The following is a 57,671-nucleotide window of genomic DNA, read 5'->3' on the forward strand; positions in this document are numbered from 1 at the left end:
TGAAATAAACTCATGAATAGAAATGCCTTTTTGGAATTGAATCTGATTTTTAGCCATTTTCATTTACCTCCACACAGACTTATTTTAAGTATACGCCTATGGGAGCTGAATTTAAGTGATAATCAGGTCTGGCTTTGTCATCAATTATGCGGCATACCACAACAGCAAGGTTTGCCCAGTGTGGGACAGTGGCGGCAAGATTTACTGGAGCTTCGACACGAACAGCTATCGCCCCCCATGCCGATGATGCAGATATTGCGCGATACGATCTTAACTAGCAGAACTATCTGGTTGCTAGGATTCTCCTACATTCTGGTCTACCTCATCAGAATGGCGATTAACGATTGGGGAAACCTGTGGTTGTCAGAAACACATGGCGCCAATCTGCTCAGTGCCAATGCGACGCTCTCACTGTTTGAACTCGGTGGTTTAACCGGTGCGCTGTTTTCGGGTTGGGGATCGGATTTACTGTTCCGCGGCCAACGCGCCCCAATGATTCTACTGTTCGCGCTTGGACTGTTCATGGCTGTCACCGCATTGTGGCTGACTCCCATTCATCACTATGCGCTGTTGGCAGTCTGTTTTTTCAGTATCGGTTTTTTTGTATTTGGCCCGCAAATGCTGATTGGGCTGGCAGCAACAGAATATTGCCATAAACAAGCCGCCGGTACCGTCACTGGTTATCTGGGATTGTACGCCTACCTGGGCGCGGCAATTGCAGGTTGGCCTCTAAGTCAGATGATTGCCCACTATGGCTGGTCAGGGATGTTTGCCCTACTCACAGCCGCAGCCGCCATGATGGGTTTGCTGTTGATGCCGCTGTTAATGGCAGACGTTGGTAAAAGGGAACATATGGCAGGGATAGCACCGAGACTTTCCGATGACAAGCAGTTTTAAATACCAAGGACAAAATAATGAAACTGAAACCTTTCTCTACACTTATCGCAGCCGGTCTGGCCGTTGCTGCATTTACCAACAGCGCTCAAGCCGCCGGACGTTTGATCGTTTATTGCAGCGCCACTAACGCTATGTGTGAAACTGAAACCAGAGCATTCGGTGAAAAATACAATGTAAAAACCACTTTTGTCCGTAACGGCTCAGGCAGTACCTTGGCAAAAATTGAAGCCGAAAAACGCAATCCACAAGCGGATGTCTGGTACGGCGGTACACTGGACCCACAATCTCAAGCGGGAGAGATGGATCTGCTGGAGCCTTACAAATCCCCTAATCTGACGCAAATCATGCCGCAGTTCCGCGACCCGGCTAAACGTAAAGGCAACTACAGCTCCGCCGTTTACGTCGGTATTCTTGGCTATGGCGTCAACACTGAGCGCTTAAAAGAGAAAAATCTGCCGATCCCAACTTGCTGGAAAGATCTCACCAAACCGATATATAAAGGCGAAATTCAGATTGCCGATCCTCAAAGTTCAGGCACTGCTTACACTGCGTTAGCAACCTTTGTTCAGTTATGGGGCGAAGATCAAGCATTTGATTATCTGAAAAAACTCAACGCCAATATTTCTCAGTACACCAAATCCGGTATTGCCCCAGCACGCAATGCCGCCCGTGGCGAATCCGCGATTGGTATCGGTTTCCTGCATGATTACTCATTGGAAGTAGAAAATGGCGCACCACTAAAACTTATCGCGCCATGTGAAAGTACCGGTTATGAAATCGGCGGCGTAAGTATCATCAAAAATGCCCGCAATATGGATAACGCTAAACTGTTTGTTGACTGGGTATTATCCAAAGAAGCACAAGAATTGAGTTGGAAGAAAGGGAAAGCTTATCAGATCCTGACCAATACCAAGGCGAAAGCTTCTCCTTTGGCACTTAAATTATCTGATCTGAAACTGATCAATTACGACATGGATAAATATGGCGCCAGTGATGTACGCAAAGAGTTAATTACCAAATGGGTGACAGAAGTGAAAATGGCTAAATAAAGCCAGTCAAGGGCGGAGCATTTCCCGCCCTTAAGAAGCTATCCGTCAGGCTACCTTATGTTCCCGCACCAATAATGCCTTAGTGCCTAGCTTCTTACTGCTTTACTGCTGCTACTACACAATAATAATAAAACGGAAGGAAATTATGTCTCACGCCTTTACCCTGCCTATCAGACAAAAGCAGGATGCCGTGTTCTGGTGGATTACTCTAATGTGGCTAGCCTTCGCGCTTCTGCCATCATGGAGCCTGGACTACGGCCTTTTCGAATCTACTCAAGATGAACTCTTCGCCGCTTATGGCTGGAATGGATTAAACATCGGCTTACTGTGGTTCCTGCTGCCCTCAGTGCTGCTACTACGTCCACTGACACCAGCAAACCGCAATCAACGTAACCGCCACTATTTTGATGCAGGTTATGCTTTATTATGCGCGCTATTTGTCGTTATCAGCGCAGCTATTATTGGTCGTGGGCTAGGCTACTCGACGATTTTCCTGTTTATCTCGCTGGGCGCGATTATTACTCTGGCCCTGTCTCGCCTTGAATGGTTAGGTGGTGATAGTTTTGTTATCGGCTCATTAGTCGCGGTTATTGCCCTCATCGGCATATTTATCCTTTATCCGAGTATTGCCATCTTTATTCCGATGTTTACGGATGATGCCGGTCAGTTTGCCCCATTTGCTTTTATATCGATCCTAGGGCAAGCACATATTATTCAGGTTATCATCAACTCTGTTCTACTCTCGCTGGCGGTTGGCGCAGGTTGCACCTTCTTCGGGCTAGTACTGGCAATTTATACCGCCAGAATCGCCCGCCGTTCCGCCATTATTGGCCGGGTATTCTCCATCTTACCTATCGTCACCCCGCCGTTTGTTGTCGGTTTAGGCGTCACATTGATGATGGGCCGTTCCGGTTATATCACTGAATTTATGGCAAACTGGTTTGGCCTAACCAACACCAACTGGCTGTATGGCTTTACCGGCATCTGGCTGGCGCAAGTTCTAGCCTTCACACCAATGGCGTTTATGATCCTTGATGGCGCCATCAAAACCATCCATCCCTCATTGGAAGAAGCTGCCTATACTCTGCGTGCCAATCGCTATCAGACGTTCTTCAATGTTTTTATCCCGCTGTTGAAACCGGCACTGGCGAACTCTTTCCTGATTGTCATTGTCCAGTCGCTGGCAGATTTCAGTAACCCACTGGTACTGGGCGGTAGCTTTGACGTACTGGCGACCCAGATCTATTTCTATATCACCGGTTCTCAACTCGACTATCAAGCCGCCAGTACTCTCGGCGCTTCGCTGCTGGTTTTCTCGCTACTGGTCTTCTGCGTTCAGTATTTGTGGATTGGTAAACGTTCCTATGTCACGGTTTCCGGCAAATCCTACCGTGGTGATGTACAACCGTTGCCAACTTCACTGGTTTGGGGTGTCTGTGCCATCCTGTTTATCTGGGTTGTATTCAACATTCTATTGTACGGCAGCATCTTCTACGGCAGTTTCACCGTTAACTGGGGAGTGGATTACACCCTGACCTTGGATAACTTTATTAAACTGTTCGGTCAAGGGATGAACGACGGCGCATGGCCATCATTACTGGATACCTTGCTCTACGCCGGTATCGCTGCCCCTATTACCGCTATTTTGGGTTTGCTGATCGCCTACATTGTTGTACGCCAGGAATTTCGCGGTAAAAAAACCATTGAATTCACTACCATGCTATGTTTTGCCGTACCGGGTACCGTCGCCGGGGTTTCCTACATTCTGGCCTTCAACGATTCACCTTTTTATCTCACCGGAACTGCGGCAATCGTCATTATCTCCATGACTATGCGCAATGTACCGGTGGGTATCCGGGCAGGTATTGCCGGTCTTGGACAAATTGATAAATCACTGGATGAAGCTTCACTCAGCCTACGCGCCGGATCGATGAAAACCATCTTCCATATACTATTACCCTTACTACGCCCGGCGATTTTATCTGCACTGATCTACAGCTTCGTCCGTGCGATTACCACCGTCAGCGCGATTGTCTTCCTGGTCACACCAGACACCCGCGTAGCAACCTCTTATATTCTGAATCGAGTGGAAGATGGTGAATACGGGGTTGCTATCGCTTATGGCTCGATCCTGATTGTAGTTATGCTGGCCATTATTTTCTTATTTGACTACCTGATTGGCGAAGCGCGGATTTCTCGTTCCAAAGCCAAAAACACACAGTAATCACGGAGTGACGACATGACACAACAAAATTTTGTCGAACTGAAAAATGTAACCAAACGGTTCGGTAGCAACACCGTGATCGATAATCTGGAGCTCTCTATTCCACAGGGACATATGGTCACACTGTTAGGGCCATCCGGCTGCGGTAAAACCACCGTATTACGTCTGGTTGCCGGACTGGAGAAACCTAGCGCAGGTAAGATTTTCATTGACGGTGAAGACGTTACAGATCGCTCTATTCAGCAGCGGGACATCTGCATGGTATTTCAGTCTTATGCCCTATTCCCACATATGTCGCTAGGGGAAAATATTGGTTACGGGCTGAAAATGCTAGGCCGGCCTAAAGCAGAGATACGGGAACGGGTTAAAGAGGCGCTGGAGCTGGTGGACTTAGGCGGCTTTGAAGATCGTTACGTAGACCAAATCTCCGGCGGTCAACAACAGCGTGTCGCTCTCGCTCGCGCACTGATCCTCAAGCCTAAAGTGTTACTTTTCGATGAACCGCTGAGTAACCTTGACGCCAATCTGCGTCGCAGTATGCGCGAGAAAATCCGCGAATTGCAGCAGCAATTTAATATTACCTCGCTATATGTTACTCATGATCAAAGTGAGGCATTTGCAGTTTCCGATGCGGTACTGGTGATGAATAAAGGTAAAATCATGCAAATCGGCACGCCACAAACACTCTATCGCCAACCGGCGTCTGAGTTTATGGCAAGTTTTATGGGAGACGCCAATATCTTCCCGGCGACTTTAGGTACTGATTATGTTGAGATTTTTCAATATCGCCTGCCACGGCCAGCAAACTTTACCACCAACAAACAATCGGTAACGGTAGGCGTCAGACCGGAAGCAATTACCCTGAGCCATCAAGGTAATACCAGCCAACGCTGCACCATTAGCCATGTGGCTTACATGGGGCCACAATATGAAGTCACCGTCGATTGGCAAGGGCAAACTCTGCTATTACAGATTAACGCTACCCAATTGCAACCCGATGTTGGCGATAATTATTATCTGGAAATTCATCCGTTTGGGATGTTTATTTTGGCAGAGAAAAGCAGCAGTTAGTTTGATTACAAAAAATCCTGACTTTTAGATCAATAGGCCGCCAAATGGCGGCCTATATAATGAAAATACAGACACGAAAGGAATAGCTGAGGTCATCACAGGTAAGCTGCGCAACAACCTGATAGGTACGGTTTGACTGATATTTAACGGTCAATGGTCTCGATTTGATAACTACTCTGACCTAGCTTATATAGATAACATAGATTAAAACTTGCACAACACTATAGCAAAGATTACTATAATAAAAATTACCATTGCGGGGATTTCGTGGCTATTTACTTAACAAAACTTTTTAATAAAAAAGCCAAAAAACTAAAAATCACCACAGATACCTTACTTAAAGCGGCGTCTGAGGTCATGAATGGTGTATTTGAAGCTGATTTAGGCGGTGGTGTTATCAAGAAGCGGGTTCCTTTAAAAGGCACGGGTAAAAGTGGTGGCACACGAACTATCATCTTCTTTAAAAGTGGAACTAACCTGTTTTTTTCGATGGCTGGTCAAAAAGTGAAGTCAGCGGAAAAAGAGCTAAGGAAATCGAGGACGATGACTTGGAGGGTTACAAAGACGTTGCCGCAGAACTTCTAAAGTATGATGATAAAAAAATAAAAAAAATGCTCGAACTAAAACTTTTGGTAGAGGTGAAAGATGAGCACTAAATTGGACGAAATGCTTGGCTTTGCAAAAGAGCTAGAAGAGGCTGGTATTTCTAACGGTGATTTAACCAAAAAACTTGAAGCTAGAATTCAAGTTCGCAATTTAAGTAAACATATAGCTAAAGCTCGCCCGATGTCTGGCGATGAAATCAAGAAATTACGCGACCGTTATAACATTTCTCAAGCTAGTTTAGCTCTGGCGCTTAATATGACGAAAGAAAGCGTATCAAAATGGGAGCGTGGTGAAATTAAACCCAATGGGGCAGCATTAAGAATGCTAAACCTCATTGATAAACAAGGATTGAAAATTATCACCGCTTAACATAACCATTAAAGGTACCTTTCGGGGTATTCTGACCGCTGACAAACCTCGTTTAAGGCACTGATACAGGAGCGGAAATTATGAAAATGCAGACTTTTGAAAGCGTATGGGACGCGATCAGTGATACACCAGAACAGGCCGAAAACATGAAGATCCGTGCTCAACTAATAAATATTCTCAATGCATGGATAGCAAAACGGAAATTTACCCAAGCTGAAGCCGCTAAATTACTGGGGATTACCCAACCCCGTGTTTCAGAACTTGCCAAGGGGAAAATACAGCTTTTCAGTGTGGATAAGTTGATTGCGATGATGGCTCATGCTGGTGCATATATCCGGCATATCGAGATAAGCGAGCCGGAAGTCGCTTTAACCACATTACCCGCCGTTTAACTCTCTCAAAAGTGAGATCCAGCGCTTAGCACGCTGAATTTCACTTTTACTTAAAAGCCCCTGATTTCATTACCGCTATACAATTTGTAAGGTTCTATGCCATCTTTTTTCAGCTCATCGACGCTATATACGTAAAAGTCAGCGCCACCATTTAACCCGACAAACTCACCACGAAACATCTCGATTTCCGGGTCAAAAGTGATCACAGCCATATGGCCGTCAATTTTTAACGTATTGTTTATCATGACCTAATTCCTAATCAAAATAACAAGAACCTGGCAAATAATAAAAATAAATTTACCAGATTCCTAATTAAATATTAGATACAGAAACAGCGACAAATATACCCTATGGATTTCAAGATGCATCGCGGCGGCAAAGGAGCGAATCCCCGGGAGCATAGATAACTATGTGACCGGGGTGAGTGAGTGCAGCCAACAAAGAGGCAACTTGAAAGATGACAGGTATAAACGTATTATTTAAGTAGTTCTCTTACCTGACCAGCAAATGCCTCTCCGCCATCCTTCGCGGTATAACATACATGCAAAATAATATCTGTCAAATTATCCAGAATATCTCGCTGTATACTGTCTGTTGCCGCTGATGGGAAGGTAAGTTTCCAGTCAGAAACCGCCCCCGTTCCTTCAAAAGGTAAATAGCGATCATCACCGAAATTAAGATTAAATGTACCGCTATCATTAATCCCGGATGAAAGTGCGATTTGTTGACTCGCTCTCAAATTCGTAACAATTTGTTTATTATCGCCTTCTTTATTTGAAAGTAAATATTTCACACCATTAATATCCGGCGTTTTCAATGTATAACTTTTGGTTTGGGTTAAAATCGCTTTAATATCCTGATAAGGACCAATTAATGTCGGCAGCGTAACCGATACAGAAGTGATCTGGCGTAAATAATGCCCGGCATAATCCTGATCAAATAATTTCTCATTCAGTATAAATGTAATTCCTTCACCGGTTTTAAGTTCAGATTGAATATCTTGCCATTTTTTCGTATCAGATAATAGATTTTTTAACGAAATCGTTTTAGTTAACTCTAAACGACGTTCATTACGATTCAAATAAGCCGATTCCATTTTCAATAAATTCAGTTTAATCTTTTCTCCGACCAATAAACCATTATGATTATCGTCCCAACCATTTTGTACAATAAATTGTGTGGAAAAATCCCCCATTTCATATTGCCAACATGCTTGTGCATTTAAACATAGCGAAAGCACTGCATCGTAAGCCTGACGATATAATGACATCATCTGATCATTCAGCCATTGATAAAGCGAAGATTTCGTTACCCTGGTCACAGTAAGAAACTGATACATATCCTGCTCTTTTTGCAGTTGTGCCTGAGACTGTTGTAATGTTGTATTCGCGGCGGAAATTTGCGCCTCTTGCTGTTCAATCTGTTTTTTCAACATTTCCAGCTCACTTTCCGCCTGTTTATATTGAATCTCCCACTCTTCACGTCGCCGGTTATAACTGGCTTTAACACTCAATGCATCACTTGCCATTTGCATCATTAATGATGCCGTACGTGTAATACCGGCGGAACAAACAAGCGGCATATGCCATCGTTGTCCACCAAATGACGTTCCCGCAATGCTAGGTATCAGCGAGGCGGCACCGGCGGCGGTTAACATTCCTTCCTCAACAGAAGAAATAATTTTTGCCGTACCTTGTAAATTCAAGGCGTTGGTTTCATCTGTAGAAATGTTTTCATCATAAAGCGCCTTATAATGATCAATCCGTTGTTGTAATGTCTGCTGACTTTTTAATAATGCCTGTTTCCCTTTTTCAGCGATTGTGACAGCATCTTTCTGCAATGAAATGGTAAAAACAGCTAACTCTTTCAAATGTAATTGATTCAACTCTTCCTGTTCCGCACGATCTTTATGTTCTTGCGCACTCAAGAGTAAATCACCAAAATGACTTAATGTATCTACCGCATGATAAACACTGGGTAATAATGCCCGGAAACGATAAGGCGGTATATTCAAAATAGCCGTACTACCTGCTGCTAATAATGATCCACCGTTCGCCAGTAAAGCGAGCAAATTTTTCGGATCGACAGGTGTTGCATATAATGGTAGCGATAAAGGTTTACCATCTAAAGTTAAATTATGGCGCAAATTATAAAATCTGCTGGATAAAATATCCCAATACCACAGTAAATCATTATTCAAAGGCACTCTGAATATCGCATTATCCACCGCCGTATGAGCACTGACTTTAGTCGCTGGAAGATCAATTAATATATCAGGATCAAGATTACTCTCAAATTCGCGTAATTTATTATTCTTTGAAGAGGTGACATCTGCCAATTCAATCGGTAGCCAATGACTGACTAAATCAAAATCAGGTCTGGGGCCAAGTAATTGCTGTGCTTGAAGATAGCGTAATTTAGCATTATTAAGTCCGTCATTGGTCAGAAAGCGATAAAAACTATCACCGAAATCAATTAAGTTCTGCACATACATTTGGAATATGGCTTTCTTATAATGTACCGGATCGGCATAAGCTATCGCATCTGGATCTTGTAATCCTTTTAGTTGTACTGAACTATCTTGAGAAACCTCTAATAGGCTGCAATTCCAATAGCTTGGGCTACCATTAGCCTTATTTTTTACTCCTGGATTGAAAATATAGTGTAACCAGTTTTGAGCATCCTGATATTGTTGTGAAGCATTGAGTTGATACGCAACTAAATAAGGCACATGGAAGAAAAGCTCCCAGAAATAAATACTATTTGCTCCGTTAAGCGCTGAATAATTATTTTCATCACTCCCCGGAATAGGCGGCTCTTTAATATGTTGTGACTCCCAATTCAATACATCGGCAATAGAGTGGTTAGCCCGCGCAATAAGCTCCTTGCCAAATAGAGTATTTAATCTGATAGATCGATATTTAAATTGTAATTCAGTAATATCCAAATACTGTGCTTGCGTTTTTTTATCATAGGCCAACAGCAAATTAGGATAGGGTGTTTTACTTATTTTAACTTCATAATAATTATAACCTAAATCCGCATCTTCACCCTCGTTCTTATAACCTAATTTTAAAAATACACTCGAATCATTACCATTTATTTCATCGAGATCAAGTTCTACAGTAGGAATAATACTCTTTCCATTGAGTAATTGGCGTTCTGAATATAACAGACTATCGTTCCCTCCTTTAGTATGCCATAAACAGAAATTAGCTTCCCGATAACCGGAATGATCAATATCTACTTTTGGCGTACCATCTCCAGAAGCAACAAGTTTACCACCAGATTTATTGAGTTCTGAACTAAATACTTTAGCTTCTTTTAGTCCAGACAATGGTACTTCCATTTCTTTGGTAAAATGATAGGTATTACCTTGCTTTTGTCCCCATTCAGAAAAATTAACGTTCAACTCAGGATAACGACTCTGACTAGAATTAAACATAATATAAAAGTAGTCACCTGATCCATAACTATTATCATTAATAGTCACCGCGACAGAAACGGTTATTTTTCCATTATTTTCTTTTGCGCCATCAGCAAGTGAAATATTAACCTTCCCTGCTTCACTAGATTTACTTTTAAGATCAATATCACATACTACAGATTTAATAATCTCTTCCCCAATTGACAAACTATTATTACCACTGAGACGTAGTTTTCTACTACCCATTTCAGCAAATAGGCTCATTTTTTCTGTCGCAAGCCCAGGATAACTTCCTGACTCCTGATAAACAGGTTTATCAACTAATTTATATGCATCCCCAAAATAGGCTGACAACATATTTGATTGTGTAAGATCTTCCGTAGAATTAGATTTAATCTGTTGATAAATATAGAGATCTAATGACTTATTACCAACCAGAGGCACAGGAATTTCGTTAAATAGTAAATTACAGGAGTACGGATAATGTTCTTCTTTTCCTGACTTATAAATAGCAGAAATAACTAATACCGGTTCAGCTCGCAAATCCATTAACGCAATTAATTCAAAACCATCATTAACTTTACTCTTATCGCCGGTAAAAGTACGTAATTTATTTGGCAGACTCCATTCACCATTAAATTTTCGATATATCAAATTAATACTATAATAATTTTTTTCTTCATTATTATTATCAACTTCATGTGCCAACCAAACGATATGAAGACGACCATCAATAACAACTGGCCGGATCTTAATCACTTCCCCAGTAGCAGGAATACTAATTTTCTCCCATTCTTTCCAGGCGGTAGGATTAATGACATCTTGCATATTTCGATTAGCCATATTCAGGGATCGCCAATAATATTGACCTGGTGTAATATTCATCTTACCAATAAAATAATATTCGGCTTGAGCGGGAGCTAATTCTTTAGTCGTATTGATATAGCCACTCATTAACTCTAAGTTACTTATTTCTTCAAATTTATTTAAATAATTCAATATAACTTCTTGAACAACTTCATCACTCAACTTCCCTTTATTTAAATTATCCTCCAACTCTTTAAAATCACTTGTTTTACCCTGACGCAATATAGGGCTAATATAATTCTCTGGATAATTCCATAACTGTTGAAAACCAGCCCAAATATTATATTGGCTTAAAACATCACTCCATTTCTCTACTCTATCTTCATATTGATAATCATACCCAGGTTCCATGTTAAGCATAATGCCATTAATATATTGCTGAATACTGGAAATCGCTTGTGCAACGACACTGGTATTAACCTGACTAGATACCTGATTATCAATCAGTAAATATTGATATAAATCATCCGGCGTTTTTAAATCTGGTGAATTAGCTGTTTTTGAAATATGCCCTAAGTAATAACTAACCAATCCATCACGAACATTCTCAGCTAATTTTTTAGAAACAATATTTTTCATATCCTGAACCTCTATTAAAATTTTTTATTCCACCATGACAATTATGTTTACAGAGTTGCTACCATCGCTGCACCAACCTGCTTATAATCCTCATAAGAGGAATGAGCATTGATATTTATCGTCGCTAATAATGAACGCATGGAAAGAGCCATTTCCTCAGACCAAACTTTAAGTCTCATCATGATATCTATTTCAGCTAATGTTTTTACTGTATTCTCTTCCTTGCCAATAATATATGAATTAGCTAAAAGCACCTCATCACTCTGCCATGACAATAGTTCAGACAATATTTTCACCATATTAGTTTTATCGTTACTTTGATTATTCGTATTGACTAGTTCCAAATAACGCAATATTTTATCTTCCTCATTATCTAAAGAGGCAACTAATTGCATCCAATCTCGGTAGCGACTAAAATAATAAATAACCGATAAAGAAAGTTGCGTGTTTTGACAGCCAAACCGTTCAGGATGTTCAGAAAAATGATTCAACATCACAGTACTCAATTGGAACGTCTTAATCACTGAAATATATCGCGATAAGTCATACATCAGTATCAAATAATCCTGACTGATCATCTCTGGCTGTAAATTTTTCTTATCAAACAGTTCAAATGACTTCAATAAAAAATCGTAACTACTTGAGCCAATCCAATTTAAAATAAATAAAGGAAATGGTTGTGATAGCTGAAATGCATTTGCCAACATACTGGCTGATATTGCATTTTGTGCGGATTGAGTTTGAGTAATAATTGCAGCCCATTGCTCAGTAATAGATACTTTGACTTTCTCATCAAGTAATATGCTTTTTATCGCTTTATTAATTTCATCATTAATATTAACATCAGGTTTAACCAAACCATATTTTTGATGAGATACTGCGTTTAAAACAGTTTGACGTAGAGTTAACCAATCAATCAAATCACCATTATTATCCAATGCAGGTAAGATATTTTCTGACAAACTTTCCAGCATTAAACTTTCTGAATTACGATGCAATCCAACTTGATTAATAAAGGCCACCTGAGCCGCATTTCCGGTCATAACAACTTCATTAGCTGGTAATAAGAATAGTTGAAGAGTACCAACAGATAATTTATTTATTCTCAACCATTCTGTAGCCTGCTCCATTGCAATCATAATATCCAGTATATCTGTTTGTCTATTATTTCCTGATTGCGATAAATAAGGCATACCCGCGACCTGTTTTAATACTTTATTTCCACCTATTAGCGTTAAAAGAACCACACCTTCTTGTGGTGTTAACCCAAAAATTCTCGACAATCGCACAATGCGATAAAACGCAGAAATAACAGCAAGTGAACATGTTAAACTCTTTTTACCAATCGATTCAGCAACTAATGGCGCTAATAGAGCAAAATCCTTTGCTTCAATTTTCAAACCAGCACATAACTTGCTAATAATCTTATCATCCTGTTTTGTTTCCGAATAAAACTCACGATCATCAATTACCAATGGCGTATCAAATAACGAAGATGAATTGAAAATCTGATCGAAGAAAGGAATGGCTGTCCCCGTCGAAAAAGGAGTAATTTGATATATCAACGCGGCAAAATCATCAGGCGAAATATGATATTTTTTACTCCAATGATGAAAAATTCCTAACATACGTAAGGTATTATCATTCATCTGTAATTGTTTATTTTCATCCCCTTCTGCCCGCATCGTCGAAGTTACCAATAAATCAATTTTATCTACCGGAAAATTAACCCATTTCCACAATCGTATCATGCGATTTAATCTATCAAAGCGTTCATGATTTACACCGGATAGTTTATTTACCTCTTGCGGTAAATTACCACTTGAAACAAATTCACGATACAAATGTAAGAAATCACTCTCTTTTGCATTTGGCCCATTAATAAAAACGGCGCCATAACTATAAGGAGCCTCAGGTATACCTAAATTAAGCACATGTTGAGATAATCTCACATTATTTTGCTCTAATGCAGCTTCCTTATTTGTAGATATTCCTTTTATACATAATAATTGCTCAACCTCTGCAACAGAAAGAGCTGTTTGTGTAGTAAAAGTTGATAACAATTCAAGTAACTCTGCATTATTAACACCGTAATTATCCTGATAGAATTGGCTATTAGGCGTATTCAATGGCTCATTAATTATTTTTCGCTGATAAATACCTAACTGATTTGCTAAAGACGCGACAAATTCTCCATTAGCAGTATTCAGATTGGATTTAAGAAAATAAGGATAACTCTTATCTGTCTGTTGTATCATTTCCAAACAAAAAAGTTTTTTATTATCAAATGTTAGATTAATTTGGTTTTGCGCATAATCATAAGGGAGTTGGAATGGATAACGTACACTAGCTAAAAGATCATTACTGGATAAATTGGTTTTTCCTTGCTGTTTTAGCATAGCTTCTAAACGTTGACTTAGCATAGTATTAACCAATGACAGTGTTGAAACCTCCTGATTAATACTGACGTCATCCAGCATTAAATGCGCTAAATCAGAGCGGCGATCATCCATTTTAATGGCCTCAGCACCCGCATTGGATTCAATATCCATCGCTAATTTATAAATTTCTGCTAAATAAGCAACCGGTGAATTATTTGCTTCCGGCGCGCCATTTGGACAATATTGCTGCCAGTTATCCTGAAATAAGGATTGATATTGAGGACCTTCTTTTAATGAAAGCGAAGAATAACTTCTGGCATATGTATTATGAGTATAATGCTGCTGGCGAAATTTACGGGCTATTTGTATAGCATAGCTGTTTGCTGTATCATAAATACCTGCTGCCTGATGATCTGAATTATACTTCTCTACAAATAGATTACGGGGCATTCTTATAAGATCAAAAATAGATTTATAACCTAATTCAATTATCTTATCAGTAAAGTTATATTTATTACCTATTTTCTTTAGCAACGGGCTGATATCATGATTCATAGGATTGCCTTTATTTATTGGAAATATATGGATGGGTGTTTTATCTAAAAACGATAATAGGCTTGAGAACAGAGATGCAATAAAGAATAAGAAGTTTATTGCATCATCTGATGGTTATTAAAAACAGTTAGTTATCAACTGATTTTCGGCTCAAGTGTAATCAGAGCATAGCCCGCACGATTGGGTTTATTTTTATGTGTCACTCTGAGTAAAACAATTTCCGAACGAGTAATATCATTTGGCGCAGTATAAGTTGCAGTATACTTTTCGATGTCATTACCAAACTCATCTTTTGTAACTTCTGGTTCACCTACCTTAATATTTCCTCTTTCTGGCATGAGGCTCCATTCACTTGGAGAAGTCAAATCATTACCGACAGAAGAGAACTTCATTACGGCATCAGGTGTTAATAACTCTTGATTATAACTAGGATCAATCCTGAACTCACCTTTCGTGTTTTTACTGATAAGCAAAATATTAACTTTATCTAAATCGCCATTATCAGCAACAGCCGTCACCGTAACCATATTATATCCGGCAGGGAAAGCAGCTGGAGGCGTATATTTTCCATTCGCATCAACAACACCATAGCCAGTACCCGTTTCCACACTCCAATTCACTTTCTTATTGCCATAAACAGTAAAATTGGCTTCCTTATTAACATCATTCTCATTGATAACAACAAAAGAAGGACTAACCGATACAGAAGAGGGCAACAGAGTGACAACCGCTGAAGCTTTAGCGTTCGTTCTTGAGTCTGTCGCAGTAATTGTCACAATTTGACTATTTCCTTTTATCTTAGCCGGTGCCGTATAATCTCCCGTATTAGCATCAATACTTCCCAATTCCGCTGGAGTGATGGACCAATTTACCGTTGCATTGGTGTTGGTTGTAAATTTATGCTTAGTTTTCACTGGCATAGTTAATTGAAGATCATTGATTTTAAAAGCAGTTGATGTTGGAGAAATATCACCAAATAGCACCATATCCCCAGGCACATACACCTTATCAAACTCAAGATAATTGCTTTCAGGGAACAGAAGGTGATTAACTGCAAATAGACTTATACTATTTAACTTAATTTTAGATACGTTGGCTAAATCCGTTTCAACGGCGCCTTTAACAATTTCCGCTGTTTTATCAATAAACTGTGATTGAAAATCAGGGCCTATAAGACTTCCCCAACCAGATGGGCCTTGTTCATCATATTTAACACCCATTCCATAATGTGATTCCAACTTAATTTCATCATTAGATATAACTGTAGGTGTAATATCTATCGATCCATCAACATAGAAATCAATTTTCGATTTGTCATAATAACCAAGTATGCCATCTTTCATAATACCCACTTGCTGAGCAAAATGATAAGATTGACCATTATTACTTACTCCAGAAAAGATAATTTTTTCCCTCTCAGGTTTAATATACATTCCAGAATAAGGGATTTTCACCTTCTCTGGCCAAATATTAGTGGCGCCATTATATTTAACCAATCCGGTCCATACTGTATAAGATCCTTTTTCATATTGTACAGGTTTATCACTTTCAGAATATCCGTTTTTTATATTCAAATATTTGGCTGAATCATTTTGTTGACTATTGAGACTGACCAGCTCTAATTCTACTCCTGTTGAACTCGGTAATAAACTCTCATATTGCGGTTTAAGAATATTCTCAAAAAGTGTCTTATTACTGATAATTAGCATCGCAGAACGATTATCCGGTATCAAATAAGGAAAATTACTTGAGTTAGTTGGTAATACTCCGCCGTTAGGGTTATAGTGTGTTGCAATAAATAACAACACCGCCCCATGACCATAATTATCAGAACTACGTAAATTAGCATCGGGTGCAGGTTGGGTTCTAATTTTAAACATTTTTGGAACCAGTCCAGCCGTATTATCCAGCTTCAAAATACCTAACTCATAAGTTACATCATTATTTTTAAGCCAATTACGGAAAAACTCTTTTACTTCTGCTGGCGCATCGTCAATAACATTGACTACACTCAAATCTCCTTTTTTAAACTCAACAACAACTTTTCCATCATTACCAACAGAGCCTGTTCCCGCAATCAAATTTACGGTTATCGTCATATGGTAATCATTATTCGGTGTAATTCTTTGATAATTCTTTACTCTACCATCATCATAAAGTTCTACTATCGTACCAGAAATAAAATTTAATTTTACCGTTGCCTGAGAATCTTCAATTGATGAATTTTCAAAGGAAATTAACGGCACTCCCAACGTCAAATTATCAAATTTTATCTTTTTATTTCCACTTTCCCAGCAAATAGGAGAAAAATGTGTACCTTCACTCACCTTTCTTACATATTGCTGTTCAAACAGCATATTTATTTTAGTTCTATCATAGGCAGCAATAATATCCCATCCAAGAGTCTTCGTTTTCCCACTAAAATCATTAACAATACTATTTTCTGTAGACATATAATCACCTATGTTTGAAGTTATGAAAAACATGTTATTAAGGTAGGCGTATTAGATAATAGCTACCGCCATCATATTAGTTCAATAATATGAAATTAACCACCAGGATAATTTATATTTTCGCTCTATTACCAACTTAGGAATAAGTTGAAAAAAATATATATTATCCAATACATCCAAATAGATTGATAATTAATTAGGATGCATATGATTAATATAACATGTATCAATGTGAATATAACATAGGAAAATATTCACATAAAATATGTAGCGGCCAATATATAATATTAGCCCTACAATTAATATTTAAATATAACAAATCAATAACTAAAGGATAATAATTACACTACAAAACACACATTATAAGTTTTGTGAATATCAAAGCCCCCTTCTATATGGCTTATTACGTCTCAGGTTGCTTTGCCAGCAAAGCACAATAACGCTCAATATCCACGTTACCGCCACTGACAATGACCCCTACCCTTTGGCCTTGTAATGGCTCACACATTTTGCGGGCAGCGGCAAAACTCAGGCAGCCGGTCGGTTCGACAATCATCTTCATTCTTTCCGCATAAAAACGCATTGTCTCCACCAGTTCCTCATCAGAAACGGTGAAAATATCATCAACATTCTTTCGAATAATATCGAAAGTATATTGCCCAAGATGTTGAGTTTGCGCCCCATCAGCAATGGTTCTAGGCGTATCGATATGAACAATTTTTCCCCGACGAAATGATTGTTGAGCGTCATTACCGGTTTCCGGCTCTACACCATAAATTTTACATTCAGGAGAAAAATGGCGGGCAACAAGCGCGCTCCCTGAAAGCAATCCTCCGCCACCGAGACAGACAAACAACGCATCCAATCCCCCAACCTCTTCAAACAGCTCTTTTGCCGCGGTTCCCTGCCCGGCAATAACGTGCGGATGATCATAAGGAGGAATTAAGGTCAACCCGTGCCTTTCTGATAATTCCCGGCCAATTTGTTCACGATCGTCCGTATAACGATCATAAAAAACGATTTTACCGCCATAACCTTCGGTTGCCGCTACCTTAGCCGCAGGCGCATCGAACGGCATAATGATTGTCGCCGGTATATTCAGTATACGAGCCGCCAATGAAATCGCCTGAGCATGATTACCCGATGAATAAGTCACAACCCCATTGCGGCGCTGTTCGTCACTAAATTGTGATAACGCATTAAAAGCACCACGAAATTTAAATGCTCCCATTCGCTGATAGTTTTCACACTTAAAAAATAACTTAGCGCCGGTCATTTCATCAGCAGTGCGGGAAGTCAGAACCGGCGTACGGTAAGCATAACCTTCTATACGCCGGGCAGCGGCAATAACATCATCATAAACAGGGATATTTTTCATAGGAATAACCGCAAGTTATACGAAATAGCAGACAAAATATCTACGCCAGAAAAATCTATCAAGAATAACTATAATTCAGAATCTCTGTGCGCCTGATTAATAATTGCTTTTGCCATCCATTTAGTAATCTCAATAATTTCTTCATTATCCATCTGCCAGATATCTTTCATCACCAGAAAGACTTCAGAACCATAAATCAGGGAAAAAGCACGAATGACATTTTCCAAAGTATCCGGCGGAAAATGCCCTTTTAATGGCTCAACAACCATTGCCAGGATATCTTTACGATGCCCACGAACCAATTTCTTTTCCTGTTTATCCTCAGATAAACGTCCCTGAGCCCATTGCTGCAAGGAAACTAACAGAGCTGCTCGTAACGCGCCTTCATGTTGAAACATGCGAGGATAGGCAAAATTCAACAACTCAATAATCCGCTCCTCAGTTTTTTCACTGGCCGGCTTCCAGGTAAGAATCGGCCCAAGGCTAGCGCCAACAATTGCATCAATTAAATCACTTTGAGTCGGAAAATAGCGATATGCCGTTGCCCTGGAAACACCAGCATGCATTGCCAATTCAGAAACCGAAGGTATCGCCCTCTGTTCAAAAAGTTCCAACGCCACATTTATTAACAATGTATAAGTTTTTTTCCGAGTACCGGTAAAATGAGTTTTCGTCTTCGAGTCCATCATCCCCCACAACTCTTTCACAGTAAAAATCGCTACATTAACACTTATGGTTAAAATATTTTTTCGCTATCATCACTCTACTTAACTATCTACAAAACGATCAAATTGATTCAGCCTATTTATGGATAAAATGAGATGACAGTCTCAATTTGATAATATAACAGTGATACTTGAGTCTCATCTTGACTATAATCTGTCCATGAATGAGTAGTCAGCACCAGGGAAGTATTCATAATTATAATGAAAAAAAACCAAGGCTATGTTTATATCGCTACTATTTTTGATACCAAGCGCGCAGAAATTTTCTACGTCAGGGATCTGATCAAAAAAGCCGGCCTTGCTGTTCGAACTGTGGATTTGACTACTCAATCTGGCTCACTGGAAAGAGGCGCCGATATTACGGCCCAAACAGTAGCAGAGCATCACCCGCAAGGTAAAGAAGCCGTTTTCTGTGGTGATAAGGGGAAAGCCATTTCCGAGATGTCAGTTGCTTTTAATCTCTTTTTATCAAAACAAACTGATGTTTTAGCAATCCTAGGTCTGGGAGGTTCCTGCGGTACAGCACTGATCACGCCGGCAATGCAATCTTTACCCGTAGGTATACCAAAACTTATGGTTTCTACTATGGCCTCCGGTGATGTTTCTGGCTATGTGGGTGTTAGCGATATATCTATGCTCTATTCGGTCACAGATGTATCCGGTCTTAACCGTATTTCTCGCCAGGTGCTAAAAAACGCGGCCAACCAAATCGCAGGGGCAGTCTATTTTCATGAAGAGAGCAATATTGAAGATAAACCGGCTATTGGTCTGACGATGTTTGGTGTGACCACACCTTGCATACAGTTATTAACCAGAGAGTTGGAAAGCAGTATGATTGTCTGGTTTTCCACGCAACCGGCAGCGGTGGCAAAACAATGGAAAAACTAGCCGAAAGTCGTTTGCTTCACAGTCTACTGGATATCACTACCACTGAAGTTTGCGACTATCTGTTTGGTGGCGTTCTTGCCTGTGATACTGACCGTCTGGGGGCAATAGCCCGCACGCGAATACCTTATATCGGTTCTTGCGGAGCGTTGGATATGGTGAACTTTGGTCATCTGAGCACTATCCCAGAACGCTACAAATACAGGCAATTTTACCGTCACAATTCGCAAGTAACATTAATGCGCACCATACCCGAAGAGAACCGCCAGATGGGAATTTGGATCGCAGAAAAACTCAATCAGTGCGAAGGAAAAGTAAAATTTATTATTCCAGAAGGTGGTTTCTCCGCTCTGGATATTAAAGATGGGCCGTTCTGGAATCCTGATGCTAATCAAGCATTTATCCAGGCTTTCGAAGCTACATTTATAGAAACGGAAAATAGACAACTAATTAAAAGCCCTCATCATGTGAATTCACCTGATTTTTGCCAACAGGTGATTGATGAATACCGGCAGATGATGGCTTAACATCAACGGTAATATCGTTGCAAAAACAACACTGACACTGAAAGATTATATACAACTAATTAATGACTAGGCAAAAAGTTGCCAGAAGAGGGCATTCTAATGCTATTGTTCTATCAGTGACGAATTTACGACGTGTCTGTTGGAACGTTGTACTAAAAGAAATTAAAGCGGTTGACTATTCGTGTTCTAAAGGGAAGCCATAAGAACTTCCTGTTAATAACCTTGCTGTAGATGTTAGGAGTTAACAAACTAAATTAAAACATAAATACACCTGCTTTGTTTTCTCCCTTTCGGAGCTTATTTCCGTCAACACCAGGCTCCTGCGGCCCCCACCGCAGGAGTTTTTTTATGAATAAACCGGCAATAGATTAAAATTTGATAAGATATGCGCGACAGCATTCAGTACACCAAATAGAAAAATCAAGCCGAGCATCACATTACCTCCCCAAACCCTATACATAGGGCTGCCAAATCGCTTACGAGATGCTCTGGCAAGTAATGCGGGAACGATAGCCGCCCAAACTGTCGCAGCAAGGCCAGCAAAACCTATCGCATGAATAAAGCCATTCGGGTAAATCATTCCACCCACTATTGGCGGAAGAAATGCCACCAGTGCCGTTTTAAAACGCCCCAACTTGGTATCATCAAATTTAAACAGATCAGCCAGATAATCGAACAACCCAAGCGTGACGCCAAGGAACGAGCTGGCAACCGCAAAGTTGGAGAAGAGAGTTAATAACAAACCCAAAGCTGAACTGTTCAATCCTCCACTTAATGATTGCACCAAAACATCAATATTGCCCCCTTTTGCTATGATTTCGACAAAATCAGGCCGGGAAATATTGCCCATTGTTCCAATCAACCAGATCAAATAAAGCACCAAAGCCATTGATGTGCCAATAAACAGGCATCTCTTGATTTTCTCTGGCTCTTTTCCATAATATTTCATCAGGCTAGGAACATTACCATGATATCCAAAGGAAACCAGACAGAAAGGTAAAGTCATCAATACATAAGGCCAGTAAGTTGGATTGACTTCAGTTGTATTAAACAATACCGTGGGTTTAACGTTATAAAGCAGACCGCCAAACGTCATAAAGAAAGTTAATACCTTAGCGCCAAGAATAATCGATGCTATCCGGCTGACAGTTTTAGTACTTAACCAGACAATAAACGCCACAACAAAAGCAAATAAAAAACCACCAAACCCAGGCGAAAAATCTATCGATACCTCCCGCATAGCATGTTGAATAATCGAGCCGCTAGCGGAAATATAAGCGTAGGTCAGTATATATAAAACAAAAGCAAGGGTAATACCATTAATGATATTCCAACCATTGCCCAACAGATCTTTCGTGATGGTACTGAAACTTGAACCAATTCGATAATTAAGATTGGCTTCCAATATCATTAATCCTGAATGCAACATGCAAAACCAGGTAAAAATCAAAGCGGCGATTGACCAGAAAAACCATGCTCCTGACATGACAACCGGTAAAGAAAACATGCCAGCGCCAATAATTGTTCCACCAATGATCATGGCGCCGCCAAATAAAGATGGAGACGATTTTTCTATCGACGAAGTAGCCATATGCGTTACCCTAGCGTGGCTTTACTTTATATAGTAAGCAGTAAAATTGGGGATGCTTTTCAACAAGAAGCATCCCGATCTTTATTATTTAATTGGTTTTAATCTTGCAACGAAATGACGTAATACGGATGGTTCATAAGTAAAAGTTAATCCTTTAATCTGAGAAAATTTCTCCTTCAAGGAAATAAAGGCTTCTACAACATAATCCATATGATCATTAGTATAAACACGACGAGGAATAGTTAATCGCAAAAGTTCCATTGGTGATGGTTTCTGTTTTCCGGTTTCTGGATCACGCCCTAATAACAAAGAACCAATTTCCACACTTCTTATTCCCGCCTCCAAATATAATGCATTATTCAGTGCATGAGCCGGGAATTGTTCCCCCGGAATATGTGGTAATAATAATTTAGCATCAACAAATACAGCATGACCACCGGTTGGATATTGAATAGGAATACCAGCCTCTCTTAATCTGTCACCTAAATAAGCCACCTGATTAATACGATATGCCAGATAATCTTCATTCATCCCCTCTTCAAGACCAATTGCCAGTGCCGCCATATCGCGCCCGGCAAGACCGCCATAAGTAACAAAGCCTTCCATTGGCACACAACGAGTACGCACTTCATTAAACAGATCTTCATCATCACGGAAACAGCAAAGACCGCCAATATTAACCAAAGGATCTTTTTTAGCCGACATTGTTAACATATCGCCATATTGATACATCTCTTTAACGATCTGTTTAACGGATTTATTTTCATACCCCTTCTCTCTTTGCTTAATAAACCAAGCATTCTCACAAAAACGAGCTGAATCAATCACCACAGGAATATTATATTGCTTTGCAATCTCATACACGGCTTTCATATTAGCGAGAGAGATGGGCTGACCGCCGGAACTATTACAGGTAACCGTTGTAATAATCGCGACAACATTATCAGCGCCATGTTCTGCTATCGTTTTTTGCAATTCATCAATATCAAAATCGCCTTTCCAATCATAATAAGTGGTTGTATCAAAGGCTTTTGATGTGACGACATTAATCGCTTTCGCTCCATTTAATTCAACATGAGCCGCTGTCGTATCAAAATGGAAATTAGAAATAAAGACCGGATGCTTTGCCCCACCTTGCGCTTTTTTACGGGCAATTAATGTCGGGAATAAGATTTGTTCTGCGCCGCGCCCTTGATGAGTCGGAATAGTATATTGATAACCAATTAATTCATTAACTTTATCACATAGATGATAATAGTTACGGGAACCTGCATAAGCTTCATCCCCCATCATCATCCCCGCCCACTGACGATCACTCATTGCTCCGGTACCGGAATCTGTCAGCAAGTCAATATAAACCGCGTCACTGGGTAATAAGAATGGATTATACCCGGCCTCTGCTAATGCTTTTTCACGTTCGGCACGAGTAGTCATGCGAATATTTTCTACCATTTTAATACGGAAAGGTTCTGGAATACGTTTCATATATATTTTTTTATCCAATAGTTGGCTATACCGCATAATTCAGACAAATTTCCAAGAACAGACAGAAATACGCCAGAATAAATGTAGTGATTACAAGATGTAATTTTAAATATAACCAGAACAGCTAATCAGGGAAAAAATGAGAAATACGGTGATCGACATTAAACCATGCTTGCATATTACAAGAACAAATAAAATAATAACGTAAAAATATAGAAATCATAAAATGCATTTATTCCCTGATTAAAATCAACTATTAAGATATAGATAATATTTAAATTATCCGTGACCAATTCCACAAAAATAAAAACATCATAAATATAATTTTACATATGAATTCGACTTAATGAATCATATAAATCAACAAGAAAAACAGATAATAAATTTAGTTTAATAAATATAACAATGCAATTAAGCACCATCAATTAAATAAATTATTAACACAGCAAACCACCCCATAGAAGCTTAAAAAAATCAAGTTAAATAACGTAAAAATTAATAGCATTATTTACTAAGTTTTTTCAGGAATAAAAAATAGCTTTATTAGATCTATTACTATTTAATTCATTAAACTACAATATTCTCATTCTGGATAAAATTAATCTATTCTCATATAATAAAATAGATATTATTGAATATAGGATAACATATGGAACAACATAAACCCTATTGGAATCGAATGGTCCCGGAACTTACTGTTACTGACTTCTCTCTATCTCTGGATTTTTATCAAAGAATTCTCGGCTTCCAGTTGCTTATTCGACGAGATAATCCAGATTTTGCATACTTAGCACTTGGTGAAGCACAACTCATGCTTGAAGCGTTACATGATGATGGCTGGAACACAGCCTCATTAAATTATCCTCTTGGGAGGGGGGTGAATTTTCAGATTGAAGTTGATGATTTAGCGCCTTTACTGCACAACTTAAAAGCTAATAACATCAAACTTTATCGAGAGGTTAAAGATAATCATTACCGTATTGATGAAGTCATTGCATGTCAACGAGAGTTTCTTGTGCAAGATCCTGATGGCTATTTGCTACGTTTCAGCCAATTCATAGAAAATATAATGGCGTATTAATTTAAATAGCCTTAGCCAATGACTTTAATAGCTGAAATATACCCTCCAATTTATTCTATTTTTAATCCATAAACAAAAGCCCGCCCTTTATTAAAAGGGCGGAAAATAGGAAAAAAAGAGGTGGAATTTCGCATAACACAATCATTATACCAACTGAATATCAATAGAATTCTACTTTCGATTAACGACTTTTTTCAGATAAAATAGGCATTGGATAATCAGAAGTTAAACGATTAGGAGCTTGAGAACCGATAATACATGTTGCAGTATGAGATGAAAAAATAACGCATTTTGCCGCACATATAGGAAAGTGCGGGTACAATATACAAGCATGGATAGATGTAGAAAAAGCAGAAAAGAAAGTTAACGTTAAAAGGGTCCAAAGTAACTGGTGTTGTAGTCTATTTATCATCATATCACCTCGCTGAATGGTATATTTTCATTTCCTTATATTCTACTCCTTTAAATTAATTATAGAGCAAAATTTAACCGCGAAAATTTTTCTATCACTTCGTTGATAAATCATTTAAGTTATCGAAAAAAATTGAACAACCAGATTCTAAACATCTCATCACCCAATAAAATTATTCATCAACATTAAACTAGAAACAATATTTGAATAAAGTTATCTAATGATTTAATAAGCATGTTAAGATATCCATAACTACACAGTTGATATCTCACAAATACTAATAATAAATTAAAGAAATTATATAAAATATTTTTAAAAATTGGCGTTTAAATTTTTTACCAATTCAAGAAATCATTTAAATATCTTAATTATTTACAATCAAATTTATTTACCTTTTGACCTACATTTCCTTACAACAAATACACTATACTCACTAAATGTATTAATAGTGCTGTAGCCACAGTATATGCATCCCCAGCGGAAAAAATAGGCGCTAAATTTAGCAACCTTATTTCGACAATACAAAACCATTTGGTTCTCAGATTCCACATCCACCTTGTACAACATATTCGGCAAAAATTTATCAATTTCGCTAACATATCTGGCAAATAGCAGCGCTGATATTTACTGCTAATCATTCCCCTTATGATGATCGTTGTTCGTTATTTAATTCGCACCACAAAGAGTTGTTCAGGCACAACAAATCCAATTACAGAATTCATTTTTTTATCTTTCTTTATTTCATCTCTGTCAACGGATAAATAAACCATGTACAATGCTTAAATATTTCCTGAGTATGCGGCATCTCAAGAAATAATTCATTTACCTTTTTCAATAAGCAGGTTTTTCAAATGCATCAAACTGATGTTACTGAGCGTTCGCTCTTTTCATTAAGCTGGCCGATTTTTATTGATATTCTCCTTCATCTGGCCACTTTATTAATTAACACTTATATGGTGAGCCATGTTTCTACTTCTTATCTGGCCGCTATGGCTGTAGGTAATCAGGTATTTGATCTGTTTATCACTATCTTCAACTTTATCAGTGTTGGATGCAGTGTTGTCATTGCTCAATATATTGGCGCCGGAAAACGGGATAAAGCCAGCCAGGCGATCCATATTTCTATTGCATTCAACTTCTTGCTTGGGTTTAGCTGTGCGCTGATTACTATCTTCTTCGGCTATAAGCTCTTGCAGATCATGAATATGCCGGAACATCTGATGGAAGATGGTTTTAACTATCTGCACATTCTCGGCATCTGTCTGATCCCCGAAGCTATTTCGATTATTCTGGCTGCTTGTTTGCGGGTTTATGGGAAATCAAAAGCGGCGATGTATGTTACTTTGATTGCTAACTTGCTGACAGTGCTAGGTAATATGATCGTCCTATATGGTTTCTTCGGATTACCTCAATATGGTCTGGAAGGGGTTGCCTGGTCTACGGTCTTTGGCCGGATTGTTGCCGTGATCCTACTATTCTGCCTGCTCAGTTATGGCCTGCGGATCAAATTTACGCTGGCCGGTTTCCTGCGCTGGTCAAAAAGTATGTTGGGCAAGATCTTATATATCGGTTTACCTGCGGCAGGGGAAAACTTGGTATGGATACTGCAATATATGGCAGCCATAGCATTCATCGGATTAATGGGTGAAATTCCATTGGCAGCACAAACTCTCTATTTCCAGCTATCGCTGTTTGTGATGTTGTTTGGCATTTCCGTCAGCATTGGCAACGAAATTATGGTCGGCCATCTGGTCGGCGCTAAGCGGTTTGAAGATGCTTATATTCGTGGCCTTAATAGTCTGAAAATTGGCTGTATCGTCACTATTGGCGTGGTCGCCGCTTTCTGGCTGTTCAGAATGCCGATTCTGCATTTCCTGACGCAAGATGAAGCCATTATCAAGCTGTTGTTGCCGCTATTCTTGCTGTCTGTTTTTCTGGAGCCAATCCGTACCGCGAATATCGTTATGGTGAACGCATTACGCGCTTCCGGCGATGCTCGTTTCCCTCTATATGCGGCCATATTCTTTATGTGGTGTATTGCTATTCCAGTGGGATACTTTTTAGGGATCAAAATGGAAATGGGCATTTTAGGTATTTGGATCGGTTTCTTCTGTGATGAATGGCTACGTGGGCTGACTAATATCTGGCGTTGGAAATCAAAAAAATGGCAAACTAAACGACTCGATATTTAATTATCACAATTGTGGATAGTTAAAATAACCATTCCACCAACTGCCCTAAAATCATTTATTTTCCTGCTAAACTCCCACAATAAGAGGCCCCATTCCCAATGGGCGCCTCTTGTCAATTTATATAAGAGGTTTCTCAGAAACTGACTGGTGCTATTATTGGCTGATAACCTCAGGTAGTTTACAACTCATCAATGCAGTGGGTTCTCCTTGATACCCAGGAGTGTTTTGATTGACAAACGAGCCGGGCTATGAAGGCAATTTCGCTTGATTCGTCAATGTGTTATTGCATCAAAAGTAAAGCAATGTCGTCATTCAAAAAAATAAGGAGAAGACCGATGCAGGTCAGCAGAAGAGCTTTCTTCAAGATCTGCGCGGGAGGTATGGCGGGAACAACAGTCGCCGCGCTAGGATTCGCTCCATCCGTTGCGTTGGCTGAAACTCGTCAGTACAAACTACTGCGCTCGCGTGAAATTCGTAATAACTGCACTTATTGTTCCGTTGGTTGTGGCATTTTAATGTACAGCCTAGGGGATGGTGCAAAAAATGCCAAAGAGAACATTTTTCATATCGAAGGTGATCCCGATCACCCAGTCAGTCGAGGCTCGTTGTGTCCGAAAGGAGCCGGAGTACTCGATTATATTCGCAGTAAAAACCGCCTTCATTACCCTGAATACCGTGCCGCGGGTTCGGATAAATGGCAACGCATCAGTTGGAATGACGCCATTGAACGCATTGCCCGTTTGATGAAAGATGACCGTGACGCCAACTTTGTTGAAAAGAATGAAAACAACGTCACCGTTAACCGCTGGCTAACAACGGGTATGCTCTGCTCCTCCGCAGCCAGTAATGAAACCGGTATTCTCGACCAGAAATTCACCCGCGCATTAGGCATGATCGCTATCGATTGTCAGGCTCGCCTTTGCCACGGCCCAACGGTTTCCGCCCTGGGGCCAACGTTTGGCCGAGGCGCCATGACCAATAACTGGGTAGATATCAAAAACGCCAACGTTGTTCTGATCATGGGGGGAAACGCCGCTGAAGCCCACCCAGTCGGTTTCAAGTGGGTTATTGAAGCAAAAATTAAAAACAACGCTCAAGTGATCGTGGTTGATCCTCGCTTCAACCGCAGTGCCGCTGTAGCCGATTTCTACGCGCCGATTCGGGCCGGTTCAGATACCGCGTTCTTACTGGGCGTGATCCGATATCTGATGTTCAACAACAAAATCCAATTCGAATATGTTAAGGCTTACACCAATGCCTGTTTGATTATTCGAGAAGATTATCAGTTTGTAGATGGCCTATTCAGCGGCTTTGATCCAGATACCAAGAGCTATGACAAATCCTCATGGCATTACGAAACCGATGAACAGGGGTATGCTAAACGGGATGACACGCTATCTCACCCACGCTGTGTCTGGAACCTACTGAAAAATCACGTTGAACGCTATACCCCTGAACAAGTTTCCAATTTGTGCGGCACGTCAAAAGCCGATTTCCTCTATATCTGTTCCCAACTGGCAACTACCGCCGTAACCCATCGTACCGCAACTATTCTCTACGCACTGGGTTGGACTCACCACACCGGCGGCGCTCAAATTATCCGCGCCGCGGCAATGGTTCAGTTACTGTTAGGAAACGTAGGCATGCCGGGCGGTGGAGTTAACGCATTGCGCGGTCACTCGAATATTCAGGGTTACAGTGATCTTGGTTTGCTGTCACTGAATCTGCCCGGCTATCTGCCTCTGCCAAATGAGAAACAAGAGAATCTGGCAACTTATCTGGCGCAAACAACACCAAAAACCTTGGTTGCCAATCAGGTGAACTACTGGAAAAACACGCCAAATTTCTTTATCAGCTTATTAAAAGGTTTCTGGGGCGAACACGCTACCGCAGAAAATGACTGGGGTTACGATTGGCTGCCCAAATGGGATAAAAGCTACGATATCATGGCGCAAGCTGAGTTAATGACTCAAGGCAAAATGAACGGCTACATCGTTCAGGGTTTTAACCCATTAGCGGCATTCCCGGATAAAAATAAATCCAGCAGAGCACTGGCTAAATTAAAATATTTGGTGGTGATCGACCCGTTGATCACGGAATCCTCTAACTTCTGGCAAAACCACGGCGAGATGAATGATGTCAATCCGGCTGATATTCAAACTGAGGTTTTTCGCCTGCCCTCCTCCTGCTTTGCCGAAGAAAATGGATCGATTGTTAATTCAGGCCGTTGGCTGCAATGGCACTGGGCTGGCGCACAGCCGCCGGGAGAAGCGCTGCATGACGGTAAAATTCTTGGCAAATTGCTGCGACGTCTGCGCAAACTTTATCGTGAAGAAGGGGGTGCTTACGCGGAACCTATTATGAATCTGTCATGGGATTATCAAAACCCGGAAGATCCGACACCGGAAGAAGTTGCCCGTGAAGCCAATGGTAAAGCATTAACTGATATTAAAGATGAAAACGGCAATATCATTCTGAAAAAAGGACAGCAACTTTCCAGCTTTTCTCAACTAAAAGATGATGGTTCCACATTCAGCTTATGCTGGATCTACAGCGGTTGTTGGACCGAACAAGGCAATCAGATGGCGCGCCGCGATAACGCCGATCCATCCGGTCTGGGCTGTACGCCGGGTTGGGCTTGGGCATGGCCGCAAAACCGCCGAGTACTCTACAACCGAGCTTCAGTTGATCCACAAGGCAAGCCTTGGGACCCAAATCGTGAACTGATTAAATGGGATGGCAATAGATGGCATGGCTTTGATGTTGTTGATTACAACAATGCTGAACCGGGAAGCCGCGTCGGGCCGTTCATCATGCAACCAGAGGGAGTAGCCCGCCTGTTTTCCATCGATAAAATGGCTGATGGGCCATTCCCTGAACATTATGAGCCGATTGAATCACCGATCGGCACCAATCCACTTCATCCGAATGTTATCTCCAACCCAGTTGCGCGGATCTTTAGTTCCGACATTGCTTATATGGGAGAAGCCAACGAATTCCCTTATGTCGCAACGACCTATTCCATCACTGAACTGTTCCGTCACTGGACAAAACATGCCCAACTCAACGCCGTCGTCCAGCCCGAACAATTTATTGAAATCGGTGAAAAATTGGCGGCAGAAAAAGGCATTGTTCAGGGTGATGAAGTCAAAGTGTCTTCCAAACGCGGTTTTATCAAAGCCAAGGCGGTTGTCACCAAGCGAATTCAGCAACTGACCATTAACGGTAAGCAAATTGAAACCGTTGGTATTCCTTGTCACTGGGGTTTTGCCGGAGTAACCCGAAAAGGCTTTCTGGCAAATACTCTCACACCTTCCGTCGGTGACGCCAACGCGCATACACCGGAATACAAGGCATTTTTGGTCAACATCGAAAAGGTGTAATAGGAGCGAATTATGGCAATGCAATCTCAAGATATTATTCGTCAATCCGCCACGCATTCCTTTACCCCGGCACCACGTGCCCGTGATCATCAAGAAGAAGTGGCAAAGCTGATCGATGTTACCACCTGTATTGGCTGTAAAGCCTGTCAGGTGGCCTGTTCAGAATGGAACGATATTCGCGACGAAGTAGGCTTTAATGTTGGCGTTTATGACAACCCCACCGATCTGACGGCTAAATCATGGACTGTGATGCGCTTCTCCGAAGTAGAAGAGCACGGCAAACTGGAGTGGCTTATCCGTAAAGATGGTTGTATGCACTGTGCTGACCCGGGCTGTTTGAAAGCGTGTCCCTCTACAGGTGCGATTATTCAGTATGCCAATGGCATTGTGGATTTCCAGTCAGAGCACTGTATCGGCTGTGGTTACTGTATCGCAGGCTGTCCGTTCAATGTGCCAAGGATCAATAAAGAAGACAATCGGGCATATAAATGTACTCTGTGTGTTGACCGCGTTGGCGTCGGCCAGGAACCCGCCTGTGTAAAAACTTGTCCGACCGGCGCCATTCATTTCGGCACCAAAGAGGATATGAAAAATCTGGCCTCCGAACGGGTAACGGAACTCAAAGGTCGCGGTTATCAGAACGCGGGTTTATACGATCCGCAAGGGGTTGGGGGGACGCATGTGATGTATGTTTTGCATCATGCAGACAAACCTCAGCTTTATCACGGTCTACCTGATAATCCAACCATCAGCTCAACCGTGACCTTCTGGAAAGGCATCTGGAAGCCGCTAGCCGCCGTGGGTTTCGCTGCAACATTCGCCGCCAGTATTTTCCATTATGTCGGCATTGGTCCAAATCGAACCAACGAACAAGACGAAGAGCATGCCAGACAAGATGATGAAATGGCTGATCAATCCACAAACGAGGAGAAACTGTCATGAAGAAAAAAGATACGATTCTCCGCTACTCACCGATTGAACGAATAAATCACTGGTCAGTCGTCCTCTGCTTTCTGTTTACCGGCATCAGCGGATTAGGATTCTTTTTTCCCTCTTTTAACTGGCTGATGAATATATTCGGTACGCCACAGTTAGCACGGATACTGCATCCATTTCTTGGTTCAGCCATGTTTTTCTTATTTATCTTTATGTTTTTAAGATACTTCAAACATAACTTTATCGATAAAGAAGATCTTGTTTGGCTGAAAAACATCCATAAAATCATCAGAAATGAGGAGGCTGGCGATATCGGCCAATACAATTTGGGTCAAAAAGGAATTTACTGGTCTATCAGTGGTTGCCTGATTTTATTGGCTATCAGTGGTGTGATTATCTGGCGCCCCTATTTTGCCGATTTCTTCTCTATCCCCCTGATCCGACTTGCGCTTCTGGCGCACTCTCTGGCTGGAATTGGCCTGATCCTGCTGATTATGATACATGTCTATGCCGCATTTTGGGTAAAAGGCTCTATTCGGGCAATGGTCGAAGGTTGGGTAACTCGTGGCTGGGCGAAGAAACATCATCCTCGCTGGTATAGAGAAATCCGTCAGAAAGCGAAACAAGATAAGACGAATCCTTAGTGTTCAATCGGAACGCAGCCTGACAACAGGTTGCGTTTATTCGGCAGTACGATGTCTTAATTATTTACTCTTAATTATCTCTCCAATTAATGTGGAAATATAATCCCATCACGTAGAACCACATATAAAAATCACCAACAAATCCCCTTATCCAAATAGTATTATATTGCGAATCAGCTAAATTCCCATTCTGGATATTACAATCAATATAATTGATAATATGTAGCCATATAACCCCAGACGAAACTATATTATTATAATAATTATCATTATTGATAATAAGAAAACATTTGTAGAAATCCTCGATAAAATATGCTTACATAATATAAACAAATAATTATCTAGAATAAATTGCATGTAATTATATATTGATTATCGTTACTATTATCAATTAGCTGAAATTATATTTTCATCATAATCATAATTAACCACCAAAATAAAAAAATTAAATACAGTTATTTAAAATAAATCAGCATATATTGAAAACATTAATCAAAAAAACAGATCTATATTATTTTAGACAATTAAATTCTTCCTGACGACATTAACAGAATTCCCTCTTTATATATTTAAGCTGAATCGCTGTTTATCTATCACCAAATTAACTCTTCTTAAGTAAATATAAGATTTACTAACTGAACAAAGTTATCCAAATTGCTATATTTAGCTAATAACCGTATTGAGAAATTTTTTCTTTCCACTATTATGAATCAGTGAACGGTTATTGAGATCATTAAATTAATAGGTTTATTATTTAATCTGTTTATTCTTAAAGAAATAAAAGACATATTTGTTCATTACGTTACAAGCTGCAATCGCATTAGTCACAATCGTTATTAATTTTTAAATAATTAATTAGGATGCATTCAATGATAAGTAAGGAAACATTCGAGATATTTCCCTCTGTAGATATTGTTGACGGAATAGCAATGACATCAAATTCCGCCATTCGATTAACCCGTGGTGAAAGCCCCACATTACGGCGACCTTTAGGCACTCCGGCCGAAGTAGCGCTCGCCTGGCAAAACGCCGGAGCAAAATGGATACATGTTGTTGATCTTGATGCTGCATCAGGACGAGGCTCCAACAGTCATCTTATTGCTGATGTTCTGGCCGCGGTCAACATTAACGTACAGGTCTGTGGCGGAATCAGAGACGAAACCATCTTGCGCAAAGTATTAGCAACTGGATGCCAACGAGTTAATTTAGGGACCGCGGCATTAGAAAATCCCGATTGGTGCGCCCGAGCCATTGCCGAATATGGCGATAAGATTGCCATTGCTCTGGATGTAAAAAGCACATCAGAAGGTTATCAACTGGCAACGCATGGATGGAATGTCAGCAAGGGCAATCTCTGGGATATTCTTGAGCGCCTTGATAAACAGGGTTGTCAACGCTACGTCGTCACCGATGTTGAGCGGGGAGGCATGATGAGTTCGCCAAACTTCACATTATTACAGGAAGTCTGTGCGAAAACGTCATCACCCGTTATTGCCGGCGGTGGAGTATCAAGCCTGGATGATCTTCGCGCTTTAGCAGATCTGTCCTCTATCGGTGTCGAAGGCGCAATTCTTGGTCAAGCTCTACATATTGGTAAGGTTCCTCTCGAAGATGCCCTTGCTGCAACGCAATCATCGAGACGCTAAATATGCCTGAATATTTATCTCCTGCTTTGGATCTTCGTTCTATTGGTTTACTGGGCGAATTGCGTAGCGTGCCTGAAACACGCTATTTAACGAAAGAAGTGATGGCGCTACCCGGCTTACTCACAGAGAAGCCCGCATTCGTGGGTTCCCGCGGTACTGCCTATTACGAACAAAAACCTTGTCACGAGCTACTGATGACGGCGAAATATTACACAGAATACATCTCTCAACTTGAGTGTAGCGATAAGCTGTGTACCGCCCCATCAAAATATATCTTGGCCGATCATAGCCTGGCGAAATTGCTCAGAATTGTTGATAGCTTATTAAGCTCTCCGCAGATGGTTAACGAAGATATTGTGCCATTCATCGATGGGATCAAAGAGTGCGCAAAAGTCGTCAGCTCAACGCTGATGGGTACAGCATTTACTTTTTCACCCTCTCCGATCCATGACCTGACATTGCCTTCATCTACGGAACACAAAGTGCCAAGATCGTTTATTGAAGGGGATAATCATCTGTTAACTTTGGCCGCAGCCCAAATTGACAAATGTCCCAACGCCTCTGTTGTTGGCATCATGTTAGGAGGATCAGCGGCGGCGGCAGTCACAGCCGCAGCATGGGATAGTGACCTCAATTTAGTAAAAGTCTCACGTTACGATGATACAGCTTGCAAGAGCAACCATCTCTGGGGACGCCATATTCCATCAGAGCAAACGGTAACAATCATCGATGATAATTGCGGAACAGGCGACACCTTACGTCAGGCAGTAGATCTGGTCATGGCCCAAACTGGGCAACGTCCGAAGGCCCGCGCCGTCGAACTGCATTGGGAAAAATTATTACGTACCCGCGTTTATGGGCATACCGATCGTGTATTCAGCCCTGAAACTTTAGATGTATTGACGCCTTGGTGTTTCAGGCATCATCAAGCCCTGAATCGTTTAGTCAATCAGCCCTTCGCTGATGATAAATATGCTCAGACAACCACGGCGGATTGGGTTGCCTATTCATACAGTTTATTGTCTGTTCTTCATGACACCCTGACAGACTCAACATGGGCAGCCAAATTATTGCGTTTTTTATTAAATCTAAAAGCACAAACACCGCTGAATTATGAACAGCCAATCGATGCATTTAAAACCCTGGCATATCAATGCCCTGAATGTTCAGCACACAAAAATGAGTTTGGAAAAGGGGGAGTTAACTGATTATGACAACAGCACACATTATTTGGGATTGGAATGGCACATTACTTAATGATGTCAATGTTTCACTGAGCGCAACCAATTTTGCACTGGCAGAAATTGGTATTGAACCGCTGACGCTGGAACAATATCGGGAACATTATTGTGTTCCAGTACAAACTTTCTATAAACAAGTGATTGGCCGTGAACCTTCATCTTCTGAATGGTCAGTGATCGGAAAAATATTTAATTTTCACTATCGCCCGGGTATTCAGAAAGCCAGTTTAACGGACGGTGTGAGTCAACTCCTCGCCTCCCGTTATGAAACAGGGGCAACTCAGTCATTATGTTCACTGATGGAACATCATGAACTGGTCCCTATGCTTGATAATCATGGTATTGGTAAATTCTTTACTCAAATAGATGGCAGAAATACGCCATTATTGACCACCGGCAAATCAGAGCAATTAGCTAATCATCTCAAAAAACTCAATGTTTCTCCTGAGCAAAGTGTGGTTATTGGGGACGCTACCGATGACGCCATTGCCGCATTAGCCGCAGGAACTCATGCCATTCTTTATACCGGAGGAACCCACAGCCGTGTCAGCCTTGAAGCTGCCGGTGTTCCTATTGTTGATACATTAAGTGAAGCGTTATTAATAGCTGACTCCTTAGTTCATAAACAGTAATAAATAGATTATTCAAAATAATCGGATGAAAAAAGTGATAATTTATAATGAAGTATGAATATATATTTATAAAATTGGTTTTAAAAGAGCAGATTATTTATCCTAAAAAAGATAAACAAAAATGGACTATTTAACTATTATTTAGAGTAAACCAATAAATAATTAAGGAATAGATTCATGTTAATTGCTGTAGTTGGACTCCAATTTGGAGATGAAGGTAAAGGAAAATTTGTTGACTATTTATCTAGCAACATCAATAACATTGCTCGATTCAATGGCGGCGCTAACGCAGGTCATTGTGTGCAACATGGTAATCTAAGAGGCTCCTTTTCTCAATTACCAGCTTCACTCAACAAAAAGAATTTATATATCTGCCAAGGTGCTCTAATCAGTCTTCCGGTTCTGATTAAAGAGATCGATTTTATACAAAAAGAAAACATTGATTCTAATATATTTATCGATCCGCGCTGCCATATCGTCTTACCATTACACTCTGAGTTAAATCGAGCGTCAGAAAAATATAAAGGTAAGCAGAAAATAGGCTCAGTTGGTGTCGGTGTCGGGGCCTGTGTTGAAGACAAAACCAATCGTCATGGCATTCGGCTTATTGATACGTTAGATAAAGAAAAATTAAGAAGTAAATTAGAATTCCTTTGGAATATCAGAGAAAAACAAATCAACCATGTTTTTAATACACAAACCACATTAGATTTTGAAGAGATGTTAGAGGCAACTCATCAATATGGCAAGAAGATAGAGCCTTATTTCACGTTCACTAATGAAATTATCGGTGATTTACTTAATTCGGGAGAAGATGTTTTACTTGAAACATCACAAGCCACTTTCTTAGATAATAGTTTTGGTACTTACCCTTATACCGTAGCATATCAGACACTAGTGCAAACCTGCTTTGCCATGATAGGCATACCGGCACAGAAAATGCATATTGTCGGAGTGATGAAATCTTATATGATCCGTGTCGGCAACGGGCCATTCCCCACCGAATTATTGACAGAACAGGCTGATTATATTCGAGAACGTGGAAACGAGTATGGCACCGTTTCAAAAAGACCAAGGCGCTGTGGCTGGTTGGACTTATCCCTGATTAAACATGCGGTGAAACTCAATGGCGTAACAGAACTCGCCATAACGAATGTTGATGTTCTTGCTGGTTTACATGAAATAAAAGTCGCTGTTGCCTATGAAATTGATGATAAACTCGTCTGCTGCGATGACGCATTATTGCAGCTCGATAGAGCTAAACCTATCTATAAAACATTTAAATCCTGGAGCGAACTTAACTCATCATATACACATTTAACAGAACTGCCTATTGAACTGATTGACTTCTTAGCTTTTATTCAAGAGTATGCTGGTATCCCAATTAAATATATTTCCTATGGGCCAGACAGAAATCAGACATTAGTCATGAAATAAAAGTGTGGAGAAAATAATGATTAACTATGTAACAGGGTTTATGTTTTCTAAAGATAAAAAACATGTCTCCCTGATTTCAAAATTACAACCCAGTTGGCAAAAAGGGAAGCTCAACGGGGTTGGTGGAAAAATAGAAGCTGGTGAAAGCCCTCAACAGGCAATGGCAAGGGAATTTGCTGAAGAAGCCGGCATTGAAACACGGCCTGAAGAGTGGCGATTATTTACGGTATTAACTCGCCCTGACGTTTATCAGGTAAATTTTCTCTATATGTATGATGATCGTGTCTATTCTGTCAATTCTATCGAAAAAGAGATCGTCAATATCTATGAAACAAATTCATTACCCGATAATGTGATCTATAACTTACGTTGGTTGATTCCAATGGCAGCCGATGAGCATTTACGCTTTGATAAAGAAATAGAGATAACCGAAATGCGGGGTTAATACGGTATAGCAAATACTGTACCTAATTAACGTTCTAATAAACACAGAAGCACCTGTGCTTAAAATCGGTGCTTCTGTGAAATAAAAAACAACATCGTCACCAAACCTTTCGGCAAATTTCCGGCCCTAAGCAGAGGGTTCGACAAAATTAACATCCGACCACACGGAAATAACCGCTACGGCGCTGGCTCGCCCTCCGGCGCCATCAGTCCTCAACAAAATCGGTACCACAGACAGTTGTGTTGATGCGGTATAGCTATCGTCTCCCCGTTTAACGTATCTTGCGTTCTCTCCTTCGCCTCTGTGCCCGGTACCGAGAGATAAGGGTTTGTTGGCGGCATCGGAAAACACAAAGGCAACTTCCGCTATTGAGGAAGCTAACGCATTCGGTTTACCCGGCACGAATGGCCCATCGATTCGGTAAAGTAGGCGTGAATTTTGGAATACAGCGTCATCGCCGGAACAGGTGCTGTTTATCCCTATCTGTCTGGCCGACGCCAGTGGGTCTCCCGCCTGTTTACCGGCTCTTTTCACCGTGCCCCAATCCACCGATGAAGGGGTCAGGACAACCGCACAGGTGGATGGCTTTTTAACTGGTGAGAGAATAACCGTGGTCCATAGGGATTTCAGCATGCCGTTAGAACCCGATATGGACGCAGGAGTCCAGCCGATCGCGCCAACTGACAGGGGAACGCCTCCGGCCTTCACATTGAAATTACCGTCACTGTCCGGGTAAATTGCCCCTGTCACGGTACGGATAGCGACATCAACCAGACCGTTGGCATCTGGAACACATGGAATGTTGACGCTGGTATTCCCCTTAACCAAACTGGCCGATTGATAGGTACCGGGTAAACCATGCGTTTGGCAGGAGAATGAAGATTGTCCGATATCAACCATAAAGTCGCCGACTTTTCCTACCCGGACACTACTCGGTGACGACGAAGAGATCAATGGACGCGTTCCCGATCCCACTGTGTAGGCCATAAACTGGGTCCCGGTGGGGACACGACAGGTTGTCGACCAATTAAGAGGGCCGCTGGTGGTATAACCGACTATCTCATCCCGTGAGTAATCACGCTTATTTTTGTTATTTGGCGCCATTGCATAACCGGTGACATTACGAACCATTTGCACCAGTTCAATCTCACAGTCCTGATAACTCTCTGCCGCCTGGAGTGGCAAAGTGGTCAATAAAAAGAGCAATAATACCCACAAGCCGATGAAGGTTGAGACGGAATTTTCTACACTACCGCCCCACAAACGTTCAGTTTTTAACATTCTTCTCTCTCCAAATTGCTTATCGGGCACATCAGTCAGGCTGCCCACATGAAGGTAACGCTTACAGACATACGGCATCGGCCTGCACCAGTTGCCCGGGTGTATCGGACGGCGCCTGATAACGGGTGGTACATTGTTGATTTGCCCCGTTTCCCCATTTAACTTTCACATGACCGGCAGGGGGCATACCACTGAGATAAACCCGGCCGTTATCGCCCACAATGCCGCTGCCGACCTGAGCGGCGTTCTCTTCCAGCGTCGCAATAGCGCCAAAAGGCACGGGTTTGCCATGATGTATCAACGTCAACAGTAACTGGCTGCCTGAACGAACCTGATAATTTGCCAACGTCACTGCTCCTCTGGTCGGATAAACGTTCTTGCTGGTCTGGTCAATATCGATCCCTTCCGGCAGGGTGGAGGGGTCCAGATTGATAGTATTTTTTTGGTAAACCGATCCGCCCGGCAGTACGGCGTAGCCACGCCAGTCAGTCTGCACGTTGCCGTCACCGACCGTCACCCCTTTCGCACCGGGCGCGCGGACCAGCACCGCTTCATCACCCAGTGAACGTGATAGCGTCATGCCGTAAGGATGGATTAGGAGGGCGCCGGCAGCACCATAGGTGAAGTGATAGCTATTTGCGCTGTCATTGTAGCCAAGATTAACGTTTCCCTGACTGCCCTGATAACTCAGAGACAAGGCCCGGCTGTTTTGCTGGCCGCTGTTCCCCCAACCTTGCTGGAGGTTATAATTCAAGCGATTATCCCATAACATGCCACTGATCCCGGCCTGCTGAGTGAGGTTGCCCTGCGAGTCGCGCGAGGCTGTATAACGGGTGTAAACGCCCCGTAGCGCAGACGATGAACCAAAGAGACTGAGCGGGACCTGCATATTGAATGACACCTGACGATTCTCCGACCAGTTGCCAGCCCCTTCCATACGATAAATGTTATAACTCAGGTTATAACTGATCCCCATCAGCATCGCGTTATAACCCAAATTCAGATTGTTGTCGGTACGGCCATTCCAATAATCGCTACGCGTCCCGGAGACGTAGAGACCGCCCCAACGTCCCAGCGTTTGATGCAGGTTCACCTGCCAGGTGCTTTGGAGTCGGTCAAGCGCCCACGGGACCTGATACTCATTCAGGTTGTACCCCATGCTATTAACATCACTGAAACTGTAATAATGCTGAGTGGAATAGCGATAGGCCGCCAGATCAATACTGGTGCCGGTACTGATCACGTTCTTGGCATATTTCACCCGATAAACCTGGCCCTGTTGCCGGTTATTTTCCTGACCCTTAGCCCCTTGTAACTGGGCACGAGCAAAAGTCACATCCGCAGACAGTGCGCCTAATGCCCCCAGTGACACGCCCGAGCCTATTACACCCGACTGGTAGTTGCCTGCCACCAATCCCCCGCCGTACAAGGTGATATTGTGCGGCAAACCATAAACCAAGGTGCCCAAAGCGAATACCGGGGAACGGCTGCCATCGGTGAGGTTGCCGCCGTGATATTGACCGGCCGTTAACTCATATTTAATGCCGCCGGGACGCTGCATCATCGGGACCGATGAAGAAGCGAGGGTGGAGACACGAGTACTGCCATCTTCCTCTTTGATTGTAACCGTGAGGTCGCCAGAATCCCCGGTGGTGTACAGGTCGGTGAAACGAAACGGCCCCGGCGCCACCGTGGTTTGATACACGGTATAACCATTCTGGGATACAGTCACCTGCGCATTGGAGCTAGCCACGCCGGTTATCTCCGGGGCAAAACCACGCTGATTTTCAGGCAACATAGCCTCCTCAGAAGCCAATTTCATGCCACGCAACGGGATACTGTCAAAAATATCCCCACCGGTATAGGTTTCACCGGCGGTAAACTCACTGCGCAGTGACTGCACATGACGTTGCAAATAGGTATTACTCATCTGCCATCGAATCTGTGTAGAGGGGGAAAAACCGGAAGCCCCTTTATTGCGCTGGCGATTGTAACTGTAAGTTTGCGTACTGCGCAGACGCCACGGCCCCAGATTCAATCCATTACGAAAAGAGGCAAACAGGTTGCGGGAACGTGATCCGCCGCCGGTTTCCTCACCGTCATAACGCCCCTCCGAACCGTTAACGGTGTAGTTGATCAAAAAGGCCGGTATCCCGTTATCCCACAGTGACGGATCGACCATCCCAGAATGGCGGGGCTGCATAGCCGCCTGAGGAACACTGATGTCCAGACGCAAACGGGCGAAATCCAATATCGCGCTGGCGTGTGGGATCTGTTTCGTCAGATCCGTGGTAGGGCTGCCGCCCGCTTTTCCCTGAAAAGCCGGTAATCCGCGAATATTGACCCCATACTCTTCGAGCTGTGCAACCGTTAACACCGGTTGCAAATGGTCGTTGACCAATCTAAATTCAATTTCGCGATTACCCACCTTATTCTGGTTCATGTAGACATCCACCAGATAGTGTCCCGGTGCGACATAACCCGCGTTTTCATACACCGAAAGATCAATATGCTCCAGTTCCCCCGCCGTTCCCATCAGGAAAGCGGGATTAAAGTATTCCCGCGCGGAGGTGGGCAAGGTTGTCGCCGTCAATGAGCATAGCAGGCATACATATATAGGACAGAGCCGGTCATTGCCTGTAGATGAGGACGCGTTATAACGGAACATGGCGATCCTGACTGTCGCCGGGAAAACGCCAGACCAATGGCCCCTGTACTCCGGCGGTAAACGAATGGGTTTGAAACGAACGGGTTTGAAACGAATAGCTTTGAAACAAATAGCTTTGTATGCCTTTCGGGGGCACCATTGCCTGACGTATGTGATCATCTGCCTGTTGAGTGCCTACTTTCAGGGTAGAAAAGGTCAGAAAATAGGGCGTAGGATTTTCCACCCGCAACTGCGTCCCATGAATAGAAAATTTCACCTGTTTAGCCACCGTGGCGTTATCCCGAGCGGGCACGCCTTGAGGACGATAAAACAGTCGAATATTCATCTGTAAGGCGACCTGCACTTGCGACGCTTTATTTGTCTGGTGACTTAATGCCGGCGCCTCCTCGGTATCCGGTACGGCAACTCCCGGGATAGCTCGCAAAGAGACTACAAAAGCCGATTCCCGATCCAGAGGTAATTGCCCCCCAAGCTGGCGAATACGGAACGAAAATTTCTCGCCAGCCTCGACCCGTTTTAACGGCGGCAGAACGATAAAAGGGGGAACTTGCCCGGCTTTGGTATCAAAGCGGCCGGTATCAGGGTCCATCGGGCTGACAAATCCCTGTACCAGATAGTTCTGCCCCGTATGATTAGTCATGCTGAGCGTCACACCTCTCGGACTATCTTTAGCCACATAAGAAAGCTGCATCGGAGAGAACGATAATCCTTGATTATCAATCGTTTGCGCCTTGCATATATTCCCTAGCAACAGGACGAAACCGAGGGAGTAAAACATTAACTCCCAGTATGTCCGCCTATGCCGGTCACTGACTCTCTTCATTCTCCAACTCCGTAGAAAAAAAGTAGAAAAATAGAAAACAATGGCGGATTTAACGCGCCACTCTGGCCGTAGATAGGTTTGAAGCCCCGCCGTAATCATTAATCATCGACCAGCTCACCGATTTTTTACCCACCAGCCCGGCATAAGTCACACAATCCTGTGGCGCTATCATTGAAGGATAGCGGTTCAGATCGAGCGCCCGCCCGTCCAGCATGAGACTGTCCAGCGACAAGAAATACGGGGAGGGATTGCACGCCTTGATGCCATCGGGTTGCGACTGAAAGCGAAGCTGTCCATACGCCTCTTCCGGCAACAGAGACAGGCTACGCGGTCGCCAGAAAAACTTAATCCGCATCCCCACACTCATCGACGCCCGCTCCCGAACAGGCTCATCCGTCACCCGCTGAGTTGCGGGGAGGGCGTTTATCTGCACATATCCGAGCGATTCCCGATCCGCCGGAAAGGGGGGCTGATTAAAGGTTGGCAAAATACGCAGGCTGTTTTGACTGTTGGCTTCCAACCTGAACAGCGGCGGCGTCACCACAAACGCCGGAGTGGTTTTCTCCTGCTCTTCCGTTATCCTTACCTGCGCCAGCCACGCCTGAGATGTGGTATTGACCACCGTCAGCGTTTGTGCCCGCTCGCCTTGGGTAAAAATCACCCGGGTTTTATTCAGGCTGATACCGGCTGCTTGACAGGATTCTGTGCCGGTCATCCCTAGCCCTAGCCAGAACATCAATGGCACCAACCGGTACCGCGCTGGGCGTACTCGACCTGTTTCCACAACGTCTCCTGAAACCTGTTGCCCGAGCTGCGCTCAGTGATAATCAAATTGAAATTGAATGTGCGCGGTCAGTTCACCGGGAGTCGGCACAACCGTGCCGGATTCATGTCGCATATCCATCTGGAAGGTAATTTGACTCTCTTTAGCGGCGTTACCCGGTGGCGCCAAATTCACATAATCGCCATTTTTTAGGTAGCTCCCCAACCCGCCTCCCGGCAATTGATAGCGCAGGCCAAATCCCACATTTCCCGCTACCGTGGAAGTTTTATCCCGAAATAGCGTCGGGTGGCCTTCTGACGTGGGGCCGGCTATTTTAATGGCCGGAGTACGGCCTGCTCTGGCTGATCCCGCACAGCCTGACAACGCCAACGTAATAGGTTTGCTGCCTGCTGCTGCGATACGTTCCGTACTGCTCTGCACCTCGGTGAGTGGTACGGATGAAAACTCGACATGGGATGTCTGCATGTAAAGCTCACAGGTTGGCTGCTCCAGCGTCAGAGCCAATGTCAGTTCCGCCGTGTTTGGGTTCGCTCCCCCGGGCTGAGAGGCGATACAAAACAAGCAAGCCAGTGCTGCCCGTCTGATAAGGGGCCACGGTTTTCGCATCACCGTATCTCCCCTTGATAGGTGGATTCTCCGCCGAGGTCATTAATCACCGTCCAGCTTACTTTGGCTGGATAATGCCCTCCTTTAAGTAGTAGAGAGAGGTCAGAGAATGGGGAGACCATGTTCACTTTCTGCTGCGTCATCACCTCCTGTTCACCCACCTTTAGGGAGGTTAAGGTGATGTAATAAGGTGACGGATTGGTTATCGTGATTCCTGCGGCTGTCGATTTGAAGCACAGTGAACCAAATCCCTGCTCCGGCGAAACCGACAACCCCGACGGGCGATACATCAGCTTAATCGTGTTGGCTATAGCAAACTGTATTCCGCCGGAGACATTCCGCTGGGAGCGATTATCGGATTCAGAGCTTAACGGAATAGCCTTCGCCGTAAACCAGAACAGGGATTCCCGGTCGGCAGGCAGCGACGGGCCAGTTTTGATGATGCGCACCTGATTCCGGCTGTCTGGTTCCATACGAAACAGGGGCGGCGTCACCAGAAATGGGGCGGTCTTGTCTCCCTCAAAAGTAGAGCTGATTGTCGCCTGTATTAAATAGACCGCCTCTTTACTGGTATTGCTCACTGAGACGGTTGTCGCGTGACTATCCGCTGGATAGATAATGCGGGTAGTACTGATCCCCACTCCTTCCGCTTGCACGGACATAACCGGGCAACCTAACAGAGCGGTCACTATCATTGCTGTCATCAATTTTTTCACTGACTCACCTGAAAATGTCTGGTTTGGTATTGCGTAAGTAAGAATTGGGCCTCCCTGTCCAATTCCACGGCTATGTGTTTCTAACGCCTGTCGGCGTTAAATTAGTCATACGCTACTTTTACGATCAGGTTCGCTTTGGACTCTGCTGCTTTTACCGCCGCCACACCAAGTTTAGCCAGCCCTACTTTAAGCGTGATGGCATTATCACCGGCTACTGCGGGACTGTATGAGGCATCTTTTAGGTTAACTGGCGCACCTGGCGGGATGAGCTTATCATTTATCGTCAGGCCAACCGCATGGTCGGTAATTGCAGCATTACCCGTGGAGTTAAGAAGTTGAAAGTAATTGCCTCCTGGTCCTGCTGCGGTGCCGCCAACCGTCAATTTAACGCTTTTCGCGGAACTCCATAGAGGGCATTTTTCCGTTTTAATCGTGACGAATTTTTGCGTGTTAGTTAAAATTGCGCCATCTCCCTTCCCTGTAAAATCAGATACCAAAGCGCCAAGACTAACAGGCTCTATTGCTGCAAACTTACAAGTCTCCGCGGTTACTGAAGAGTTCACCGTCAGGGTACCGGCACTCACTTCCTCCGCCATCGCCTGCGACATCCCCCCCAGACACAGCGCCGCTATCGCACAGGTCTTCAAAATTTGTTTTTTCATTTCATCGATTCCTTTTATTTATTCGATACCTTTTGCCTAAAACAACATCACGACAAGTTAAACAATCAGATAGCTAACGCGGTGCGTTTTACTTGTCATTTGAGTTATTTTTATTTGCTGATTAACTTCTGAATTTTGGTTAAACCGTCGCTAACATATCTATTTCTGAGCGGGAAATATTGAGTGGCAGTTTGTTCTCTTTTTGAGACAACGAATTATTAGCCCCGACATATTCAGCATTAATTCCTGAATGTTATGGTGTCGTGAGTATTTATTCCTTGTTAAATTACTATCTGAATTTTTAATAACTTCGTTAAAAGGGGAGGATGGATAAGAATGGACTCTTTAATTTGTGGTAATAACGTTGTGGTAATAACATGGCTGACAGAGAAATCATAAAAGTGACCGTTCCGTCGGTCACGAAACTCAGTCATCAACTGGTTTATAGATCCCTCGATTGGAATCGAGATCAGTTAACATCCAAATTTACCCAATGTAGCCTCCGCAATAGGGATATATTGGTCTGTTAATTTATTGATGCTGTTATTGGTTACAGGATAATTACAATCAAGGAAAAACCAGTTTATCGGCGTCTCCAATATTGAAGCGATCCGCACCAGATGGGATAAATTAATTCGGTTTATCCCTCTCTCATAACGTGAGAGTTGTTGCTGACTAATACCTATTTTTTCCGCCAATTTGGCGGCGGTCATACCCAACTCTTTCCTTCTTTTTTGAATACGCTTCCCTACTAATAGATGATCTTGTTTCATTTTCATCCCAGCCTTTAAATTAAAAAAACACCTTTTTATGGCATCGCCAAAATTATTGCCCCTGATCCTGAGAAAGGCCCTGCCTCTACTCTGCCATTTTTCTGTAAAATTGATTTCACTGTAACGGGTACATTTCCGCCAGCCGGTACAAACACAGCAACACCGTCTTCACCGTTTTTCTCATTTAATAGCAATTTAGCTTTCAAACTACCGTCACTTCTTAACGGTACGAATCCCCGATCAGGCCCCGTCGCTGTCACGATAATCTCGATGTCTACATTGCAGGTTACATTGATATTTTCCGTTTTGGTCGCGCCTTCCAGTTTTGCCTCATCAATACTACCGTAATTAAGTTCAACGGAGCCTTCACTGACCTGACAAAATCCTATCGGCGGCGGTGCAACGCCACATAAAGATCCAGGTAATAATCTTCCATGAAAACCATTTTGATCAGTTTCATAAAATAGCCCGACACATTCCTGATGCGATCGAATCGCAGGACCAAAATGTTTTGCAACTCCGGTGATCGGAAAACTGGTATATTTCAATATCTCCGCTTGCACTTGTTTCATGGTCTTAAATCTTTCCACGCGAGTATTAAATATCCTATAGGGCTGCCCTGAATAACCATCAACAAAATGGCGATGGTTAACCGATATCCAACACGCAGAATAACCATAACAAGGATTTGGCGTAAAATCGTTTTCTGGGTCCCAACGTTCAATGACAAAAGTATAATAGGCATTTGTCGGAATCCCCTCGGATTTAGTGATATATGAAAATATCGATGCAACCGCATTTGATGAAAACAGCGATAAAAGTACCAGCCAAACAGAGAATAACTTTTTCATTTAGTTACCTAATAAAACCGTGCAAGTTAGTCATAATTCAGATTAAATGTCGCAATCGCATGAAATGCGCCTCGCTTAATCGTCTGGTTAGCTAGCGCAGCAGGTTCCGCCTGCACATATGCTTGCAGTACAATCAAGTTTTCCCTCTTTTTTAACGGATACTCTTCCCCCTCTTTATTCAACAACAACCGTTTGCCTTCTGCCGTTTCTATACCGATGGCGATTCCAGAGGCTTGACTCCCTGCGCTTAACGCTAATAAGCCCGGCAATTGCGTATTTTCTATGCCGCTGAACGTCAATTTAATCGATTTCCCCACACTCATATCGCAACCAGATAACCTGAGTAGAAAAAGCTCACTATTGGTCCTACCATGCAGATACAAATATTTTTCAGAAATTGTTGCAAAATCGAGCTGGATATCTTCATCACCCGTTTTAATCGTGCAAGGTTCTTTAACCAATGCACCGTGAAAACGCATATTATCCGCAGCCTGTACCACTTGATGGCCATAAACCGTGGCGGCAATAACCATAAAACCAACACGCAACACGAATAATTTTAAATATTTCATTAAGTTTCCTTTCACTGGTATTCCGCCAGCAATGTCGCCGTCACTTCAAATGCCCCTTCCGGCAACGTACTTCCTGGCTTTTTCACCGGCACCGCTTGTATCACCGGCTGTTTCTGTGATGTCATCGGAATACGCTCATTAAGGGTGAACGCTTTACCATCCAACGTCAGACGAATGCCTAAATCAGTAATATTGGTTTGCAACGCGGCAGCATCAAATGAGGTTGGCGGGCCGACCACTGTCAATCCTAAGCTCCAACCTGAGATATTAGGCGCACATACCAACTGGTAATTCACGGGCTTGGTATAATTCACCCCGTCCACCTGATAGACGCCAACATTGTGACCAAAATCGACATCAATCATATTGCCGTCATTAATCACACAAGGGGGCGCTTCAAGCAGTGTGCCGTGAAACCACATATTATCTGCCGCCTGTCCCGGCATCACACTGATTAACCCCAGGCACGCACCCCAGAAAACACGATAGATCAGAGGGTTCATTGCATGTCTCCCGTTCACTGGTATTCAACCATCATGGTTGCACCTGCGCCAAAGTCGCCGCCTTTCAATACCGCAGCCATATCTTTTACCGGCACCGCATGTAACTCAGGAAAATTAGGATAGCTAAATTTCATCCAGTCATTGATGGGCAATTTTCGTCCGTTATGAATAACGGCGATGCCTAGCCCAGAGTGATTGGTTTGTAACACCGTTCGATCAAAACTGGCAGTATTACCCGATATCATCATTTTCATCGCATTAGCCGGCATTTTTTCACATCTCACTGTGTATTTTATGGGTTGCATATAATTAACCCCATCAATCCGGGTAATCATCACGTCGCCAAAATCCACATCAATAGTATTGCCGTTATTAATCACACAAGGTGGAGGAGCGATAACCACGCCGTAAATATTGACCGGTGTTTTACCCGCAAAATTACTGACAGGTCTTGCGGCTAAATTTGTCAGTAAATCAGCCTGAGCATTTACACTCAACAAACAGCCAAACAGTAATACGCTCCATTTTTTCTGCCTGCGATGCTGCCCTTTTATTCGCAGAGAACACAGAGAATTAGTCATAATTCACCCTGAAATCCACCACCGCGCGATATTGCCCAATCCCTAGCGCTCTCGGCGTCCGCACTGGCGTCACGTAATATTCCAAGCTGTCCTGCCCCGACGCCGCAAAACGTGGGCGTCCCCGCTCTCCCAACCGAATATCATTATTCGCGGTATCTGTTATCTGTAACCCCAACCCGGAGATACCCGTCACCCGCACCAGATGTGGATAATCGCGATCCGCCGGCGCCGCAAAACTGACCGTTATCACCGGCTGTAACTGATTCCACGTCAGATTGCCGGTCCGACTGTCATTGACTGCCCCTTTAGTTCTTAGACAGTCACGAAACTTCAATGTGAACGGTATCGGTGTTCCTTTATCACCTGGCTGGCGTAAGTCACTGTTTGGCGTGTTCCCCAGATTCACCTCCTGCCATGCAGAGGTCATGTCCAGTCGACAGGCCGCCTCAGTCAGCCCACCAAACACATACAGTTCACCGTACAGCCCATCTATATCTGCTGCCCGCGTCTCCCTCGCCTGACTCTCCGTCATCGGTATCAGCCAGATCGCCAGTGCCAGTACGCAACTTATCCGCTTGATGTTCATTGTCGCCCCTCCCGACTTTACCCATCACGACGAATGTTTAGTCACCTGACAATGGTTCCCCGCACAATTAAAAGTCAATTGCGGTCGGCCGCCATAATCATTGACATACGTTAGTACCGGCGCACTCCCTAACGCCCCGGTACTGCCACTCAGCACCGCACTACTTTTAGGCGCTATCATCAATGGTTTAAAGCCCGCCGCCGTCTCTCCCTTAAGCTGGCTTGATGCATCCACCACGGTGATGTAATACGGTGTCGGATTGTTCACCTGATATCGGTCTCCCTGACGCGTCAAAGTCATCTTCTCTTGCCACGGATTATCCAAATCGGTACGGCTGGCAAAAATGGCTTTCGGACGATAGAACAGCTTGATCCGAGTTTGTAACGCAATCTGCAAGGTATTCGGCTTCTTACTGCGCGGTGGAATTTCACGCAAATTAAAATAGAACAAGCTTTCCCGATCTTGTGGTAACTGTGCGATGGTTGGCAGTGACTGTATTTTCACCTGGCTCTTAGCGCCCGGCTCCACCCGTTGTACCGGCGGCGTCACCACTAACGGACCATTGATTTTGTTGCCCTGTTCATCTTCTATCCATCCCTGCGCCAGATACGGCAACTCTTTGTTCTGGTTGCTGATATCCATACTGGTGGATTTGTCTTCACCATTAAACACAACGCGGGTACGATCCAGCGCAATAGCCGCCATTGATTCACTGATCACTGACAGACTTAAGATAGCTATCGTGATTACATTGATTGTATTGTTCAATTTCATACTCAATTACTCATTCTTAGAATAATCATTTCAGGTCACCGCGATACACTTCGGCGACAGTAATAAGGTTTTCACGAATAAGGTTCCCACGCTGCCAGTCAATTAAAATCATGGCTGTTTATTACCGTCGGCCAGTTGGCAGAGCAGCAATAACGAAGCCATCTCTTCAACTTTTGGTAATTGACGCGGCAGCTCAATCACACACTGCAATTCCCCATCCCAACGCACATTCAGTTTCTCTCCGGGATTTATCCCGCTCAGGTAGGTATTCCCACTATCACTGACGATACCTATCTCCCGTTGATCCTTATTCAGTACCGTTGCTCCAAACGGCGGCGCGCTACCATCCGGCAAGCGGATCAGAGCCATCGCTTTTTCACCGGATATCACCTGGAATTTACGATAACCAATCGCCCCTTCCGTCAGTGTTGCTTGTTGTACCGACCGTACTGCCTCCACATTGTCCGGCAGTTTGTTTAAATCAATACTCGCACTGTTGCGGTAATAGTTGTTCACATCAGAGATCACCGCTTTACCGAACATATTGGTATGGGTAATCGCGCCAAAACCTTTCACAGGTACGCCGCCGACACCATCAGTATCCACCATCAAACGGGTGGTCCCCGGCATATTAATGCGATGCAGCGCCGCGCCTTTCGGCGTCACGGTCATGCCCCCCTGGATAGAAAGCGCTGCCGTGGTATAACGTCCATCCTGATAACTCGCACTGGTCGTCAGTTGAGCGCGATCGCCGTAATGGGTTAAATAACCGTTAGCCGCAGCCTTGCCATCAATACTGGTGCCAACCGCTAAACGATAGTTACTGTTTTCATTAATTCGATCGTAATAACCTACCGTGTGGGAGTTACCTTCCCGGTTGGCCATTGCGTTATAACTGATAGTTCCTGAATTACCCCACGGCAGGGATAACGTCATATACATCCCGTCGTCATTTTTACCTTCATATTTATTACGGTAAGCAGACAGATTCAGGTTAATGTTCTTATAACTGCCAATATCAAAATAGCGTGATATTGATACGTTATAGCGATCGTTATTCGAACGATTCCAGTAAGTCTGGTGGCTGTAATTCAGGTAGATACTGGCACCAATATGCGTGAACTGCTTGTTCAACATAATGGTGTAAAGTTCTTTATTGCTCTCTGCATCACCGTCGTGGTAACGACGCTCCAGATACTGGCTCATGCTCATAAAGTCACGTTCCGAGAAACGGTAACCGGCAAAAGTCACCTGGCTGTCATACTCCTCAAAACGCTTGGAATAACTGAGACGATAAGAGCCGCCAGTCAACGTTTGATCCTCAGCCGGTAAATGAGCGCGGGATTCAGTGACATCAAAGGAGAGCGCTCCGAAGGTCATCAGATCACGACCAACCCCCAACGACAACGCATTATAATCCCCGGCCCCCAATATCCCGCCGTACAATGACCAACCGTTGTTTATTCCCCAGGAAAATTCGCCGATACCAAAGCCCGATCCTTCACTGTGATGCTTCCAGCTGGTCGGCTTCCCCGCCGCCAGTTTGTACTGCACCCGGCCCGGACGGGTTAAATAAGGAATATTCGCGGTATCGATCTGAAATTCTTGTAAACCGCCATCCTGCTCCTCTACCCGCACATCCAGTTTGCCGCTCACTGCGTCATTGATGTCCTGAATACGGAATGGTCCTGGCGCAACTTGGGTCTCATACAACACCCGTCCCTGCTGACGAATAGTCACTCTGGCATTGGTTTTCGCCACTCCTGTCACTTCCGGCGCATAGCCTCGCAGGTTCGGAGGCAACATATTGTCATCCGTCACCAGACTCACCCCGGTAAAACGGAAGCTGTCAAAGATATTTGAATTGAGGTAATCCTCGCCCAAGGTTAACTTGGCATTCCAACGTGGTATGGCCCGGTATAAGTAATAACGGCTCCAATCCCAGTTTTTCTCAGTGCTCCCTCCCCGCCCCGTGGTGTGGTTATACTGTGATTGCCAGTCTGCCCGCAGACGCCATGCGCCCAAATTTATCCCGGTCGTACCATTGGCGCTGACATTCTGATTTTCATTTCCCTTCGTCGGCTTAGAGACCTGAGCATTGACGTTATAATCAAACATCATCCCGAAAATCCCTTCATCCCAACGTGACGGCGGGTCCCAGTCTGGCGAGCTATATTCGAGATAGGCTTGGGGCATACTCAGGTATAACGTGTCACTGCTCAGATCACCGCGCACCGTCATGCCCGGCAGCGTTTTAGTCTCCAGACATTGATTATTGTTCCACCAGGTAATCTTTGATTCCCATTCCGCCCGCAACCCCAACTGCTTCACCAATTCAGGCGGCAAACACGCCACACTTCCTTGAGGATCATCCGGTGGTACCATAAAAGTGACCGGCATTTCCGGCAATTCGCTCTTGTTCAGACGTATCGCCATCTGATAATCCCCCGGCATGATATAACCCGCACGGGAAAACTCTTTTAAATTAATCCGAGAACGATCCTGAACATCTAACACGTCCGTATTAAATTCAATTTCCTCTTCCGCATACACAGCATGAGTACCTATTAAAGCAAGCAATACCGAAATAATAAGAGGTTTCAGGACACACCGAACCGAGACCACCTTGTCATATTCAGTGGTCGAACCCAAAAATAAAGCCATAGCATTCCCAGATCGATGATTAGTAATAATCCAGCCTGAACCGAACAGAGGTTCGATACTGCCCTGCTTGCAATAACTGGTGATTACCCACCAATCGCATCGCGTAATTAAGCGTCATCTGCCCTGCCTGTAAGTCCCCCACCGGTAGTGGAGTTCCCGGGTACGCTTGATTGCCGTACATGTCGGTAATTTGTAACGCTACTCCTTGAGCCACACCCAATAAGCGGAAATTGTTCCCATCCGGTACGCCGTCAAACGTCACCTGAAAGTGGCGCCAATCGGGTTTACCCAAGGTGGCGGAAGTCAGTACGCAGTTAATCAAACGGATGGAAAAGGGGCGCACTAGTCCCTGTCCATCATGTATCATCCGGCTTACCGGGATCGTGGCTAACTCAATCGTCTGGTCACGGCTACCTGCGTCAATCGCACAGGCCGTATCAATGATGGTGCCTTGCATGCTAACGCGACCATATCCTTGTGTTCCTCGTGGAGCTGCCGTTTCAGCTTCAATAACACAGGAAAACATTAACAGGCAGGGCACTACAACAACGGCAGCATATCGACTCATAACGTCTCTCCAGCTAAACTTATTCAAAACTTTTAATTAGGAAACGCCCGCCTCCCTGTCAGCGTTTCCATGCATGAAAAGACTTATTGATAAGTCAGCTGGAAGTTGGCAATGCCGGTGAAATTACCCGGAACAACGGCATCAGGTGAAGTATCCCCCTGAAGATAGGCGGCAAAATGCAGATCATTATTACCATCATGCAGAGCTACAGCCGGTGAGGGAGTCCCTAGTTTGATTTTGTTACCGCCCGCATCAGTGATCGCAATACCCGCACCTTTAGCAACGCCTTCGATACCTAGCAAACCATCACCGCCGGTGATGCTAGATTTAGCGCCGACAAACGTCGTAGTGACTGTACTTATCGTTTCAGTCGTACAGTTATCTAAAGAAATTTTGAATGGCGTGGAAGAAGAACGGCCGCCGTTTTGCAAAGATGCGCTAGAAATAGAACCCATTGGAACTACCTGATCAACCGTTTCCGGGGTGATAGAACAAGGTGCATCAGTAATAGACCCGGTAAAAGTCACCGTTCCGTGACCTTGGCTAGGATTCGCTGCATTTACAGAACCCGCAGCCAAAGCTACGCCTAACCCCAGGGCCATAACCAATTTATTCAATATCATGTGAATTAATTCCTTGAATTTAAGGATAAAATACCCAATACCATAAAAAAATAACCGTGCAGGACTCCAGCTCCATGCACCCAATATTCAGTGCAAAAATAGTTTAAAAATCTCGGATTAATATTTTCTAAACCAAACAAAATGCACCAAACTGTTTTTTTCAGTCAAAAACACTAAGAGGGCATAATATTTCGGAGTTAACACTCGAAAAAAAATATTAATTTGAACTTATAATCTAATTAATCGATTAGTATTTGATTGAATTCAGATGAACCTACTAATTTTTTACAATAAATTAATGGCAGAGCGTAAAAAATAGTAAAAAACAATGAAAAAAAGCCAACTATTATAAATAGTTAAACATTGGCAATTTGGCATTACACAAAATTTGACTTAATCAGTCGTTTTATAGGAACATATTTACAGTTTGGTGCATTCTGTTTAGTTTCTTTTTATTGTTAAATAATTTCCACATATATAATTACAAAGCTTACAAGCTGATATTTTCTATTAAAAAATGGCTATCTATAACTATCTAAAAACGATAATTATAGATTTTGGTCAAAATAATTAGAGTTACCAGCTAATAATTTTATAAAGGTTCTATTCATTGATATATTCCGGTAGATTAATATTATTTTTCTACCTATAACTATCCGCCCCAATTGCACAGGAATTATTTTCATGAAGAAACGTAAGTTTTTAACCAGATATGAAATTAATGCGATTCTAGAAAAAGCACGTCAGGGACGTCACGCCGAGCGAGATTATTGCATGTTATTAATGTGCTTTATTCATGGTTTTAGAGTGAGCGAACTATGTAATCTAACGTTATCCGATCTTGATCTTAGCTCGGAAATTATTCATGTCAGGCGATTAAAAGGGGGATTATCAACCACACACCCGCTAATACCCGAAGAAATTAAAGCGCTAAATCAATGGCTTAATATTAGAAAGAGTTGGCGAGAATCTGATACGGAATGGGTGTTTTTATCACAAAAATCAGGAGCTATTTCACGCCAGCAAGTTTATGGCTTATTAAAACGTTATGGCAAGCAAGCATTAGTTAATATTTCACCTCATCCACACATGTTAAGACATGCTTGTGGTTATGCTCTCGCTGATTTAGGAAGAGATACACGCCTTATTCAAGATTATCTCGGTCATCGAAATATATCCCATACCGTTATTTACACCGCAAGCAATGTAAAACGATTCTTCAAGATATGGGAGGCTCCTGCAAAAGGACTCGATTAATTTCAATATCTCTTTTTATGTAAGACATGTAGCATGAGAAACTATTTCTCTTTGAAACAAAAAAATCATCTAATCATCCAATGGTAAAAGTCCTCGTCCATCTCTTGATGAGGATTTTTTATACAACAAACCCATTATCCACATCATAAGACACCACCTACTATTTCTTATAATTACTTTTTAAATAGTTTTTTTTAGAAATTAATAGATAAAACAATTAAATAAAAACATCCATTTAAGGATAATTTTAATAATAATTTCCATTAGTACATGAATGGATATTTTCACCGAAATGAAGAAAATGAAATCACTGGAAATTATACTCTGTTTTCCAGTGATAGCTTTCTGACTTTTAATCTTTCATGGTTAATTTATTAAATTTTTAGGTAATGTTAAATTTAATCAACTATTTGAATATTTGGAGAATGAGCAAGATAACCAACAAGATTGCCAATATTGTCTTTAACATTCCACCTTTCGAAGATAGATATATACCATGAATATTTGGCTATACCTGGAGTACGTAATTTAGATCCTTGATTGAAAATATTACGCGTTTCCAGTACGACGGGATAGTCTTGGTTAGTCCCTAACGTTGCCTCTTTACTTGGAGCCGCAACTTGAGATACAGCCGAAGTTAGGGTTGGTGACGAAACTAACGATTTGGCGCCTATCCCTGCCATATGATACAGAAATACTTGGTCATCAAATTGGGCTGATAGCGTTGAAGCTCGCCATCTAATTACATCCCCGACCTTACCTTGAATTAAAAGTGTACCTTGAGCATTATTTTTGGGCACATAGATATTATTTTGAGAGGTAATGTAATAAATGTATTTATCATCCATTACCGTTGGTTTGCCAGGGTCCTGACTAATGGAATTACCGAGATCGTTTGTGATAGCTTTTACATCAACAATGGCAAGAATATCAATCAATTGTACACCACTAATGGATTTTATATCATCCAGATCTGTATATTCAATATCATTCATAATACTGTTCCTATTCTTATATATTGGTTTACTTAATTATCCAGAACTCTAATGAAAGGATCATGACAAACATATCCAATGAGTTGCCTTTTACGATATATTTTTATATACCAGGTATATTGGCCGTACCCCTCTCTTTGGGCTGTTGATTGATGATAATATCTTGTTATTAGTCCACCATTACTTTCTCCATCTCTTTTATATACCACACTACTTATAGTATTATTATCTTTAGCCAAATAAGGAATAGAAATATCACCATAATCAAGTTGCGGTAATGTTATAAGCGTAACATCATCACCATCAATAGCTGATCCTGTCATGTGGCATAAAAGTACTGTAAATTCAAACTGCTGTGTCAAAGACATTGGCCTCCATCTAATGTCATCAGCAACATTGACGGTTATTTCCAACTCTCCCTGAGCATTATTTTTAGGAGCATAAAGATTCCCAGTACTTGTTATATAATAAAAGTAATCGTTAGATACCACTTTCGCAGTCTCTAATGTTTGTGATTTACTTAAATCATAATGACTAACGATAGCTTCTGCATCTACACAAATAAGAATATCTACAGTTTGATATTTCGAAACCGCTACAACGTCGCTCATATCTATTCTCCTTCACAATAAAGTGTTAGATTATTTAACAATCACCTATTATATTAATAATTCAGTTCAAGAAAACTACTGATATAAATCATAGTTTTTAAAAATAAATTATCTATATATTTACAAAAATCATTTAATATATAAAAAAATTTCCTGTTAATATTGAAAGGAATAATTATTACTTTTAGTATTAAATCACCACTTGTAAACATAAATAATTCAACATTCTCTCTTGCGTTAAAGTTATACTTTCCTGATATTTAACTATGAAATTATTTTTTTCATAGCTAACAATAAAAACACTTAGTGAAAAATAAAATATCGAATAATTAATTTAACTCTTAACACTTAGTTTAATAATAAAATGAGAATAAATTTGGTATACTTAGTCATTAATATGGCAGTGAAAATTTTAATTTTTATATTAAATATCATGCTGCCCATCCTTGACGTAATAAGTATATCAATTCGGCAAGCCAGAATATTAGGTTACAATTAATCATCGTAAATAAAGTAAAATCACTGGAAATTATACTCTGTTTTCCAGTGATAACTTACCAACTTTTAATATTTCATGGTTGATTTATTAAATTCTTAGGCGATGTTAAATTTAGTCAACCACTTGAACATTTAGAGAATGAGCAAGATAGCCAACAAGATTACCAATATTGTCTTTAACATTCCATCTTTCGAAAATAGATATATACCATGAATATTTAGCTATACCTGGAGTACGTAATTTAGATCCTTGATTGAAAATATTACGCGTTTCCAGTACTACAGGATAGTCTTGATTAGTCCCTAATGTTGCCTCTTTGCTTGGAGCCGCGACTTGAGATATCGCTGATGTCAGAGTTGGTGGCGAAATTATCGATTTGGCGTCTACCCCTGCCATATGATATAGAAAGACCTGATCATCAAATTGAGCTGATAAAGTGGAAGCTCGCCATCTAACGACATCCCCCACCTTACCTTGAATTAGAAGTGTAGCTTGAGCATTATTTTTGGGCACATAGATATTATTTTGAGAGGTAATGTAATAAATGTATTTATCATCCATTATCGTTGGTGCGCCAGGCTCCTTACTAATAGAATCACCGAGATCGTTTTTGATAGCTTTTACATCGACAACGGCAAGAATATCAGTCAATTGTACACCAATAATGGATTTCATATCATCCAGCTCTGTATATTCAACATTATTCATAATACTATTCCTATTTTTATATTGGTTTTATAAGTATTTAATCATCTAAAACTGTA

The 57,671-nt window shown here is 42.3% G+C and carries 46 protein-coding genes and 4 pseudogenes (1 of these 50 running past the window's edge); 20 read left to right on the top strand and 30 right to left on the bottom strand.

Features of this window, described 5'->3' with window-relative positions:
• Nucleotides 1-126 precede the first annotated feature (126 nt).
• The 8 genes and pseudogenes from EAE92_RS17245 to EAE92_RS17275 form a co-directional block, all read left to right on the top strand.
• Nucleotides 127-897: pseudogene (locus EAE92_RS17245) on the top strand (MFS transporter); the annotation flags it as partial.
• Between the two features lie 17 nt (nt 898-914).
• Complete coding sequence (locus EAE92_RS17250) at nt 915-1,946, top strand: ABC transporter substrate-binding protein (RefSeq protein WP_214068970.1); 1,032 nt, start codon at nt 915-917, stop codon at nt 1,944-1,946.
• Between the two features lie 145 nt (nt 1,947-2,091).
• Nucleotides 2,092-4,170: an ABC transporter permease gene (locus EAE92_RS17255; RefSeq protein ID WP_105396051.1), complete on the top strand. Its 2,079-nt coding sequence runs from the start codon at nt 2,092-2,094 to the stop codon at nt 4,168-4,170.
• 15 nt (nt 4,171-4,185) lie between these two features.
• On the top strand, nt 4,186-5,241 hold the full coding sequence (gene fbpC / locus EAE92_RS17260) for a ferric ABC transporter ATP-binding protein (protein ID WP_214068971.1): 1,056 nt from the start codon (nt 4,186-4,188) through the stop codon (nt 5,239-5,241).
• Between the two features lie 52 nt (nt 5,242-5,293).
• A pseudogene (locus EAE92_RS25430) lies at nt 5,294-5,449 on the top strand (replicative DNA helicase); the annotation flags it as partial.
• A gap of 59 nt (nt 5,450-5,508) precedes the next feature.
• Nucleotides 5,509-5,897 (top strand): annotated as a pseudogene (locus EAE92_RS17265) (type II toxin-antitoxin system RelE/ParE family toxin).
• Nucleotides 5,887-6,216: a helix-turn-helix domain-containing protein gene (locus EAE92_RS17270; protein WP_065390143.1), complete on the top strand. Its 330-nt coding sequence runs from the start codon at nt 5,887-5,889 to the stop codon at nt 6,214-6,216. Before EAE92_RS17265 ends, EAE92_RS17270 begins: the two are co-directional and overlap by 11 nt.
• Before the next feature lie 80 nt (nt 6,217-6,296).
• Nucleotides 6,297-6,608, top strand: a complete 312-nt coding sequence (locus tag EAE92_RS17275; protein ID WP_214068972.1) for a helix-turn-helix domain-containing protein — start codon at nt 6,297-6,299, stop codon at nt 6,606-6,608.
• Nucleotides 6,609-6,658: 50 nt separating this feature from the next.
• Here EAE92_RS17275 and EAE92_RS17280 read toward each other — a convergent pair whose 3' ends face one another.
• The 6 genes from EAE92_RS17280 to EAE92_RS17305 form a co-directional block, all read right to left on the bottom strand.
• The gene (locus EAE92_RS17280) at nt 6,659-6,853 is read right to left on the bottom strand and encodes a type II toxin-antitoxin system HicB family antitoxin (protein ID WP_214068973.1); all 195 of its coding nucleotides are present in this window, start codon (nt 6,851-6,853) and stop codon (nt 6,659-6,661) included.
• Between the two features lie 230 nt (nt 6,854-7,083).
• Complete coding sequence (locus EAE92_RS17285; protein WP_214068974.1) at nt 7,084-11,481, bottom strand: Tc toxin subunit A-related protein; 4,398 nt, start codon at nt 11,479-11,481, stop codon at nt 7,084-7,086.
• Nucleotides 11,482-11,528: 47 nt separating this feature from the next.
• Nucleotides 11,529-14,417 (bottom strand): Tc toxin subunit A, encoded by a 2,889-nt coding sequence (locus tag EAE92_RS17290; RefSeq protein WP_214068975.1) that lies wholly within the window; start codon nt 14,415-14,417, stop codon nt 11,529-11,531.
• Nucleotides 14,418-14,551: 134 nt separating this feature from the next.
• A complete protein-coding gene (locus tag EAE92_RS17295; protein WP_214068976.1) occupies nt 14,552-16,870 on the bottom strand; it encodes a hypothetical protein in 2,319 nt (772 codons plus the stop codon).
• 403 nt (nt 16,871-17,273) lie between these two features.
• Nucleotides 17,274-18,248 carry a threo-3-hydroxy-L-aspartate ammonia-lyase gene (locus EAE92_RS17300; RefSeq protein ID WP_214068977.1) on the bottom strand — a complete coding sequence of 325 codons (975 nt, stop codon included), beginning with the start codon at nt 18,246-18,248 and terminating at the stop codon, nt 17,274-17,276.
• Between the two features lie 68 nt (nt 18,249-18,316).
• Entirely contained in the window at nt 18,317-18,937 is a 621-nt protein-coding gene (locus tag EAE92_RS17305) for a TetR/AcrR family transcriptional regulator (RefSeq protein WP_036808325.1), read from the bottom strand.
• Between the two features lie 237 nt (nt 18,938-19,174).
• Here EAE92_RS17305 and EAE92_RS17310 point away from each other — a divergent pair.
• Nucleotides 19,175-20,385: pseudogene (locus tag EAE92_RS17310) on the top strand (Tm-1-like ATP-binding domain-containing protein).
• 346 nt (nt 20,386-20,731) lie between these two features.
• Here EAE92_RS17310 and mtr read toward each other — a convergent pair.
• From mtr to tnaC, 3 genes are all read right to left on the bottom strand, one after another.
• A complete protein-coding gene (gene mtr, locus EAE92_RS17315; protein ID WP_214068978.1) occupies nt 20,732-21,976 on the bottom strand; it encodes a tryptophan permease in 1,245 nt (414 codons plus the stop codon).
• Nucleotides 21,977-22,060: 84 nt separating this feature from the next.
• Complete coding sequence (tnaA, locus tag EAE92_RS17320) at nt 22,061-23,461, bottom strand: tryptophanase (RefSeq protein ID WP_214068979.1); 1,401 nt, start codon at nt 23,459-23,461, stop codon at nt 22,061-22,063.
• A gap of 124 nt (nt 23,462-23,585) precedes the next feature.
• Nucleotides 23,586-23,693 (bottom strand): tryptophanase leader peptide, encoded by a 108-nt coding sequence (gene tnaC / locus EAE92_RS25435; protein WP_071647071.1) that lies wholly within the window; start codon nt 23,691-23,693, stop codon nt 23,586-23,588.
• Between the two features lie 417 nt (nt 23,694-24,110).
• On the opposite strand from tnaC, the gene EAE92_RS17330 reads away from it, so the two are divergent.
• The 10 genes from EAE92_RS17330 to EAE92_RS17375 all read left to right on the top strand — a co-directional run bounded on the left by EAE92_RS17330 (nt 24,111) and on the right by EAE92_RS17375 (nt 37,510).
• Nucleotides 24,111-24,542 (top strand): bleomycin resistance protein, encoded by a 432-nt coding sequence (locus EAE92_RS17330; RefSeq protein WP_214068980.1) that lies wholly within the window; start codon nt 24,111-24,113, stop codon nt 24,540-24,542.
• Between the two features lie 1,263 nt (nt 24,543-25,805).
• Nucleotides 25,806-27,146 (top strand): MATE family efflux transporter, encoded by a 1,341-nt coding sequence (locus EAE92_RS17335; RefSeq protein ID WP_036781683.1) that lies wholly within the window; start codon nt 25,806-25,808, stop codon nt 27,144-27,146.
• A 335-nt stretch (nt 27,147-27,481) separates the two neighbouring features.
• Complete coding sequence (fdnG, locus tag EAE92_RS17340) at nt 27,482-30,529, top strand: formate dehydrogenase-N subunit alpha (RefSeq protein ID WP_214068981.1); 3,048 nt, start codon at nt 27,482-27,484, stop codon at nt 30,527-30,529.
• Nucleotides 30,530-30,541: 12 nt separating this feature from the next.
• Nucleotides 30,542-31,471 carry a formate dehydrogenase subunit beta gene (gene fdxH / locus EAE92_RS17345; protein ID WP_214068982.1) on the top strand — a complete coding sequence of 310 codons (930 nt, stop codon included), beginning with the start codon at nt 30,542-30,544 and terminating at the stop codon, nt 31,469-31,471.
• Nucleotides 31,468-32,109, top strand: coding sequence for a formate dehydrogenase cytochrome b556 subunit (gene fdoI, locus EAE92_RS17350; protein WP_214040420.1), 642 nt, complete (start codon nt 31,468-31,470; stop codon nt 32,107-32,109). The genes fdxH and fdoI overlap by 4 nt, the downstream gene beginning before the upstream one ends.
• Before the next feature lie 869 nt (nt 32,110-32,978).
• Nucleotides 32,979-33,755 carry a HisA/HisF-related TIM barrel protein gene (locus EAE92_RS17355; RefSeq protein WP_214068983.1) on the top strand — a complete coding sequence of 259 codons (777 nt, stop codon included), beginning with the start codon at nt 32,979-32,981 and terminating at the stop codon, nt 33,753-33,755.
• 2 nt (nt 33,756-33,757) lie between these two features.
• Nucleotides 33,758-34,963 (top strand): hypothetical protein, encoded by a 1,206-nt coding sequence (locus EAE92_RS17360; RefSeq protein ID WP_214068984.1) that lies wholly within the window; start codon nt 33,758-33,760, stop codon nt 34,961-34,963.
• A gap of 2 nt (nt 34,964-34,965) precedes the next feature.
• Nucleotides 34,966-35,628 (top strand): HAD family hydrolase, encoded by a 663-nt coding sequence (locus EAE92_RS17365; RefSeq protein WP_214068985.1) that lies wholly within the window; start codon nt 34,966-34,968, stop codon nt 35,626-35,628.
• A gap of 177 nt (nt 35,629-35,805) precedes the next feature.
• Nucleotides 35,806-37,065 carry an adenylosuccinate synthase gene (locus tag EAE92_RS17370; protein WP_214068986.1) on the top strand — a complete coding sequence of 420 codons (1,260 nt, stop codon included), beginning with the start codon at nt 35,806-35,808 and terminating at the stop codon, nt 37,063-37,065.
• Between the two features lie 16 nt (nt 37,066-37,081).
• Nucleotides 37,082-37,510, top strand: a complete 429-nt coding sequence (locus EAE92_RS17375) for an NUDIX domain-containing protein (protein WP_036808346.1) — start codon at nt 37,082-37,084, stop codon at nt 37,508-37,510.
• Between the two features lie 126 nt (nt 37,511-37,636).
• Here EAE92_RS17375 and EAE92_RS17380 read toward each other — a convergent pair whose 3' ends face one another.
• The 17 genes from EAE92_RS17380 to EAE92_RS17460 all read right to left on the bottom strand — a co-directional run bounded on the left by EAE92_RS17380 (nt 37,637) and on the right by EAE92_RS17460 (nt 53,545).
• A complete protein-coding gene (locus tag EAE92_RS17380) occupies nt 37,637-38,869 on the bottom strand; it encodes a hypothetical protein (protein ID WP_246545271.1) in 1,233 nt (410 codons plus the stop codon).
• A complete protein-coding gene (locus EAE92_RS17385; protein WP_246545272.1) occupies nt 38,853-41,459 on the bottom strand; it encodes a fimbria/pilus outer membrane usher protein in 2,607 nt (868 codons plus the stop codon). The genes EAE92_RS17380 and EAE92_RS17385 overlap by 17 nt, the downstream gene beginning before the upstream one ends.
• Nucleotides 41,446-42,282 (bottom strand): fimbrial biogenesis chaperone, encoded by an 837-nt coding sequence (locus EAE92_RS17390; protein WP_214068987.1) that lies wholly within the window; start codon nt 42,280-42,282, stop codon nt 41,446-41,448. The genes EAE92_RS17385 and EAE92_RS17390 overlap by 14 nt, the downstream gene beginning before the upstream one ends.
• A 49-nt stretch (nt 42,283-42,331) precedes the next feature.
• Entirely contained in the window at nt 42,332-42,997 is a 666-nt protein-coding gene (locus tag EAE92_RS17395) for a fimbrial biogenesis chaperone (protein ID WP_246545273.1), read from the bottom strand.
• Between the two features lie 102 nt (nt 42,998-43,099).
• A complete protein-coding gene (locus tag EAE92_RS17400; RefSeq protein ID WP_214068989.1) occupies nt 43,100-43,672 on the bottom strand; it encodes a fimbrial protein in 573 nt (190 codons plus the stop codon).
• Nucleotides 43,672-44,388, bottom strand: coding sequence for a fimbrial biogenesis chaperone (locus EAE92_RS17405; RefSeq protein WP_214068990.1), 717 nt, complete (start codon nt 44,386-44,388; stop codon nt 43,672-43,674). Before EAE92_RS17405 ends, EAE92_RS17400 begins: the two co-directional genes overlap by 1 nt.
• Nucleotides 44,389-44,489: 101 nt before the next feature.
• Nucleotides 44,490-45,050, bottom strand: coding sequence for a fimbrial protein (locus tag EAE92_RS17410; RefSeq protein WP_214068991.1), 561 nt, complete (start codon nt 45,048-45,050; stop codon nt 44,490-44,492).
• Between the two features lie 473 nt (nt 45,051-45,523).
• The gene (locus tag EAE92_RS17415; protein WP_214068992.1) at nt 45,524-45,829 is read right to left on the bottom strand and encodes a helix-turn-helix domain-containing protein; all 306 of its coding nucleotides are present in this window, start codon (nt 45,827-45,829) and stop codon (nt 45,524-45,526) included.
• A 29-nt stretch (nt 45,830-45,858) separates the two neighbouring features.
• Entirely contained in the window at nt 45,859-46,674 is an 816-nt protein-coding gene (locus tag EAE92_RS17420) for an MrpH family fimbial adhesin (RefSeq protein WP_105396032.1), read from the bottom strand.
• Nucleotides 46,675-46,700: 26 nt separating this feature from the next.
• The gene (locus EAE92_RS17425) at nt 46,701-47,246 is read right to left on the bottom strand and encodes a fimbrial protein (protein ID WP_214068993.1); all 546 of its coding nucleotides are present in this window, start codon (nt 47,244-47,246) and stop codon (nt 46,701-46,703) included.
• 11 nt (nt 47,247-47,257) lie between these two features.
• Nucleotides 47,258-47,749: a fimbrial protein gene (locus EAE92_RS17430; protein ID WP_214068994.1), complete on the bottom strand. Its 492-nt coding sequence runs from the start codon at nt 47,747-47,749 to the stop codon at nt 47,258-47,260.
• Nucleotides 47,750-47,763: 14 nt separating this feature from the next.
• Nucleotides 47,764-48,330 carry a fimbrial protein gene (locus EAE92_RS17435; RefSeq protein WP_046396174.1) on the bottom strand — a complete coding sequence of 189 codons (567 nt, stop codon included), beginning with the start codon at nt 48,328-48,330 and terminating at the stop codon, nt 47,764-47,766.
• Nucleotides 48,323-48,916 (bottom strand): fimbrial protein, encoded by a 594-nt coding sequence (locus EAE92_RS17440; protein WP_214068995.1) that lies wholly within the window; start codon nt 48,914-48,916, stop codon nt 48,323-48,325. The genes EAE92_RS17435 and EAE92_RS17440 overlap by 8 nt, the downstream gene beginning before the upstream one ends.
• 24 nt (nt 48,917-48,940) lie before the next feature.
• Nucleotides 48,941-49,690: a fimbria/pilus periplasmic chaperone gene (locus EAE92_RS17445; protein WP_214068996.1), complete on the bottom strand. Its 750-nt coding sequence runs from the start codon at nt 49,688-49,690 to the stop codon at nt 48,941-48,943.
• Nucleotides 49,691-49,798: 108 nt separating this feature from the next.
• Nucleotides 49,799-52,354 (bottom strand): outer membrane usher protein, encoded by a 2,556-nt coding sequence (locus EAE92_RS17450; RefSeq protein WP_214068997.1) that lies wholly within the window; start codon nt 52,352-52,354, stop codon nt 49,799-49,801.
• A gap of 19 nt (nt 52,355-52,373) precedes the next feature.
• The gene (locus EAE92_RS17455; RefSeq protein ID WP_214068998.1) at nt 52,374-52,922 is read right to left on the bottom strand and encodes a fimbrial protein; all 549 of its coding nucleotides are present in this window, start codon (nt 52,920-52,922) and stop codon (nt 52,374-52,376) included.
• An 83-nt stretch (nt 52,923-53,005) separates the two neighbouring features.
• The gene (locus tag EAE92_RS17460; RefSeq protein ID WP_036782747.1) at nt 53,006-53,545 is read right to left on the bottom strand and encodes a fimbrial protein; all 540 of its coding nucleotides are present in this window, start codon (nt 53,543-53,545) and stop codon (nt 53,006-53,008) included.
• A 684-nt stretch (nt 53,546-54,229) separates the two neighbouring features.
• On the opposite strand from EAE92_RS17460, the gene EAE92_RS17465 reads away from it, so the two are divergent.
• Nucleotides 54,230-54,802 (top strand): tyrosine-type DNA invertase, encoded by a 573-nt coding sequence (locus EAE92_RS17465; protein ID WP_046396168.1) that lies wholly within the window; start codon nt 54,230-54,232, stop codon nt 54,800-54,802.
• A 398-nt stretch (nt 54,803-55,200) separates the two neighbouring features.
• Here the strand turns inward: EAE92_RS17465 and EAE92_RS17470 are convergent, their stop codons facing one another.
• From EAE92_RS17470 to EAE92_RS17485, 4 genes are all read right to left on the bottom strand, one after another.
• Complete coding sequence (locus tag EAE92_RS17470; protein WP_214068999.1) at nt 55,201-55,797, bottom strand: AidA/PixA family protein; 597 nt, start codon at nt 55,795-55,797, stop codon at nt 55,201-55,203.
• A gap of 32 nt (nt 55,798-55,829) precedes the next feature.
• On the bottom strand, nt 55,830-56,408 hold the full coding sequence (locus EAE92_RS17475) for an AidA/PixA family protein (RefSeq protein ID WP_214069000.1): 579 nt from the start codon (nt 56,406-56,408) through the stop codon (nt 55,830-55,832).
• A 610-nt stretch (nt 56,409-57,018) separates the two neighbouring features.
• Nucleotides 57,019-57,615 carry an AidA/PixA family protein gene (locus EAE92_RS17480; RefSeq protein WP_214069001.1) on the bottom strand — a complete coding sequence of 199 codons (597 nt, stop codon included), beginning with the start codon at nt 57,613-57,615 and terminating at the stop codon, nt 57,019-57,021.
• Nucleotides 57,616-57,652: 37 nt separating this feature from the next.
• Nucleotides 57,653-57,671: the end of an AidA/PixA family protein gene (locus EAE92_RS17485; protein WP_214069002.1), read on the bottom strand. It continues 563 nt past the right edge of the window; only the last 19 of its 582 coding nucleotides appear in the window; the start codon falls outside the window, past its right edge — the gene reads right to left on this strand; its stop codon occupies nt 57,653-57,655.

This window comes from Photorhabdus hainanensis (assembly GCF_018448965.1).
Lineage (GTDB): Bacteria > Pseudomonadota > Gammaproteobacteria > Enterobacterales > Enterobacteriaceae > Photorhabdus > Photorhabdus akhurstii.

Bases quoted from the DNA above. Each gene is read 5' to 3' on its own strand.
- EAE92_RS17400 (WP_214068989.1), bottom strand. From the start codon at position 43,672: ATGCGAAAACCGTGGCCCCTTATCAGACGGGCAGCACTGGCTTGCTTG.
- EAE92_RS17280 (WP_214068973.1), bottom strand. From the start codon at position 6,853: ATGATAAACAATACGTTAAAAATTGACGGCCATATGGCTGTGATCACT.
- EAE92_RS17415 (WP_214068992.1), bottom strand. From the start codon at position 45,829: ATGAAAATGAAACAAGATCATCTATTAGTAGGGAAGCGTATTCAAAAA.
- fdnG (WP_214068981.1), top strand. From the start codon at position 27,482: ATGCAGGTCAGCAGAAGAGCTTTCTTCAAGATCTGCGCGGGAGGTATG.
- tnaC (WP_071647071.1), bottom strand. From the start codon at position 23,693: ATGCATTTTATGATTTCTATATTTTTACGTTATTATTTTATTTGTTCT.
- EAE92_RS17335 (WP_036781683.1), top strand. From the start codon at position 25,806: ATGCATCAAACTGATGTTACTGAGCGTTCGCTCTTTTCATTAAGCTGG.
- EAE92_RS17445 (WP_214068996.1), bottom strand. From the start codon at position 49,690: ATGAAATTGAACAATACAATCAATGTAATCACGATAGCTATCTTAAGT.
- EAE92_RS17370 (WP_214068986.1), top strand. From the start codon at position 35,806: ATGTTAATTGCTGTAGTTGGACTCCAATTTGGAGATGAAGGTAAAGGA.
- EAE92_RS17330 (WP_214068980.1), top strand. From the start codon at position 24,111: ATGGAACAACATAAACCCTATTGGAATCGAATGGTCCCGGAACTTACT.
- EAE92_RS17305 (WP_036808325.1), bottom strand. From the start codon at position 18,937: ATGATGGACTCGAAGACGAAAACTCATTTTACCGGTACTCGGAAAAAA.
- fdoI (WP_214040420.1), top strand. From the start codon at position 31,468: ATGAAGAAAAAAGATACGATTCTCCGCTACTCACCGATTGAACGAATA.
- fdxH (WP_214068982.1), top strand. From the start codon at position 30,542: ATGGCAATGCAATCTCAAGATATTATTCGTCAATCCGCCACGCATTCC.
- EAE92_RS17295 (WP_214068976.1), bottom strand. From the start codon at position 16,870: ATGTCTACAGAAAATAGTATTGTTAATGATTTTAGTGGGAAAACGAAG.
- EAE92_RS17435 (WP_046396174.1), bottom strand. From the start codon at position 48,330: ATGACTAATTCTCTGTGTTCTCTGCGAATAAAAGGGCAGCATCGCAGG.
- EAE92_RS17460 (WP_036782747.1), bottom strand. From the start codon at position 53,545: ATGATATTGAATAAATTGGTTATGGCCCTGGGGTTAGGCGTAGCTTTG.
- EAE92_RS17395 (WP_246545273.1), bottom strand. From the start codon at position 42,997: ATGACCGGCACAGAATCCTGTCAAGCAGCCGGTATCAGCCTGAATAAA.
- EAE92_RS17300 (WP_214068977.1), bottom strand. From the start codon at position 18,248: ATGAAAAATATCCCTGTTTATGATGATGTTATTGCCGCTGCCCGGCGT.
- EAE92_RS17290 (WP_214068975.1), bottom strand. From the start codon at position 14,417: ATGAATCATGATATCAGCCCGTTGCTAAAGAAAATAGGTAATAAATAT.
- EAE92_RS17440 (WP_214068995.1), bottom strand. From the start codon at position 48,916: ATGAACATCAAGCGGATAAGTTGCGTACTGGCACTGGCGATCTGGCTG.
- EAE92_RS17275 (WP_214068972.1), top strand. From the start codon at position 6,297: ATGAAAATGCAGACTTTTGAAAGCGTATGGGACGCGATCAGTGATACA.
- EAE92_RS17380 (WP_246545271.1), bottom strand. From the start codon at position 38,869: ATGCCGTATGTCTGTAAGCGTTACCTTCATGTGGGCAGCCTGACTGAT.
- EAE92_RS17390 (WP_214068987.1), bottom strand. From the start codon at position 42,282: ATGAAGAGAGTCAGTGACCGGCATAGGCGGACATACTGGGAGTTAATG.
- EAE92_RS17480 (WP_214069001.1), bottom strand. From the start codon at position 57,615: ATGAATAATGTTGAATATACAGAGCTGGATGATATGAAATCCATTATT.
- EAE92_RS17425 (WP_214068993.1), bottom strand. From the start codon at position 47,246: ATGAAATATTTAAAATTATTCGTGTTGCGTGTTGGTTTTATGGTTATT.
- EAE92_RS17270 (WP_065390143.1), top strand. From the start codon at position 5,887: ATGAGCACTAAATTGGACGAAATGCTTGGCTTTGCAAAAGAGCTAGAA.
- EAE92_RS17430 (WP_214068994.1), bottom strand. From the start codon at position 47,749: ATGAACCCTCTGATCTATCGTGTTTTCTGGGGTGCGTGCCTGGGGTTA.
- tnaA (WP_214068979.1), bottom strand. From the start codon at position 23,461: ATGAAACGTATTCCAGAACCTTTCCGTATTAAAATGGTAGAAAATATT.
- fbpC (WP_214068971.1), top strand. From the start codon at position 4,186: ATGACACAACAAAATTTTGTCGAACTGAAAAATGTAACCAAACGGTTC.
- EAE92_RS17420 (WP_105396032.1), bottom strand. From the start codon at position 46,674: ATGAAAAAGTTATTCTCTGTTTGGCTGGTACTTTTATCGCTGTTTTCA.
- EAE92_RS17410 (WP_214068991.1), bottom strand. From the start codon at position 45,050: ATGAAAAAACAAATTTTGAAGACCTGTGCGATAGCGGCGCTGTGTCTG.
- EAE92_RS17475 (WP_214069000.1), bottom strand. From the start codon at position 56,408: ATGAGCGACGTTGTAGCGGTTTCGAAATATCAAACTGTAGATATTCTT.
- EAE92_RS17385 (WP_246545272.1), bottom strand. From the start codon at position 41,459: ATGTTCCGTTATAACGCGTCCTCATCTACAGGCAATGACCGGCTCTGT.
- mtr (WP_214068978.1), bottom strand. From the start codon at position 21,976: ATGGCTACTTCGTCGATAGAAAAATCGTCTCCATCTTTATTTGGCGGC.
- EAE92_RS17470 (WP_214068999.1), bottom strand. From the start codon at position 55,797: ATGAATGATATTGAATATACAGATCTGGATGATATAAAATCCATTAGT.
- EAE92_RS17250 (WP_214068970.1), top strand. From the start codon at position 915: ATGAAACTGAAACCTTTCTCTACACTTATCGCAGCCGGTCTGGCCGTT.
- EAE92_RS17465 (WP_046396168.1), top strand. From the start codon at position 54,230: ATGAAGAAACGTAAGTTTTTAACCAGATATGAAATTAATGCGATTCTA.
- EAE92_RS17285 (WP_214068974.1), bottom strand. From the start codon at position 11,481: ATGAAAAATATTGTTTCTAAAAAATTAGCTGAGAATGTTCGTGATGGA.
- EAE92_RS17255 (WP_105396051.1), top strand. From the start codon at position 2,092: ATGTCTCACGCCTTTACCCTGCCTATCAGACAAAAGCAGGATGCCGTG.
- EAE92_RS17455 (WP_214068998.1), bottom strand. From the start codon at position 52,922: ATGAGTCGATATGCTGCCGTTGTTGTAGTGCCCTGCCTGTTAATGTTT.
- EAE92_RS17375 (WP_036808346.1), top strand. From the start codon at position 37,082: ATGATTAACTATGTAACAGGGTTTATGTTTTCTAAAGATAAAAAACAT.
- EAE92_RS17360 (WP_214068984.1), top strand. From the start codon at position 33,758: ATGCCTGAATATTTATCTCCTGCTTTGGATCTTCGTTCTATTGGTTTA.
- EAE92_RS17450 (WP_214068997.1), bottom strand. From the start codon at position 52,354: ATGGCTTTATTTTTGGGTTCGACCACTGAATATGACAAGGTGGTCTCG.
- EAE92_RS17355 (WP_214068983.1), top strand. From the start codon at position 32,979: ATGATAAGTAAGGAAACATTCGAGATATTTCCCTCTGTAGATATTGTT.
- EAE92_RS17365 (WP_214068985.1), top strand. From the start codon at position 34,966: ATGACAACAGCACACATTATTTGGGATTGGAATGGCACATTACTTAAT.